Origin of the sequence: Bradyrhizobium sp. JYMT SZCCT0180, from assembly GCF_018130165.1 — a bacterium.
In the GTDB taxonomy this organism is placed as follows: domain Bacteria; phylum Pseudomonadota; class Alphaproteobacteria; order Rhizobiales; family Xanthobacteraceae; genus Bradyrhizobium.
In genome coordinates this window covers 1-45,267 of record NZ_JAFCLZ010000041.1, presented here as the reverse complement: position 1 = coordinate 45,267, position 45,267 = coordinate 1, and the positions used below count along the sequence as shown (strand labels likewise).

Genomic DNA, 45,267 nt, shown 5'->3' with positions numbered 1-45,267 from the left:
GCCAGCATATTGCTATGACTGAACGGAATGAGCTTTGGCTGCGCGGTCGTGCCCGACGTCTGCAGGATGAAGGCAGGCGAGCCCGGATCAGGCTCGGCGTCGATCGCAGGGGAGTTAAAGACCTGCACGACGATATCTAGTCCAAGCTGACCGTGTCCGATCGGAGCGGCTTCAATCACGGCAAGCCCTCTCCGCTCAGCCGCCTGACGCGCATCAGAGGCACTGCCTTGCGGCACGAGAAGAGCGTTCAGGCGCAGCATGTCCAAGCGTTGATCAATCTCCGCCCGGGGCAGTCGCGGATCAAGAGGAACCGCGATGCTGCAGCAGGCTACCGCCACGATGGCGAGAACCGCCTCCGCGCCGCTCGGCATGAGTACCCCGATCCGGGCCTTGCAATCGAACCCGGCCAAACGAAGCTGCCGTCGGATGCCGTCCAACTGGCGCTGAAGGTCGCGGTACGTCAGCGGCGCAAACTTGGTGGAGACGATAGCAGGCTGGTCCGGGAATCGGCTGGCAGTCCAACCGATGACCTGGCCCAGCGTGCACTCGGAAGCGCACGAGGCGGTTCCACCGCCGGTAAATTCTTCTCGCCGCTTCAAGTCGTAACGAACTACGTCGAGCGAAACCGGCGTTAGACCGTCCATTGGCTGCTCCTTCAGCGCTAATCAACTTAGCGGGAAAAAGTGGCAAATGGCGACAGGCTAGAGGACGTACTCCTTAGTTTCCAAACCCGGAGCTATGCGTACTTGGGGAACAATGGGCCGCCTAAAAAGGCTAGATCGGCTAAAGGGTTCAGCATGGGGACGAAAGGTGCACCGGCCGGGCGGCAGGCCGGGCCCGGGTCGTGAAGGGAGAAACGGGCCAAGGCTGGCCAATCTGAAAGCTGCCCTTGCTTTCCGCCGGAAAACGAAATGAGACGGCACCCGTCCGCATTCTCCGTTCACTTTTATACATAGGCGGCGGAACCAATCCGAGACGATCGCGTGATATTTCTTTCGGCGCTGGGAAACTCGAGTGGAAACTGTACTGGTCCTTATCATCGAAGATGATACAGAAGTTCAAGGGATCCTTGACGAAGCACTTTGCGAAGGAGGCTACGAACCTGCTTTAGCAGCATCCGGCGAGGAAGCCGTTACCTTGCTGAAGGGCAGGAAGTTGCCGTATCGCGTGTTGGTAACGGATATCAACCTGCTTGGCAGAATCGACGGTTGGGAAGTGGCCAAACAGGCGAGAGAGATTGACCCGAATTTTCCCGTCATCTACATGACCGGTGCTGCCGCCGACCAATGGCCGGTCAACGGCGTGCCGAACAGCGTCCTTCTCACCAAGCCATTTGCGCCCGCGCAGCTGGTAACCGCAATTTCCACTCTGCTTAACGCGACCCCGCCTATCGCCCCGACAAATTAGGGCCGCCTGAGTTTGGCGCCCCCTTGAGCCGTGGATAGGCGGCCCAGGCTTCACCGCACCGGGGCCGCCCCAACCGCCGGTAACGGGGTTGCCACTGGGGTCAGCACAGCACAATTGTCGCAACTAGACTGATCTTTTCACAGAGTACTCAGTTGGCAGCTTGAGGACGAAAAAAACGGTCTCAGCGCCTAAGGGGACGAGCGCTGAGACCTTTTAAGTCACGATGTCTAAATTCCATTAGACGGGTATTGTAACTCGGTCCGATTGCCACTTGTTCCCGGTACAAACCCCAACTCTCCCGAATTTCCTTTCCGGCAACGAACTCCGCTGTTAGGTTTTCGGTTGGCGCTCGCCATACCGCCGCCCAACGCTTTGGTCGGAGATTTTTCTCTGACACGCTCCCGTCCGCGCTAGCCCCCGGACGGGGGTTTGGGGCCTGTTTTCCAGTACCAACTTGGCCACGCGATCACACGGATTTCGCTCATACAGGCAGCGAAGCATCATTGCGACGGCTGTAACGCCGCACACGATGATCGCTATAATGATGCCGACTATAAGACCGGTGCTTGGCATCGCTCACGGATGAGGGCCGCCCAGCAAGAATGCCAACAATCTTTTCATCATATCCTCCCCTGTAAAGTTCAGTTGGACTTTGTCAGGCATATTTTTGTGCGACGTTGCTCGCCGCTTACGTCGGCTGAAACAGCCGTCGGCCGCTTCGTGTTTTTAGAATAGGTTCGGTCCGCCGGTCCCCCAGCCGTTGCCTGTATGGCAGCTTTTACCTTTTGAAACGCCCGCAGCTCAATCTGCCGGACGCGTTCCCGAGATATTCCATACTCAGCCGCAAGCGTTTCAAGCCTCAGAGGATCATCTGTTAGATGGCGCGCTACAAAAATGTGACGTTGACGTGGGTTTAGCGTCTGAAGGGCCTCGTTCAGAACTCGGTGGCGATGGGTAGCTTCCTGCTCCTCGGCCAACCGCAATTCCTGAGTGGGTGCAATGTCGACGAGGTAGTCCAATGCATCTCCGGTCTCGCCCTCATTGTGCATCGGGGCGCTCAATGAAACGTCGGGCCGCAGACGGCCGTTCATGTCGGCCACTTCTCGTTCAGGTACTTCGAGGTGCTCAGCGATTAATTTGACCTGTTCCGGCCGCAAATCGCCATCCTGAAGCGCCGAGATCGCGTTCTTGGTCCGGCGCAGTTTGAAGAACAACTTCTTCTGCGTAGCGGTTCCGGCGATCTTTACGAGTGACCATGATCGAAGGACGTACTCCTGGATCGTCGCCTTAATCCACCACATCGCATAGGTCGCAAGGCGAACGCCTCGATCGGGATCGAACCGCTTCACAGCCTGCATTAAACCAACGTTGCCCTCGGAAACGATGTCGGCGACGGGCAAGCCATAACCCCGATACCGCATGGCGATTTTCGCAACCAGTCGCAAGTGGCTGGTCACCAAACAATACGCAGCATCGCGATCACCGTGCTCGCGCCAGCGCTTGGCATACGTAAATTCTTCCTCGGGTGTGAGGATGGGGAATTTCTTGATTTCGGTCAGATAACGAGACAGTCCGGCTCCGACCGATGGTATGGGAAGTGCGGCAGTCGGGTACATTGGTAAGTCTCCAAGGGTTTTCCAGTCACAATAGCCAGAGCAGCGGTCGAACACCGCTCAAGATGATGGAAGCGATGACCGTCAGACTCAGGAGGCACCCGGTCATCGCGAGCACTTTCTTCACGTCCGGTCGTTCGAACAGCATGTTGTTCGCTCCTCATCGCAGGCGACAGTTACAGGGGTGGGGCCTCTCCGGATTCTTGAGGACTTGAGCGAACGCCAATGCGTTGAGTGGGACCACCCCTGCCATCCAGTTCGGAATCCAGAACACGCAATGCGTCCATGATGTCGTCGAACTTCACGGGGGCAGCGCCGGAAAGCTGGCGAAATTTCGGGAAGTCCTCCACCGCACAGGCATCTGATGCCCAGGACGACAGGATCGCGCGCTTCTCGTACAGAGAGAGATGGGTGTCCCGGACAACGTCCATGGGATGGCTGAATGCGCGCGCTGGGTGCAGCAGCGCGTCAATCTCTACGGCAGACGTAGGTGAAATAGACATCGTTCCCTCCATTTTGTTTGAAGGGGCGGTTCGAGCAGGAGGTAGAACCGCCCCGTACCCGTTCGTTCCTAAGCCGCGTTTAGCGATTTCATCGGTTTGGAGCCGCTGCCGACTGCGATCTTCCGAGGCTTCATCGCTTCGGGGATCTTGCGAACCAGATCGATCTGCAGCAGGCCGTTGTCGTAATTTGCCTGCTCGACTTCAACGTGGTCTTCAAGATTGAAGCGGCGCGTAAAGGCTCGGGCCGAGATGCCACGATGCAGGTACTGCTGGTTGTCCTCATTCGCCTTGCGGCCTTCCACCGTCAGGAGATTTTGTTGGCTGGTGACCGTGATCTCGTCGGGTGTGAAGCCGGCGATTGCTACCGCGATGCGATAGGTGTCGGCGCCAGTCCGAACGATATCATACGGCGGGTAGCCGCCTTGATCTTCCGCCAACTGCGGATTGTTCAGAAGGTCGAACAAGTGGTCGAAGCCGATGCTCGACCGCGCGAAGGGAGTAAAGTCGAAAGTCCTCATAGCCACATCCTCCGTTGAGCAACATGGATACAAGCAGCGCGTCGGACATCCGCCGACGCCCGCACCGGACCATTTGGCATCCGGCGACAGCCAAATATTTTGGGCCCAAAAAAGTTTCAAGAGGCCCTGCAAATTTTTTTAGGGCCGGGGTTATGGTGCCTGAGTTTGGTGCCCCCTTGAGCCCTGGATAGGCGGCCCAGGCTTCACTGCACCGGGGTCGCCCCGACCGCCGGCAACGTTGCCACCGGGTCAGAACAGCACAATTATCGCAACTAGACTGAACTTTTCGAACGAGTTCAGAGTACCTCAGTTGGCAGCTTGAGGACGAAAAAAACGGTCCCAGCGCCGGGCCCACAGCCGAGAAGGCCACGCTGCCGCTGCGCCACCGAGCGCCGCAATGAAGTGACGCCGCTTCATTCAACAACCGTCGCCAAACTCAAGCGCGTTGGCGGCCTTGAGATAAATTAACTCACCAGAGCAAGTGGGCTACCGGAACGAACGCTTTGCGGTTTTTGGTTTGGCATCCAACCCAATTATGAACTTGAAGCTCGTTGTGAAGCCCATCGCCGGTTTCATTCATGAACGTCGCCCAAGCTCCGTTTGCGAGCTTGAGCGAGGACGGTTCCTGTTCCTCTAGGGATTGTCTCGCGATCCCAGTCACGCTGAAGCTGATTCCGCCGTCACCACGATAATGGCCGCGCATAGCAACGCCCCTTTACGGCGGTAACTGTGCGGGTGAGCGCAATCGAAATACATCGAGTCGCCCTGGCCGAGCGTGAAGTCCTCTCCCTCCAGGTTCACCACGAGCTCGCCATCCAAAATGTAGATGATCTCCGCGCCGGGATGCTCGTGCGGCTCCGACTGCTCGTCTTCCTCCCCAAACTCAACGTAATAGCCGTTGAGCTTTCGGTCGCTGACAGGATAGTCGAGCGACTCGAAGCAGTAAGCGGGCGAAGTCCGCCCTGCCTTCTCCGGAAGACGAATGCGGTCCGCCTTGCGCACAAGGGCATGAACCGGCCGGTCGCTGTCCTCTCTGAAAAAGTGATCGAGCCCGACGCCGAACACCAAAGCGATCCGCAACAAGGTCGGTAGCGTCGGAAACAGATGCCCCCGTTCAATTTTCGACAGCATCGCCGGCGAGAGACCGGTGTGCTCGCTTAGCTGGACCAGCCCCAGCTTTTTGCGCAATCGCAGCCGGCGGATCTTTGGGCCGATGGCATAGCCCTCAAGGGCCGTGATCAGGGTTTCCGACAGCATGCTTCCGGCCTCATTTCATCCCAGTCCAAAGATAGACGCATTTTCTATCCCCACGAAAACTACTTTTCATATCACGTCAATGTGCCCTTGAAGAAAATCAGTTTTACCACCATTCAACAAGGTGCGAGGCGAAACGCGTTTTCTCCCCTTCCTCGAAAACGGAACGCCGGCCCAAGCCGGCCCCATCACGTCACAGGAGCTAAAAGATGAGCAGACTAGGTATTGTGTCGAAGGCCGCGGTCGTTCTGGCCGTTGCAGCTTTGGCGATCGGCAGCAATTTCGCGCGCGCCAGCAATCAGGACATTGTCGACACGGCGGTCGGTGCCGGCCAGTTCAAGACGCTGGCGGCAGCACTCAAGGCGGCCGATCTGGTTGCTACTCTGAAAGGGCCCGGACCGTTCACGGTGTTCGCACCGACGGACGAGGCATTTGCCAAATTGCCGGCCGGCACGGTGGAGAACCTGCTGAAGCCCGAGAACAAAGCGAAGCTGACGGCCATCCTCACTTACCACGTGGTGCCGGGCGCGGTGAGAGCCGAGCAGGTAACTAAGCTGGACCAGGCCAAAACCGTCAACGGCGCAATGGTGAAGGTCACGACCAAAGGCGGCAAGGTGACGATCAACGACGCCACCGTCGTAAAGGCTGATACCGCGGCCTCGAACGGCATCATCCACGTCATCGACAAGGTCATCCTGCCGCCCCAGAGCTGATCGGCCATATATCCCCACAAGCGATCGAGTGCCGGTCCGCTTTGCTTCCAAGCGGACCGGCACCTTCTCGACGAGGCACCCCACAGGAGATGCGATCGCTGCTGCTCCAAGAGAACCACTGACATTCTTTTGCCGAACAACAGCAACGAAGACCCATTCGAATGAAAATGCGCGCGGCCGAGCTCGGCAGTTTAGTCTTGTTTGTTGCGCTCGTTCTTGGTGGCGGCCTTATCATCGGTTTCGCTACCGCCCCCGGTGCATGGTATGCGGCGCTAAGCAAGCCGCCTTTCAGTCCGCCTAACTGGATCTTTGCCCCTGTTTGGAGCACGCTCTATGTCATCATCGCGATCGCTGGGTGGCGTGTTTGGAGAAAAGGCCGCAACAACCCACCAATGAAGCTGTGGTGGGGGCAGCTGGCTCTGAATTTCGTTTGGTCACCCATCTTCTTTTCAGGCCATCGCATCGATATCGCCCTTGGCGTGATCTTGCTGCTCCTGATCACGATCATTGGCTTCATCATGATAACGCGGCGACAGGATAAGATTGCATCTCTCCTGTTCGCGCCCTACGCCGCGTGGGTGGCGTTCGCTTCGGTTCTGAACGGCGCCATCTGGCTGTTGAACTGACTGGAGGTCGGATGCGCCGCAGCATCGTGATCGTCAGCGACAAAATGCAGAGAGGCTATCGCGATGTATTCTGCGCCGCCGTGGCCGCGATTTTGACCCGCAATTCCGGCCCGATTTGGCGCCCAGGCAGATGCTCGAACTCGGCGTGTTCTGAGGCAAATACCTCACCGATATTGTCGTGACGAGTTTCGGCCGCTCGCTGCAGGTCTGGACCCTGTGGGATCGCGCGATCGGCCCGAAATCGATCGGCACCATACTTAGGATGGCATCGATACCCCGCATCTGATATCTGGTGGGAGGCAAAGCCAACAGAATGTGCAGATGAAAGCGCTATCGGAACCAGGTGCCGAGAGTGACGTCACCTCCGAGGAAGCCCTCCGAAGAGCCGAAGATTTCTACGATGTCGCCAACAACCTTCCGACGCTCTGCTGGATAGCTGACCCTAACGGAAGCATCTTTTGGTATAATCGTCGTTGGTACGAGTACACGGGAGCCTCACCTGAGAGTCAGCACGGCTGGGGCTGGACCTCGGTTCACGATGCCCATCGGCTGCCTGATGTGCTGAAGCGATGGAAACATTCCATCGCGACGGGCGAGCCATTCGAGATGACGTTTCCTTTGAAGGGAAACGACGGGATTTTTCGTCCGTTTCTAACACGGGTGGTTCCGCTGCGAGACCCGGCGGGCTTAGTCGTTCGTTGGTTAGGCACTAATGTTGATATCTCCGCGCAGGTTGCCGCCGAAACTTCATTGCGTGAGAGCGAGGCGCTTTATCGGTCCGCCCTGACCGCTGGCAGAATGGGCACCTGGCAAACCGATTTGGTAAGTAAGACACGGCTCTGGACGCAAGAAGGTATGGCCCTGTTCGGCCTCAACCTTGCCGATGGGCGCGGCCACGTGGGGGGTGATGATGATGAGTATTGGTCCGCATTGCACCCGGACGACCGTCATTTGATGCATAAATTCCACGAACTTGCAGACAAGCAGGACTCATTTACGTCGGAATACCGCGTGGTATGGCCCGACGGCTCAATTCTCTGGCTTAGAGGCCACGGCCAAGTCGTCGCTCGCACGCCCGACGGAAAAGCTCACCGCATGGTCAGCATTGTAGCCGACGTCACCAAGCGCAAGGCCACAGAAGATCATATTCAATTCTTGATGCATGAACTATCGCATCGATCAAAGAATCTGCTCACCGTAATCCAGTCGATTGCTCGCCGGACAGCTCGGACGGTCGCGACGATGGAAGAGTTTGAAAGCCGGTTCGGACGGCGTCTGCAGGGCCTCGCGGCGTCGCACGACGTGTTGGTTCTTAACAGTTGGCAAGGAGCCCCTCTCGCCCACCTTATGCGCAAACACCTTGAGCCCTTTGTGGACGTTCAAAGTTCTCGCCTTGAGCTTAGTGGGCCCGACATTGTCGTCAGCGCGGAAGCCGCGCAGGCAATTGGGCTTGCGATCCACGAACTGACGACGAACGCCATCAAATATGGGGCTCTGTCGGTACCGACTGGAAAAGTCAAAGTGTCCTGGGCATTCGATGGTGATGAGGACGCGCCGCGCCAATTGCTTTTGAACTGGATCGAGCAAGGTGGGCCGCCGGTCGTCCCTCCATCCCACAAAGGGTTTGGCCATGTTGTGTTCGAGGACATGATTGAACGCTCTCTCAATGGCAAGGTCGCTGTGGAATTTGCGGCTTCCGGACTGAGCTGGCGCGTCTCAATTCCGGCAGCGAACCTGAAGAGCGACGATCAGAAGACGGCCCCAGCTCCGGGAAGGAACTGAGGCGTCCTTTGCTGAGCTTTGAAATTCCCGTGACCAGCAAATCAACATGCCGCTGAAACCTGCGCGGAAAAAAGTGAAGAAAATCGAACGTAAACGAGCCTAACCGGCGGGGCCGTATTCGGCTCGGTACAGCCTGAACTCTATGGAGAAGTCCCGCCGGAGCCGTCTGCCTTCCGAATATCTTCTTCGATGTCCGCGATCAGCTTGTTGAGGTTCTGAACGGTCTGCTGGTCGGACATTCGAGACACAATGCGCCGCGCTTGTTCAAGACGGCGCTCCAGCTCTTGCCTGTGACTTCTTGGGTTCAACGGACGCCTCCCAGCGTTTGGAAGGCGCGTTACCGCTCTTTACTGATTTGGTTTTATGGTCGAAGACGGCAACCTTTCGATCCAGCTGCCACAGCTCAACGTCATGCCCGTCGAGCACCTGCTTCACAGCTGCAATGGCGGTATCGTCGTCGGGACAGTCCGGAAGAGGGATGGAGCCCTGAAAGTGTCCGTCGTGTCCGAGGGTGTAGATACGATAGTCTGGCAAAAAATACTCCCGTGAGAGGCGGGAGTACTACCGAACTCGCAGTCACCGATAGAAGCCTTGGGCGGGGCGGTGATATTGAGACAATACACCAGTGCCACATAGGTTGCTACGGGACTTCTGCCTCTTATGCAGGAAGTCCGTAGGGGCTAACTGTCCGAGGCTCACGCCTATCTCTCAGGCAGATGATGGCCGCGGATCTTCCGAAATACTTCCGAAGGTCGCAAAGACGCGGTCCAATCAATCGGACAGCGTCTCGAAGTTCGTGCGGTTGGATAAGCATATCCTTGGCCCAGTAATGAATCTGGAGATCGCTCGAGGGGTCAATCACAACTTCCGAGAATGGAACAGACTTTTGCATGTGCGTTACTCAACAAGTGTTCAACCCCAGTAACCACCATGCAAAATCCGAGTTCCTGTATCCCGAAGAATTGTGCAGTGCGCGGGATAGGGAACCATTCATTCTACCGGGGTTTGTCTAGCATCACCGGCCGAGGCTCTGACCGTAGGCGTCGGTGACTGAGAGATTGTTTACGCTCCCGCCTGCTACTGGAGGCGATATGCGCGATCTTTCCGACGACATTTATAAAACCCCGGAACAAATCGAAGAGCGCATTACCAAACTTGAGCAAGAAGCTCAGTTGTTGCCGCCCGGCCGGGTTCTGGAAGTTACGCTACGGGAAATTCGCCAATTGCGGTCACTCGCCGTGGCGAAACGGTGGATGATTTCGCCTGGCTTACGGTGCTGCGAGACTAAGGGCATTCCGGATCGTCTGGTCTAATTGTGGCGACCGACGATGGATGCCATGCGCCGCCGCGCGAAGATTTAAACCCTCGCCTATACAACGCCTGCGCCATTGCTCGCAGAGCCGTGGGCTCCACTGATACAGGGCGCCGACTGAGGCGGCCTCGCTCTTTATTGCAGCCGCCTAGCGTCAGGTGCAGGCACCTTGCCGAAGGCCGACTGCTTGACCGCCTAATTGATGGGATCGGTTTAAGATTCCTTCGTTTCGGGGCTCTGACATTTACTCCCCTTAAGAAGCGCGCGGCCCCTGCTCCGAAAATCGCAGGCATTCCGCGCGCCCACATGACGACCTCCTTGGAGGTTAAGGCCGCGATACTATCGTTTGTTTTCCCGCGCGAGGCGCTCGGCCTTCAATCGCTCAAAGTTTGACCGGAAGGCGTCATCCACCTTCTTGCGCGCAGTGAGGTTCTGCTCCGCATCCCAGCGCGCTTTTTCCTTCTTCGCCACACGCTCTTCCTTAGTGGGCGGCTGCTTGTCTTTGTAGACATATTCCATGCTAGCCACACGACGCGAGTTGGAGCGGATTTTGGCAGTGACGGAAGCTTTCGATCGCGCGGTTCGAGAGCATGAGTGTCCGGCTCTCGCCTTTAAGTACTTGAGATTGAATATTCCTGAGAAGGAACTCGGCGGTCTGCTGTTGGTCAGCAAGCTCGCCAATACCGTCCAGGTAATCCCAGGCGATTTGAAGCGAGTTTTCGATAAGAACTGGAAGTGGTTCGGTCATAAAGCAGAAACACGGCCCAAGGCTTATCGTTCCTTTTTGCTCAGTCCTTTGAACGAGCTTTGCCGGCGTAAACCTTCTGAGGTGATGTCCCGGTACTCAATATCCGCCATAAACACCGGGTCCACCCAGGTAGCACGCGGCTTCTTCACCTGCTTGGTGAGCTTGGACTTCGGGCTCACCACGGTATCGAGCTGCTTACGGATTTGACTGGAGACGGTTCGGGTCCATCCCGTGCCCACCTTATCCATATAGACCAGTTCCTTGCCTTCCTTCTTGCCGAGGTACAGCGCGGCAACGCCGGTTGGGCTGTTCACGGCGGACCAAAGGGTGTGGCGAAAGCGCGACTCGCCTTGCAACTTATGAAGCGGACAAGAGTTGCCGCTTTTTCCCGACACGAAGCATAATGAATTCCAGCGACAAAACGGCCTTCGAAGTGCCGGTGCCCCCCAGCGGCCAGAGGCGAGAGCAAGTGATCGTCGGGGTGGCCTTCTTTGTTCCTGTTGTCCTCGCAATGGCAGGTTGGCTCTACTTACTTAGCAAGCTCATTGCGACGATTTACGTTTGGCTGATTCAATAATTTTGACCTAGGGGGATGCAGAGTGCTCGAGCGCTCCAGCTGTGTGGGGGGCATTTTCTGGCGAGGCTGAGCCGGAAATTCCCGCCTATAAAAAGCTCTCACAGCGGGACAATAGATTAGCCACCGACGATGGGTACCAGGTTCCCCCTCGCGGCGATTTAATGCCCCGACGATTGAGTGCTCGTGCTATCGACCTAAGCGTAATTGCTCCTTCTATTCGAATTGAGCGCAGGGTCGGCGCGAGCTTCTCCGCAAGGGCGTCTGCGCTTTCGGTCAAGACGACGCGCCCCAGGGAGCCGGCCTGAGCCAAATTGTGCGGATTGCCCAAAGCCGCTCCCGCCGCCTTCTTTGCAGCCAAGGCCGCCTTTGTCCGCTCCGAGATCATGCGCCGTTCCTTCTCGGCCAGCGCGGCGTAAAGATGCAACATGAAGGGATCTGCATCTCGGCCGAGTTCGGCGACGATGAACGGCACTCGTTGGGCCATCAGGCCGGCCACAAAGGCCACGTCGCGCGACAGGCGGTCGAGCTTGGCAACAACTACGCTGCACTTCGCAGCCTTTGCCGCGGCCAGCGCTGCGGCCAGCTGCGGCCGCCTGTCCAGGGCGTCCACACCCTTGCCGGTTTCGGTTTCAACATACTCGGCAGCGATTGTGATGGCTTCGCTAGCCGCGAAGCGCTCAATGGTGGCTCGTTGAGCGTCAAGGCCGAGACCAGAGCGTTGTTGGCGTTGCGTCGAAACCCTTAGATATGCGATCACCCGCTCCATGACCAAAGGGCATACCACCGTATGCGGATTGGTCGTAGCGCAAACAAGAGCAACATAGTTGCTGTTTTCATGTTGCAACAGCGCGGACAATCACTGTCATTTTATGGTGCTTCGCAACGTACATGAAAGGATGGCCACGCAGCGAGGCTTCCGCTGTCGCCGGGCGGCGCGGCGTATCAGCAAATGAGCGCACCATTCGCCCATTGTGGCCGTTTAATCGCGCACGCTACTTTGGCTCGCATAGCGGTGCACCCATTCCTCAATCGTTAGGCACTTGCCGGGCACCAGCACGATTGGCTGCTGCATCAGCCGGCATACCGCCAGGTGCAGCCGCTCCTCTGCGGTCGGCGGCTCGCTGAGATGGATGACGTACGGAAGTTCTCCGCCGGCACTTGCCCTGCTAGCGCGTGCACGCCGGATCACTTCAGCCGCAACATCCTGGGCGATAGCGCTCGCATTACGCTTTGACTGACGGCTCACGTTCCGGATACTAAACGCAGTCGGTTGCCGTCACCGTCATCCTGCACTACCGGCGTCGCGTCGCCCCTATCACCGGAAGCGCCAGGTCCGAAAACTGCCAACAGATATGCGCGTGCAGTAAGGCCGGGAGCAATGCCTAATTGACGGGAGGATCTAAATTGTCGCGCCTAGTCGCGGCTGATCCAACTCTCACTCCCTCGCCGTGGATCAGGAAGCAACAAACTCTCACTTAAGCAATACCTCGGAAATAGGCGTTGGTTGCTGCGGTGCGCCTAAGGCACCAAACGTGTGAGTTGGAAGCATCGGTATATATCCCTTCATCACCTGCATGACAGGAACCGAGCCTCAACAGCTTGCGTTATTCATTTGTACTATTTGTTTGTGAGGCCGTCCCATGCGCCCTATTTTTGGAATAGTTGCAATCGTATCAGTACCGGTTTGGTTGTGCGTAAACGTAGATTCTGCTTCAGCACAGACCTTTCTTGATCGATGGTCTATCATTCCAAAAGCGCACGCAGAACCGGCACCCGAGGCACAGGACCAGCCCAGACAGGATCCTCCGCTTGAGCAACCTCCGACCGGAGGGGAGACGGCTCGTCGTCCGGAAGAGCGCTCAGCCCCTCGATCTTCAAACCGGGTTTTTTCTGGAAAAGCCTCTTACTATTCATATCCGACAGGAAAAACAGCGAGCGGTGCCCCGTTCATTCGGAATTCACTGACCGCTGCCCACCGCAACCTACCGTTCGGTACAAGAGTTCGTGTAACTGATCTTGCGAGCAGCAAGTCCGTAGTAGTTCGTATCAACGACCGGGGACCCTGGGTTCGCGGCCGGGTCCTCGACCTTTCACTCGGCGCTGCGCGTCATTTAGGGATTACGGACCGTGGCGTGGCGCAGGTTCGCGCTGAAGTATTATAGCTTGTGTCCGCTAGCCGGGCCGAAGCTTTGGCGACCGCTCTCAGGTGGCAGGATCGCGGCAGGACCGATGGGTCTGTATTCATAAGCTGATTATGGTGGTTACGGGGTAATTTATCCGGAGTTTCCCAGATATTCGACCCCAGGTCTCTGCTGTTCAACGCTTGCGCCAAGCGACGCCGGTATAGCCGACACGAGCTCCGGATGGCCGTGTTATACCCATGCCGCCAGGCATAGCCGTAGTAGCCCGAGTCCCCCTTTGCATTCCAACCAAGCCGTAGCCGATTTCGGACGCTCTGCTTGGTGATGCCGACATAGACCGGCTTACTGTCGATGCTTGCGATGTAGAGTTTTGGCAAATCCGACGTAGACAACCCAGAAAACTTATTCGTTCCCTTGGCGCAAAGGACGGTGAAGGCTTCAGGCGTGAAAGTAAGTTGGTATCGCTCGGGTCCGTCAATTCGCATCGCGCACCTCTCACCACTTGGACAATCTGCGCTTCAATCTAAAGAAACGACGGACCGCACTCCGACAGGAATTTTGCCGTTCCGTCGTAAAATGCTGCCGGACGGGTAGCATCCTCGGCATCACCCTCCGGAATATAGATCACCAGGCCCTGCCTGGCGCGCGTTAGAAGCACACGATATGCATTGGTCAAATAGACTTTCCTATTTTCGTCATTCACGTTCTGCCACTTAGTACCTGTGAACCTATGGAATGCCCATCTTCCGTCAATCGACCGAAAATCGGCATCCCAGCAGACGCCAACCCAGTCAAGTTCTAATCCCTGGATGTCAAACTCAGTCGCGGGGTCTTCTAGGTAATGCGACGAACGCACATCGTCTTTGCCATTCAAAAACCAATGGGTGGCGTCTATCTTTTCGCGAACATTGATTCCGAGCGGCTTTAGTCGCGACGCGCCAGAGGACGCAACAAGTCCTACCCGCTCGCTTCCCCGCGCCTGTACTCGGAGCCAAGCCCGCGCAGCTGCAAGATCCCGAGTCAACTTGATTGGATACGTTGTCTTGATCTGCTCGTAGAGCGCACGCGCCGCCTCCACTTCGCCCGCCACGACGGCGCCTACGAATTCGGATAGCTTTTCTGCGCGAAATGACCGGATTGATACTGCCAGGTGCAGATGTTCGTAAACAGTAACGTCGAGCTTACTCAACATGGCCGCAAGATCTTGCCCCCAATGATAATCACGGTGGGCCAATTGGCGAGATGTAAACACCTTCCAGTCGGTAAATCTTGCCTGAAGTGCCGAGAACCATTCCGTGAGCCCAGCTTCGCCAGCATTGATCTCCTGACCGCCTCCGATCAAGCAAACCACTACGCACCAGCCCTCGTGGCGATCCATCACGCTGACCAGGAACGCCGGTTCCGACATATCGAAGTCTGGAAGACCCTTCTTGCGTGACATGAAATTGGCGAGATGGTCGCGATCCCAGGCCCGTTGCGCCTCATCGAACACCGCGACGCGCTCAATCGGCGCATTTGAGCTTGTCAGACTGTCATCGCGGAAATGCATGATATTCTGAATGAAGCTTTTCACTTTCCGCGCTGCGTCGGCCTTGCGGATCGTGGACCCCGTCAACTTAGATTGCGCATGCTCGTCGCGAGCAAGGGCTTCCCGTAGAACATCGACGAGCGGCCCGTTGCCCGATAGAAAAACGGCGTGTTCATCTTCGTGCGCGCTCGCGCGCTGGGTCACAAGGTTGAGACCCGCCAGCGTCTTGCCGGCGCCGGGGACGCCCGTCACAAAGCAAATGGCCTTGTGTCTGTTCGATTTGGCATCTTCGATGACCTGCGCAATGCATTCCGCCGTTTGGCTTAGGTTGATAGCACCCGCGTCCGACCGCGTGATCTCGCCGACCTTATGCCCTTGATAGAGCGCTTGCGCCGCTTCAATGATGGTAGGCGTTGGCTTATAGCCGCTGCCTAGCCACGCTTGGACGTCAATGTCGGAGCCGGTCGTCGCCTGATCCGAAATGTCTTTGATTAGCGCGCCCAGCCCGACGCCATTACTGAGAACGGGTTTGGCGACGTTATCGTCCGCCCAAATCAGGGAATGGACGGCATCTGGCGCGCCCGTTGCTACGACGACCGGCACGATGGGTCGGTCGTGACTGCCGCTGTGAAAATTCTTGAGGTCGAGCGCATAGTCGACCACTTGATCCAAGGCTGCGTTATCGAATTGCTCGGTTCCGACCTTAAATTCCAAGACAAAGATGACGCCACCGACCAGAACAATGTTGTCGGCGCGCTTGCCCATCCGCGGGATCGCAAATTCGAACGCTACCCACCCCGACACCAAGCCAGAGAGTTCACGCTGCAGCATCAATATTTGGGTGAGCCAAGCATTGCGTTGCAGAGCCTCCAGCGAAAAGGAGTTCTGTCTGGCGAGATGTCCAAGGATCGTTTCAGGTGATTGGTCGACAAGATCTTTGACCGAGCTAGAATAAAAGGAACTATTCATCCTGTTTTACGCCGATGCCCAATCTGATCTCATGGTCGACCCTATGCCATCTGAAGAAGTCAATCTAGCCGCGATGGCCGAGACGCTCGGGAAATCCACCGACTACCGGGTGCTTCGTAGGCTCGTACCTCGCACTGAATTCACCCCGTGCGATGGTCAAGCAACCAGGAGCGGCATCATGCTGGACGTCGAGACGACCGGTCTCGATACCGCGCGAGATGAAGTTATTGAGCTCGCAATGGTGAAATTCACCTACCTGGCAGACGACCGGATAGCACAGATTACGGATGTTTTTTCGTCGTTTAACGAGCCGCAGAATCCAATACCCGCAGAAATCACCGACCTCACCGGCATTACCGATGAAATGGTCCTCGGGCATCGGATTGATTCAGAAGCCGTTGCGGCATTTGCTGCCGGCGCGGGGATCATTATCGCGCACAACGCCAACTTCGATCGCAGATTTGCCGAACGCTATTGGCCGCTGTTTCAGCAGAAGGCATGGGCATGCTCGGCAACGGAGGTGGAATGGCGCAAGCATGGATTTGACGGATCGCGGCTGGGGTATCTGCTGGCAGGCGTCGGGTTGTTTCACCAGGCCCATCGAGCCATCGACGATTGCCGTGCCCTAGTTGAAATCTTGGCTTCAAACCTTCCGAAGCCGAATCGATCAGCTCTCGCTGTTCTCCTGGGCCGCGCGAGACGCAAGGCGATGCGCATTTGGGCCGAGCAATCTCCCTTTGAGCTCAAGGACGAGTTGAAGAAGCGGGGTTATCGCTGGAGTGACGGCGCTGATGGGCGGCCGAGGTCTTGGTACATAGACGTTGACGAGGCCGACGAAGTGACCGAAATCGAATTCTTGCGAACTACCATATACCTAAGAGACGTTGAGCTGCGCGTGCAGGCGATGAATGCGATTAATAGGTTTTCAGTTCGAGCTTGACGGTCTAGCGGGCTCAGCGCCGACACTCGGTCTGCGTTGGGTCCCTCTCGGCCGCTTTGGGGATGGTGGGTAGTTCGCACCCCGAGATTTCGGTAGTCGCAAGTCCAAAACGTTACCTTAACAAACTTAACACCTTAACACATGAGCTTAACTTCTCCGCGCTTTCAAATTTATGGACCTTTAGCCTGACAGCCTTGAATGCGATCCACGTTTCGCTGAGCAAATAAGCCGTTGACCTGCCCGCGTGGAAGGGAGCCTCAACATCCGCCGACGTTAATAGCGCAAACAGACCGAATGATGCATTGAGCCGGCACCTCTCAAAGCGACCATCAGTAGGATGCAGCAATGTCCGCACTTGAGGAGGAATCGCCAGTCTGACGACAAACTTGCGTGTCGGGCGTACGCTATGCGGGAGCCTAGGCGTTTCATGTGAAACCGCTCATTTGCGGCCAACCACGCTCGTTTCCTCCTGAGATCGCTAATCATCGCGCGTAATCATTACGTCAGCTTAATCCTGCCGGCTATTACCGCAGCTCGTAGCGGCTCATCGTGGTCCCTCGCAACTCATAGGGATCTAAGTCATGCTGCACAATTACTCACCAACTGCTCTCCTCACCGAAGAACAAGCCGCCGAACTCCTCGCCCTGTCGGTCCGAACCCTTCAGGCATGGCGGCTGCGGGGGGCCGGACCTCGCTACGTCCGAGCGGGTCGCGCCATTCGGTACCAGCAAATTGAACTTGTCGAATGGATTTCGGCCAACACGGTCACTCGCTAAGGCCAGGAACGATGAGCTTCAAAGACGTGCTCAATGCTCTTGGGGTGGGTCTCAAGCCGACGCATAAATTAGTTCTTGTCGTCATCGCAAGCTTTGCGAACCACAAAACCGGTAGATGCAACCCGAAAATTCGAACGATAGCGAAATGTGCCTCGATGTCAGTGCGCAACGTGTATCGCATCCTTCGTCCGCTGGAGGAAGGAGGACATCTCATCATCAAAAGAAACTACAAAGGTAGGGTACGGGCGCCTAGTGGCTACATCGTAGTCGGCCTGGCGGGAAAGAGCGCCGGTAACGCAGACCCCCGGGTGGAGGGGCAGCTTAGAACGCAAGCCTCAAGTGGCATAAGGGGTCATGACCCTATTGGCAGGACAAATAACCACAACTTGAACCAAGCATATAAGAAGATCGATCGAGAGAGTTTGAGGGCTCGGTCAACCCACTGCGGTCCGGAGCATACGCGTGATCAAGCTTGTCAGGTTGAGTTAGCCCGCCGACTGGATCCGAGACTGGGTTGGGAGATGCTCATGGAATCTGAAGACCAGTTGGACAGACTGGCCATAAAAATAAAGCTGGGCACGATCACGGCAACTGATCTTGAGCGGGTGCGCCAAACGTACTGGCTCAAAGTCGGCAAGCGGTGAGCGCTTCTGGCCATTTGGGCACCTCCATAATATCCGTTTGTTTTGGCGAACCAGGCGCAGACCAAGCCGGCGCACGGGACTTCTTGACGGCATTGTACCAAGCGCCGACGAACTGCCTAAGAGAAAGAGTTAGCCATTTTTCCTTTGCCCTGCCAAACCATTTGCGCTGGCTAGAAATCCTCCTTTCTCGATTAGCTCGCATCCAATCCACGAGCCAACGTTCGCAAGCCGTAATCTCACTTATTTTTGCTTGAACTTTACGGACAGCTTTCGCGCGCTTGGTCTTTTCTCCCATACCGACGGCGCTCGTTGCATCCAAAGCGGCAGCAACCCTTTTGGAAATGCGAATGTCGTATATGGTAGTTTTGGTCGACCGATCGAACGCAGTAGATTTTCGCCAATCTCGAAACCAAAAGTGCGCCCAAACTGTAGGCGGCAAAACATCGGGGGCGGCTATTGGCGTTCCATAGCGGCCAGTCGCTATAAGGTCACTCTTCAATCGTGTGAAAAGATGATTTTCAACGGCGTATCTGCTCGTTCTGACTCGACGATCGCTGGCTAGATATTCCGGATACCTAGGATTCATCCCATTGCGATCGCTAATTAGACGGCGGCGAGGGATCTTGCCTGCCTCTTGGCAGGCCAAGTCGTGCTCGCGAATGAGCTCAGACGGCACTTCAAGGGCAATGGCTTCGTAGATAGTCCAACTTTCGATCGCGGCATGCATAGCCATGGCCCTCCAGCGAATCAGTTTGGCAAGTTTCGACTGTATTTGTCGTCACGGTCTCGGCTTGATTGGATTTTCCACATTTTCGTCTTACGACCTTCTACGATTCGCCTCGCGCCTTATCGCTCCACTACATGTACGCGTTAAACCACTGGACGGCAGCATCAGCTCGCGCAGTGATAGCGGCATGAGTGACTGTCATTTCCATTCAACCGTCGCTGAAATCGCCGAGCTGTTAGCGTTGGCCGTCAGCCGTATTCAGGCCCGGAAGGCAAGAGAATTATCCGATCAGGGCGGAGAGAGTTCACTCGACATTTTGGCTGGTCAGAGCGGACATCGAACGTCTTCGAAACGGAGAATGACCGATGCCTGATGGCATTTTAGCGCAGATTTCGGCCCTAAAATCAGCCCCTGCCGGCGCTTTAAAGGCCCGCTGGCGGGAGCTCTTCGGGACCGAGCCGCCGCCCTATAATCGGCGCTTCCTGGAAAGCCGGTTGGCCTACCGCCTGCAGGAGTTGGCCCATGGCGGCTTATCGGCAGACCTTCACCGCCGTCTCAAAGCTGCCGCTGGCGATTTACCCGCCAAAGGCTCGAAAGCCGGCAAGCGTGCCTCCGGCGATCGGCCAGTTTCGGGCACTAGGCTGATCCGCGATTGGAAGGGCGTCGAGCACCAGGTGACGGTACGCGACGCGGATTTCGAATACCAGGGCCGCCCATACAAGTCGCTCTCGGCGGTCGCCCGCACCATCACCGGCACCCGGTGGAATGGCCTGGTGTTCTTCGGATTGAAGGCGCAGCGGAGCCCTGCGCGATGAGGCCAATCGTTCGGAAGATCCGGTGCGCTGTCTACACCCGCAAATCCAGCGAGGAGGGGCTGGAGATGGAGTTCAACTCGCTCGATGCCCAACGGGAGGCTTGTGAGGCCTACATTGTGAGCCAGCGTGCGGAAGGCTGGATCCAGGTTGACGACCGCTATGACGACGGTGGTGTTTCCGGTGGGACGATCGAACGCCCAGCCCTCAAGCGATTGTTGGCGGATGTTCAGGCCGGAAGGATTGATGTTGTGGCAGTTTACAAGATCGATCGGCTTTCCAGGTCTATGCTCGACTTTCTCAAGCTGATCGAGCTTTTCGAGCGTCATAAGACAACGTTCGTTTCCGTCACGCAGTCGTTCAACACGACCGACGCCATGGGGCGGATGCACCTCAACATCATGATGACCTTTGCGCAGTTCGAGCGGGAGGTCATCGGCGAACGCATCCGCGACAAGTTTGCGGCCTCCCGCAAGAAGGGGATGTGGATGGGCGGTTGGGCCCCCTTCGGGTACGAGGTTAGGGATCGCAAACTAGTGGTGAACGAGGCCGACGCCGCGACCGTCCGCTCGATCTTTAAGCGATTTTTGGTCCTGAAGTCCGCCACCCTCCTCGCACATGAGCTGCGGCAGAAAGACGTCCGCAATCGGTACGGCCAAGCAATCGATAAGGGCGTGCTTTACAGGATCCTCAAGAACCGGACCTACGTCGGCGACGCCGTGCACAAGGGCACTGCCTATGCCGGCGAGCATGAGGTTATCATCGACCGCAAGCTCTGGGACCGCGTGCATGCCATCATCCAAGAAAGCCCCCGCGCACGGGGTGCGAATAGTCGAGCGCAGACCCCTGCCCTGTTGAAGGGTCTCATTTTCGACGCGACCGGCGCCGCGATGTCGCCGACCCATACCCGTCGCAAGGGTCGGCTCTATCGCTATTACATCAGCCAGCGGCTCATTAAGGCCGGGGAGCCCGCTGGCGCCCCCTCCATGCGTGTGCCAGCAGGCGAGATCGAAGAGATCGTGGTCGGCCAGTTCAGACGGATGGTCGCTTCTCCCGAAATCATCGTGGCAACGTGGAAGCAGTTACGTGGGACCCCATCGCAATTGACTGAGAACGAGGTACGCGCGGTGCTGGTGAGCTTCGATGAAGTCTGGGACGAACTGTTCCCGGCCGAGCAGCAACGCATCACGAGCCTCCTGGTCGACCGGGTGGTGGTCTTCCCAACCAAAGTCAACGTGCATCTCGTGATCGCAGGCTTCACGTCACTGGTGACGGAGATGAAAGGTTTGGCCGCCGACGTGGCCACAGCCGCATGAGGAAGTCCGCCAGACCCAGCAAAACGGTTGAGGATGCTGTAATGGTCATTTCAATCCCCGTTGCCTTCATGCAGCGCGGTGGCCGTAAGCAGATTATCGTTCCGGCAGGCGCAGACAACTGGCAGCCGACGGCCACTCGCCTTGCGAATAGCCTGATCAAAGCCGTCGCGAAAGCTCACCATTGGCGGCGGCTGATCGAAACCGGCAAGTACGATTCTGCCGCCGAACTCTCAAAGGCAGAAGGAATCAATGAATCCTATCTGTGCCGCATCCTGCGATTGACCCTTTTGGCACCCGATATTATCGAGGCTATCCTGGACGGGCGGCAGCCAAGGACACTTGAGCTGCAATCCCTATTGAAGCCGCTACCCCCGGACTGGGGTGCCCAGCGCAAACGCTTGGCTTTATCTAAACCTTGGGTCCCTCTGGCAGTCCAGCCGACCGCGGGTGGTTCGGACCCCGGCAGTTCGGTAGCCGCAGGAGGAAAAAGTTAGGTTGACTAAGTTGACTAAGTTGACAGCCGGTTGACACCGCGTCGGTCGGCGTATTGGAACAACTCGTACTTCGCGGGGACTGGAAACTACTGTCTCCTCGGTATTCGCGTTGCCAATAGTCTCGGAGTCGTCTCGGCTAAGGCATTGTTTTCACTTTCACCAAGGAAAGCGAATATGAGCAGAAACAATCCTGCTTTGCGAATCTGGAGAGCCTATATCTGCACGCCGCGGGGATCGTGCACGGTCTCCTTAGATCCATCTGAGGTCGATCGATACAATGCCGATCCCGATCTATTTGCCGCTCGATACTTCCGATTATCAAAGATCGAATATCTGCAATGGCTGGATTTCCAAGGGGCGCCGCTTTGTGGAGCTCGAACGAGAGGCGGCGATTTCTGCAGAAATTTGACCGGGCGCACCCAACTGTCAGCGGGCGACTGGAAGACCGCGCATCGGAAAAACCTATGCAGCAGCCACTCCACTCAACGGCAGATCAGCTAGCTGTATTTAGGGGCCATCGGGAGGTCCAAAATTCGCAAATCGAATGTTATGGAACATACGGTCAACTGATAAGCTTCGTGTAATTCTCTTATCCGTCCTCGGCCATCCGCCCCAGCGAGCCCCCTCTCCCATTTCTTCTCGAGCACTCGCCATCTCCTCCTCCTTTTATCCGCTCTTTCCTTCCCCTCGCCTCCTGCTTGATCGTTGAGTGTTTAGGCTTAGCGACTCCTTGGGCCTTCCCGCCGCATTGCCGCTCACGCCCTTGGGGAAAGGCTTAGCTCCCTCCGGCGTTTCTCCTTTCTTGAACGTCAACTTCTGATAGCTTTCTCTTCGTTCAATTATGGGCACACCCCTATTGTTTTGCCAACAAGGTCCCTGCGATGGCCGACGACTTCCTCATCTTAACCGAATATCCTCACATTCAGAAGCTCGTCGCAGACGGCATCGAGGAAGGCCTAAACCTTGACTACAAAGCCTCACCTGCATTGGCGCGGCACGACAAGCAGATAAATGAAATGTGCAAGGATGTGTCCGCCTTTGCCAACTCGGCGGGCGGTCAGCTCATCTACGGCGTTGAGGAAGATAAGGCGACCCGTAAGCCCACTGAGAACGATCCTGGCGTCACCGACCTCAAAATAACGCGGGAGTGGATCGAGCAGATTCTGAATTCACGGGTTCAACCACGCATAAGCAACATCCGCACGGCTCAGCTCGACAATCAAAGAGGCGGATCAATCTTCGTGGTAACGGTTCCCGCAAGCCAGACCGGGCCGCATCAAGCACCGGACAAACGTTACTACAAGCGTTTCGACCTTCGATCGGTAGCGATGGAGGATTATGAAATTAAGGATGTGATGAGGAGAGCGACCACTCCAAATCTGCAGATCCGCCTTGGCTTTACGGATCGAAAGCTGTCAGTCAGGATTGAGTTCGACCGGGACGCAGAAACTTCACGACCGATAGAGCTTCGTCCCACAGCTGTTAATTTATCTAGACAGCCTGCTGAATATGCGATGGTCGATATAGGAATTGACTTAGGCCTGAAGATACTTCGCTTTGGAGACTACAGTACAATTGGTAGGAGGGATGACGGCCGGGGAATTCAATTGCAGTGGGCCCGCTTTGCGTACCAACCTCCGCGGATGCCAATTTTCAAAGAATTTTCTCCAGGCCTCGCCACTATTCCCCTTGAACTGGGATTCCCTTCACACTTGCTGGTCGGAGAGAAACTATTCGACTTCGCTGTGATTGTCGCCACCCCTGGATTTCAAGAGCGCACGTACTGGGCGGCACACTCGCGCGGATCTACCCTCACCCTCTACCCTCCAGAACACCAATTTACGCAAACACGCTAGGTGATGTTGCGGCTTCACTAATCAAGGTGGTCTATGCCTTGGACCTTTGCGACCGGCGTGCGCATTTTCCCAACGAGAACCCACATTAGGAGCGTGGTCGATTCAACGAACTGGTGTTGGACCTTGTACCCTTCACCGCCCTTCACGTCTTTCAGCGCGTTCAAGCTTCTCACGATGCTGGCTATTTCCGGCAGCTCAAACGTGAGGTGTCGCGCACTATGGGCGAATGCGTTGCTCAACTCACGCAACTTCTCCAGGTCGTGACGGGTCATAGGACCGACAACCCCAATGGCGTAGGCAATCTTTATCTTGGCCGAGAACGTCGATAACGGCGCCGTGCCCTCAAATAGCTCCTTAAGCTCATTCTTGCTGAGGTGGCTGAACGTGTGAGATATGGCTCCTTCAAGCACATCTTCAATCAGAGAAGTGCCGGCCAGGATGCTCCCTCGTGCGCCATCATTGATCATATCGTGGAATAAAGCCCCGACCTCCGCATCGGAGGGCCGCTCTTTGAGTAACTCTTTAAGGTTTTTACTCACGTAACCTCAATTGGGTCTAATCAGACGCTTCAGATCATCGACCTTGAGCTCCTTGGCTTTGCCCAGCTCCAGCAAATATCGTTTGAGTATTCCGTATTCGATGCCGATCTCAGCCACAACCTGGTCAATGTCCGACAATTGGTCCTCCTTCTTTGCTTTGTTCACAATCGCTGAAACTGAGCTGCGGTAGTACTCAAAGAGGTTGATCACAAGAGAGTCCAGATAACTCGGCACACGGCCGGCGTGCACCAAATTATTTCTAGCACGATAGATTCTATGGATTTGCCATTCCACTCGTTTTTCATGTGAAAGAATGGATGCTAAGGCAGATGCAGGATCTGAAAACTCACGATGGAGCCGATAAAGTCGATGCAAAACCAGTGGATTGGCGGAGCACACTTTGAGCAGTTCTTTTCGAATTGGATCATGCGCGGGCATCAGCATCACCGATGCAAATCTTGAGTGCATGTCGACGCTTGAGCCTAGCATGGCCTCGCGGTAAATCTGTGATGCGTATTTTTTGCGATACGTGACCAGCATCTCGTCAGATACTGCGGCAAATAGTAATCGGACATATCTCAGACAAATCACGGGGATAAGCAACTTCGTGTAGTGAACAATCCTCGCCGTGTTCATAGGAGGCTCGCTAAGAAGGACCTCTACCGCCGACCAAAGCGATATTAGCTTGTTTTCCAGGCTTGGCGACGTACGCGCGAGCGCGCCGGTATTGATGGACGCGGTCAGGCGCTCCGTCGATCTTCCATCGAAGTCGTTGAGAATCCGAATAAGGTATTTTCTGATGCTTGTAAGCTGATGGCCGCTGGTCGCATTGGTTCTATTTCTTTGAAAATTGATTGAGGTGATGGTTTCAACAACACCCGCCGATGCGCTGCCCTCCCTCACCACGTACATTTTTGGATTCCAATCCCACTGCCAAACCGTGGGCGCCAGATACGTGAACGCCCCCACCGAAGTGAACGTTTCATTTAGCGACGCGACCGCACTGCACGAATCGAGGGCGTCACGATCAGCCGTGACGACCAATGGGTATAGGCCGTCCGGATTTATGAGCGCTGCGATCGACGGGTCTATGGCCCACATAGCTTTCACAATAAAACCTAGCGGGGCCAGAAATCTACCGAACTCTTCAGCAACGGCGGCATATATCTGATGTTTCGCTGTCGTCTCTTGGAACCTGCCGAAAAATTCGCGAAGTGTATTGGCGTCGGGACTTGGGATTGGCGTCGCGTAGAAGTGCTCTTCCACTACCCGGGCGATGAACGTTTTTGCGAAACCGCGATTTACTAGATGACTGCAATAAAACGCAGTCGTTCTGCGAAACTCATTGCGCACGCCCGAAGTGCTGAAAAGATCCAGAAGGAGGGTTTCGAGTCTTGCCTTATAGTCATCCTCGTTAAGCTTCAGCAGCAGAACAATGTGGGCTTTCAGTTCGTCGAGAGAATATTGATTACCCGCAGTTAGTCGCGCAAACGAACCAAGCTCCGCCGTACACCTTTTACTTACAATCGGGTCGCGCGTGAGCGACCAGGCTAGTTCAGCTACGACGGGATGCAGTGCCAAAGCATTAATTCGACCATCTTTCACGTCGTCGATCACAGACAGCGCTTCGCGCAGTCGGGAGATGGTACAAAGCGTATAAGCTCTGTAGCTCTCGTAGCTGGTCGGACTTAACATCTCCGCCATCTGCTGAGCGAACATGAGAATGCCCCGGCTCGCATCGTCATTGGGCCACACGTGTTTGGGCAGTCTCATTCTTCCCCCATCGAGTTTCTTGAGCTGCGACTCTTCTATCTAAACCAAAGCTTGTACAAGATGGTTACCGCTACCGTCAAAAGAGCAGCCACACCTAGAGGCCCCCGACTGGTTTTCAAAACAGCCGCCAGGACAAGAACACTTCCAATAATTCGGCCATACGCCTCACTGAGAGCTGGCCCGTGTGCCAAGACCTGACTTAGGTCAGATTCAGGCCGAGCGTCACCGTTCACCTTCACGGGTGTTTTGCTAGTTGCCATGTCCAAATCCTCAAGCAGAGGTCGTGCCAGACCTACTTATGCCGTGGATGATTCATCTGCCTTAGCGATCCCTCGCCAATCCCTCTGTTATCCACATATGGCCTGGAGGCTCAAACGTTCCTATATTGTTCTCGCCTTTACTTAAATCATTGATTTGCACGACCAGTCGAGTCGTATTTCTGCTTTTCCGAACGACGTTCAAATCAGTTAGCGCCATGTACAACATCATGGCTTTTCGTTCCAACTGACAATCCGCGAGTCGACGGCCGGTACAGTTGTGCAACCGCAGGTCTTAAAACTCAATGGGAGAGCACCCCCGGCCAGGCTTATATTCCCAAGTGCCAACAATGGGTTACGGCCCTCGCAGCGCCCTCCTCGAAGACCCTATGTATTTCATGAATTTAATTTCAAACCGCGCTCGTAACATTACGGGATGTACTCGTCCGACGAGTCATCAGTAGGCCCGAGCCGTTCAACAATTACTTCGTCCACATTCCTCACTTTCACTTGTTACTATCGCACGTCCCAATCAGCGTGCCGTTCTCGTCATAAGTTTTCGTCACGTTTCCAACTTTCTCGATCCACCCTATCCCGGCCTGAGTAAGCTTGCGCTCCTCCTCACATGCCTCTTTTTCCTGGTCAGTTTCCGGCTTGATGGATGAAGACCCGCGAGGATCCCGTCGCAACTAGGCATCGCCGTGCGTTTTGTGGATCGCGCCTTTGGCTATCTGATCCATGGTCATCTTCGGCTTTTTGATCAACATCTGAGGCTTGTAAGTCTCAAAGAACCGCTGCCAGAATATGAGCACATGCTCCAGGATCTGCGATACGTCGATCCAGTGGACCTCGTTGCCATCTGGAAATCCGACATCGAGCGAGCGACCAATGTAGTCGTCATATTCATGTCCTCCGGCCTCGAACCTGAGCACCTGGGTCATAATACCTTTGGCATTGTTCATGCTGAAGTGCTTGGTCCCGTTGGCTAGACTCTCAACAACCTCAAAGAAGGGCTCTGCCGGCGCTTTTCTTCCCTGCGTTGTGGATCGCGATCAGCAGGGCATCCTGCCGAGCCAGATCTAGGGCCTGAAACCTTTCGCGCTACTCGCGCTCAGGTATAGTCATAGCAATCTCCACCACCTTCATATGGCGGAGAATACGGACCGCATCACAATTTCCAACATCGATTGAAGGGCATAAGGGGGCGTTCATGGGGATAGTCAAAGCCCGAGTTACGGGGCATCGGAAGCTTCACATCCACAACACGTTGGAGAACTTCGCAGGCTTCACGAAGGGCGTCATTGAGGACAAGATCAAAAGGAACGAGCGAGACGGGATCGGCTTCGACTACATGACACTGGGCATTATGTTGGCCTTCGATTTCGAGGCCAAAGTGAACTTCATGGGCGTGCGATACGTTAAGCCCTGGAACGAAAATCAGCGTTGGAAAGATAAGCTGAAGCTAGTGTTCAAGACCCTGGGCATGTCCGTGAATTGGAATAAGCGCCCCTATACTTCCCTGGTGAAGATGAAAACCTTCAGAGACACGATTGCCCACGGAAAGCCAGTTGACGAGTCGGTGGATTACGAGACCACTGACGAAGAGGCGAACATCAAGAAGACCTTCAATCTCAAGCAGGCTTGGGAAGATATGGTTACGCATGACGAGATCATGCAGGCTTATGACGATACCGAGGTTGTGTGGAAGGAGATGTATGAGAAATCGGGGATCGACGTCAACGAGCTACTGGACCAGGCGGAGTTCGCCATTGAGATCCGCGAGCGGCTGAGTAAATAGTTGCAAATTGAGCTGTGAGATTTGCCGTGGAGCGCAGGTGACGCCGGCATATCGTGAAATGTATCGCGTTCTCAAGCCGGGCAAGTTCTGCGTGACCTTCTACCGATGGAATAAGGCCGACGTGTTTTTGCAAGCTTTCCGCACCGCAGGCTTCCGCGTTGACATTTGGGCTGCGCAGCAGTTTTCGTTAGGGCGCCTTCAGCATTTCAACTTGGCATGGGCCTGGCGGAGAACGTTCTTATTGCCGGGTACCTCGACCAGCACCTCGGTGGTTGGCTCGTCTTCCCACACGTAAAATCTGAACTCTGCATTCGCAGGAAAATCCGCATCGAGAAGCACCGCAACTAGTGTTGCTTTGTCGTTCAAAAGTTCTGGCGTTCGACCTTGCATGAACTCGTTGAAGCGTAACATTCTCCCGCAAGCGAGATTTCTTCTGAGGGGGTTCCTTCATTTCGCACCTCGGTGTTTACGTTTCCTGGGCCCCCCTGGCAGAACGCAGGACTGCCTGGCTGGGGCAAAAGGTATCGAGCCTCCATATGGCGATTTCGAAGTCGGTTGACCTCGCCTGTTCGAGTGGGCTGACAGAACCCCACCGCGTTGGCGTTCATAAGCCTCTCAAAACACTCTAATTTGGAGAACCGTACCGAATCTGCGCAGTCCAGAGCTCCAGAGAGAAACGGGCCATTTGGAGAAGAACTAGCTGACCTCGCCTAATAGTCGACCAGCGCCCGAATCAAAAATCACTGCTAATGTTGGGCTTTATTGCCAACCAAGTTGCGCAGAGAATAGACGATTGCGGCCAAGCTGGCGGAGAGAGTGGCCGCCTTTTTAGCGTTCGGCAAGCCCCGGAGAGACCCGAAAAGCACCGGCGGCCAAACCACAAAAACCCTTACGCTGCAGTGATTTCCTCCCTTGTTCTTGCCCGTTTTGATCCGATATTGGTCGGTAGGTGCCGGTATGGCCGGGCCGGGAGTCGAGCCGGGGGTCTAGTTTCGAGGCGGAGGGGATTGTGATGGCGCTTACCATGCGGCAGGTCGCCAAGCTCACTGAGCCAGGCCGCTACGGGGACGGCAGCGGCCTCTACCTACAGGTTACGCCGGCAGGTGCCCGCTCGTGGCTGCTGCGTTATGAGCGCGGTGGGCGTGAACGCGCGATGGGCCTGGGACCGGTCAAAGACTTCACGTTGGACGAAGCCCGCGAGCGCGCCCGCAGGGCACGGCAGCTGCTGAAGGACGGCATTGACCCGCTCGAAGCCCGGAACGAGGAGCGCGCCAGGCGAACCTCCGAGAGCGCTCTGGCAGCGGCCTCGAATGTCACCTTTCGGGAATGCGTGGAGCAATATTACAAGTTTCATTCACGCAAGTGGAACAACGCAAAACATAGCGCCCAATTTCTCTCGACGATGGACATGTACGCGCACCCGGCGCTTGGAAAATTGCCGGTAGCAGCGATCGACAAGGCGCTCGTCCTCAAGGCGATCGAGCCGATCTGGTACACCAAGACCGAGACGGCAAGCCGAGTGCGCGGCCGTATTGAGGCCGTTCTCGATTTTGCGAAGACGCGCGGCTATCGGACGGGAGAAAACCCGGCCACGTGGGACAACAATCTTGTCCATGCGCTGCCCGCCCGCAACACAATTGCCAAGGTCGAGCACCACCCGGCATTGCCCTTTGCTGAAGTACCCAAATTTATGGCTGAACTCGCAGCTCGCGAGGGCATAGCCGCGAGGGCCTTGGAGTTTACTATCCTCAATGCCAGCCGCACGGGTGAAGTCATCGGCTGTCGCTGGTCGGAGATTGATCTGGGTGTAAAGCTGTGGACCATCCCAATCGGGCGCATGAAGGCAAAAAGAGAACATAGAGTGCCACTGACCAGCACTTCACTTGAAATTTTAAAGGCGCTACCGCGCGAGGGCGATTTTGTATTCCCCGGCGGTCGCAAGGGCGTTCCGATCTCAAATATGGCGATGGCTGAGGTATTGAAACGGATGGGTCGGCGCGACATCACCGTCCATGGCTTCCGTTCCACATTTCGGGATTGGGCGGCGGAGCGGACCAGCTATCCTAATCACGTCGTCGAGATGGCGCTCGCCCACGTAGTCAGCAACAAGGTGGAGGCCGCCTATCGACGAGGGGATTTGTTCGCCAAGCGCATGCGGCTCATGGCCGATTGGGCCAAGTACTGCATGACAACGCCGGTGAAAAAGGTGGCAAGCAACGTCACTCCGATTGGAAGGGCGGTGCAGTGACTAAGAAGGGCGAACCACTGAAGAGAGCCTCTAAGCCAAAGGACAAAGGAAACCTGCAGCTCCAAGCGTGGCTTTCAAACAAGAAAGGTCCTATCGAGACGGCCGCTTACATGGAGGCCAAAAGGCGTACTCGCAACGCTTGGAAATCTTCGGATTTTCAAACAGCAATGCACTATGCCGTGACCCTCAAAACATTGGAACCACTCGCGAAATTTCTTGAGTCAAAAGCCCTACTCACGCGAAGCGACAGGCTGACGCTCGCCCGCTTCGTTAGATCGCGGGAAGTACCAAAAGTGGGGCGGCCACGCGGCCCTTTGTCGGGCAACGTAGCTCAGCGAAACGCGGTTTATTGGGTCAGACTTGGCCAGCAAAAGTGGCTGAAGGAAAATGGACGCCAGCGGGTTCCAACATCGGTCACCGTTGTACTGATCGCAGATGCCATTAACTTGGCCTCAAAGGCATTTCCCTTGTTACCAAAGCCCCGCGCCGACGACGTTAGAGCGCTGGTGAACAAAGCTAGTCGCAAAATAATCGAGTGAATTATCGCCGACTAACCACTTAGATTTTCCGGTTCAATCCGCTTCGACTCGGCAAGCGCCGAGGGGTAATAACGGAGCGCAACATGACCCAGACATATCGCCTGAACCGGCTGTTTCGCCTACGCGACCTTCCGGAGTTTGTTGGACTGCGTCGCACGCAAATCGGCGAATTGATCAAATCCGGCGATTTCCCCCAACCGGTACCTTTAAGCGATTCCGGACGCGCCGTTGCGTGGTTGGAGTGCGATCTGGTCGCTTGGCAAAATGCGCGAATTGCCGCGCGCACTCGAATTGCCGACGAAGCCAAGGTGGAGGCTTCGTGATCCATGACCTCCCCCAAAACGGCGAGGCCCGCCACTGCAAGCGCAGTGAACGGGCCCCGGGATGATGATCGCTTCGCAGGCGAGATCGTAACAACGATACCATCAATCAAGGCCCCGACGCAACAATCGTTCGTGCCAACACAGGCCATACCGGTAGTTACCGGCATTCGACGCAGGTCGTACGGCAAGCCCGCGTGGCTGGTGACGATCGAAGGCGTCTGCAACGAAGAGCCCATTCGGGATCGGAAACTGCACCGATACCGCAGGTTCTGCGCCGCCATCGAATGGAGATTCGGTGTCACCTTTCATCCGATGTCGCAGGCTGATTGGTTGGCCATCCTCGAAAAGGCGATCGCTGCGGACGGCGGTGCGTCATGAGTGCCGGTACTGGGCCCATGCTCAGCATCGCGCTGGATTATATAGTGCGAGGGTTTGGTGTTGTCCCGATCGGACATAAGCGAAAAGCGCCGAATATTAAGGCATGGGAAAACCTCGACATCACGACCGACAACGCTGCCAAGTTTTTCAACGGCGGTGAGCAGAATATTGGCGTTCTGCTGGGGGTCAGATCAAACGGCTTGGCCGACGTCGATCTCGACTGTGCTGAGGCCGTCAGTCTGGCCCCCTACTTCTTGCCGCCGACTGAGGCAGTGTTTGGGAGAGCTAGCAAGCCGTCATCCCATTATCTTTACTATATCGACGATGCTCGGGAAAAGGCGACCGAGCAACTCAAAGACGAGAAAAAGCAGACAGTCGTTGAATTGCGCATGGGTGGCGGACGCGCGGCCGCGCAGACGGTCTTTCCAGGCAGCACACACCCGAGCGGAGAAGCGATTGAGTGGGCAAAAAATGGCGAGCCCGCAAAATCGAACTACGGGACACTAAAGCACGCGATTACGAAGATAGCTATCGGCGCTATGCTAATACGTCAATGGCCAAAGGGTAGCGGCCACGAGGCAGCCCTCACCGTCGGCGGCGTTCTCGCGCGATGTGGCTGGGAGGGGGAGGAGATCGGTGATTTCGTCGGCATCCTTACACGCGTCGCTGGTGAACAACCAACCGAGGATGACAACAGACGGACAGCAAGAGACGCCGCCGAGGCTCACGCCAAGGGAAAGCATTCATACGGCTTTCCGAAGCTCGTTGAGGACTGGGGCGAGAAGTCGGCCAGGGCGATCGGCAAGATCCTCGGATACAAGGGTGATAAATCGGCGGACCGAGCAGTGTCGACGGGAGGCCTTGAATGGCGCGAGCGCCGAAAAGACGGCTCGCCATTGCCGACCATGCACAACGCGAGACTCGCCATAACTGCGCTCGGTGTTCAATGTAGCCGGGACACCTTTCATAATAAGACTCTATTTGGGTATAGCGGCGACAGCATGCGACATGAGCTGAAGTCACTGGTGGGGGAGGTGACGGACGACGGCATCATAATGTTGCGTCAGATGATGTCGGAACACTTAGGCGTCGATCTTGAGGACAAGGCGACCCGCGACGCGGTCAAATCGTTGGCGCTCGAACATTGTTTCGACCCTGTGCGCGACATGCTCGATAATGCTGAAAAGAATTACGACGGCGAACTACGCCTCGACCGAATGGCCGTCGATTATTTTAATTGCGACGACACGCCGCTCAATCGAGCCATAATACGCAAAACCATGATCGCCGCCGTGCGTCGTGCGCGAAGCCCCGGATGTAAGTTTGATACTATCACCGTTATGGAAAGTCCCGAAGGTTGGAACAAGTCGACGGCCTGGCGGATACTTGCGGGGGACGGAAACTTTTCCGACGAGAGCATTCTTGGGCGAGGTAGCCGCGAGGTGCAGGAGCAACTCGCAGGCGTCTGGATACATGAGAACGCCGACCTCGCCGGCATGCGCAAAGCAGAGGTGGAGCATGTGAAAGCCTTCGCCAGCCGCCAGGTTGACCGAGCGCGGCCAGCCTATGGACATTATGTTTTCAACCAACCGAGACACTCGATCGAAATCGCAACGACCAACAGCGACGAGTATCTGCAATCGCAGGATGGAAACCGACGATTCCTGCCGGTGGTGGTGCGGAAGGCAATCGACCTCGATCTACTGAGACGCGACCGCCAGCTATTGTGGGGAGAGGCTGCAAAATACGAATCTGCGGGGGAGAGTATCACCCTGGATGAAACGTTGTGGCCAAAGGCTCGCGATGAGCAAGAAAAGAGGCGCACCAGACACCCGTGGGAGGACGTCCTCACCGATATTCCCGATCGCGTCGTGGTAGATTTAGACGCTGCCGTGCAAATTATCCATCGCCTCGAAGGTCAGGAACGCGTGAAGAGTTCGGACTTGCTCACCTATGTATTGCGAGTCCCCGTGGGGCAGCAGCGAAGAGATCACAGCATGACGCTTGCGACCATAATGAAGCTAGCCGGTTGGGAGCGGCACCCAAATAGCAACAAGGTCACTATCGGCGGTAAGCAGGTTCGGGGGTACTTTCGGACGGTCGACAAGGCGCTTTAGTGCTAACCAACCAACCCAACCTGGGGAGCACCTGGAAGCAGACGCGTCTCAGCATGTTGGGGTAACCATTGCCACAACGGTCCGATCGCTACCCCTAGCCGATATCTGCCAAAAAGGTTGGTTAGGTTGGTTAGGTTGGCTAGATTGGTTGAGTTGCTGCGGTCATTGACAGACCTGAAAAACAGCAAGGTTGGCTAAAACCAACCTCGCCTGCAGTGTCGGCCTGCTGAGCCCAATCAATGGCTGTCACCGCAGTCAACGCTGCCCGGGCGAGCTCGCTTACAAAGCCCCATCATTTGGTATAAAATCACAAACAATCAAAGGGATCGAACTGTGCCCAGAGGTGGAAAACGCGTTGGTGCTGGACGGAAGCGGGGGTCTAGGAACGTCCGACTAGCTGCGCGCGAAGAAGCCATGCGCGTTGCGGGTATCGAGCCTAAGGCATTTCTGCTTCAGGCGCTCGCGCATCAGCACAAGATCATTCAAGAGGAAGTAGCAAAGGAGAAACCAGATGCGGCTGCTATTGCAAGGGCATATGCAATAGGGGCTGAGTATGCTTCCCGTGCTGCGCCTTATTGCCATCCACGACTCGGACAACTCGATATAAGGGATCGCAGTTTAGAGCGCGTATTACCAACGCAGATCACGATGACGATCGCCGACGCGATGGAATCCTACATGCGGATTCTGAACCGACCGGCCGAACAAGTTTCTGTACCCACTGTTATTGAACATGATGCTGCAGAACACTAACTGGCCGCCAGATTATGTCCGCGTCTGGCTCGATCGTCAGACTCGCTACGAGAACTTGATCAGCTCCCCCGCACACATCGTCGGTGCGATCGAATATTACAGGACGCGCCCGGTCGAATTTATCGAAGATTGGTGTCAGACGTTCGACCCACGTAATGCCGGCACTAACAAGCCGACACGGTTGCCACTCATCTTGTTCTCCCGCCAGCGCGACTTCATCGAATTTCTGCATGAATGTTTGAAAGGAGAAACTGGGGGTCTCGTTGAAAAATCCAGAGACATGGGTGCAACGTGGCTGGCTGCTTCATTTAGCGTTTGGCTGTTTCTATTCGTGCCTGGCGCAACAGTTGGCTGGGGCTCGCGCAAGGAAGGACTCGTTGATCGCATCGGCGATATGAGTTCGATATTCGAGAAGATCAGGTTTCAGCTCCGTTCCATTCCCCGACAATTCTGGCCGGTCAAATTCACTGAAGACAACATATCGTTCATGCGTATTTGGGCTGCTTCAGGTGAATCAATAACTGGCGAATCCGGGGACGACATCGGGCGCGGTGGTCGTACGCTCATCTACTTCAAGGACGAATCAGCGCACTACGAGCACCCCGAGTCCATAGAGGCAGCGCTCGGCGACACCACGCGTGTCCAGATCGACATCTCCAGCGTCAACGGTCTCGGCAACGTATTCCATCGCAAGCGCGAGGGCGGCGTCGAATGGAACCCAGGCAAGCAAGCGGTTCGCGGTAAGACCAACGTCTTCATCATGGATTGGTCCGACCATCCCGACAAGACGCAGGCTTGGTACGACGAGCGCCGCAACTTAGCCGTGGACGCCGGGCTGTTGCACGTGTTCGCGCAGGAAATTGATCGAAACTATTCCGCTTCCGTCGAGGGCGTGGTGATCCCCGCCGAGTGGGTGCGGTCCGCGATAGACGCGCACGAGGGGCTGGGCTTTGGTGATGAGCGCAAGCACGCGTGCTACGCCGGACTCGACGTGGCTGATGGCGGGGGCGACCGTAACGCAATGGCGATACGGGAAGGAGTCACCCTGCGGTCCGTTGAGCAATGGGGAGAACGAGACACGGGCATCACCACTCGCCGAGCCCTTGATGCTGCTTCGGCCTACGCGCGTAAAGGGCGACGTATAAAACTTCAATACGACTCGGTGGGCGTGGGAGCTGGGGTCAAGGCCGAGGGCAATCGCCTAAAGGACGACGGCCTGATGCCAAAGTTCGTCAACCTCACGTCGTGGAATGCTGGTGCTGCGGTGCTCAACCCCGACGATCGCGTGATCCCGCACGACGACGAGAGTCCGCTTAACAAGGACTTCTATGGAAATTTGAAGGCTCAGGCGTGGTGGCAATTGCGTCTGCGCTTCGAGCGCACGCACCGTGCGGTCCGGGACGGCGTGAAGTACGACCGCGACGAACTGATCAGCCTGCCTTCCACGCTTCCCCTGCTCCGCACGCTCGAAAAAGAACTGAGCCAGCCGACAATGGGTAAGAACTCGCGCATGAAGCTAATCATCGACAAGCAGCCCGAGGGCACGCGCTCGCCGAACCTCGCGGACGCAGTCGTTATGGCGTACTGGCCGGTCGACGAGCTGGCGTACGACACTTCGCTCGAATGGGTTTAATTTACAGCCCCGCGGCGCCGCTTGAATCGCAGCGCCTAGCGGGGGCTTGGATTATAAATTCTCTAGTAAAAACAATTGCTTGCGAGCGCGGTCACGCAAAGTGCCACCCGTATAGCGTACTTTGCTGTCCGTGGCGCCCCCTTAGCAAACTCCGGATTCTCCGCGCCAGCGGCGCCGACAACCGGCCTCCGGGCCCGATCCAAGTGGGCAGCGCGCAGTGGCCGCTTCCAAGCCAGAGGCCCTTTGCCGGTACAGCAGCGCCCGCACGTGCAATTTTTTGGCCTTCCCCTGAAATTTTGCCACCGAGCCTAAAGGCACGCCGCGCCCCCCGCGCGCACGACAAAATTTACAAAAAGCCATTCATTACAGTATGTTATCTGGATTGTAACAGGCCAACGCCGGTTGCAGTGTTGTGCGTTTTAGGATTATAATCTCATGCCCAAGACCGCCATTGCATACATCCGCGTTTCGACCGTGCGACAGGGGAAGTCAGGCCTTGGACTCGAGGCTCAGCAGGCGGCGCTCGCCAGGTTCGCCGAAGCCGAGGGGTACGACATAATCCAGACTTTCAAGGAGGTCGAAACAGGCAAGGGTGCGGATGCGCTCGATCGCCGACCGCAACTCGCGGCGGCGCTGAAGCAAGCCCGGAAGCTCAAATCGCCGATCATCGTTGCCAAGCTCGATCGGCTGAGCCGAGACGTTCACTTCATTAGCGGGTTGATGTCGCAGAAGACGCCTTTCATCGTCGCCGAGCTTGGCGCTGACGCCGACCCGTTCATGTTGCATCTGTACGCCGCGTTGGCTGAAAAAGAGCGTGCGATGATCTCGCGACGCACTCGGGATGCGCTCGCTGCTAAAAAGGCTCAGGGCGTTAAACTGGGCGGGCTCAACGCGAGGGGCATTGCGAACCGCGACGAAGCGATGGAACGCGCCGAGCAGTTGCGTCCGATCCTGACTGAACTCGCGGGCCGATCCGCGCGGGCCACGGCCGCGGTGCTAAATGAGCGAAAGATAGCGACCCCAACCGGCGGGAAATGGCACGCCGCTACCGTAATACGCGTTCAAAAGCGGATTGGAGAAAGGCACTCAGCCTGTCGCGCCGCAGTTTAGTTCGAGCGCGCCGAACCTCGCGGACGCCAGCTATGGCGGGCTGTGTAGGCGACTAGCTGGCGATTTGAGCAACCGGGAGATTCGCAGCGCAGGCACAGCAACCGGCCCCCGGCGCCGTCCAATGGTGCACCCCACCCACTTAGCCAAACACTGCCATATGCCAACAGGCCGCCCATCAGCAAAACAGCGGCGCGTGGCGGTAAGGACGAATCGACCATGCGCCAAACGCGCATGACGAATGGCCAAAAGCGTAGCCGGTGTGATTGCTACGCTGCAGGTGCGCACGGGTACGACCTCAATGCAATGGATCGGCGGGAACCGAGCCCGACCAGGCCCCCCGCTGTGGCAGAATCCCTACTTTCTTTTCCAACGAAGATGATGACCAAGGCGGCGATCGACTACTCGGCCGCCATGTCGATCCGACGGCAGAAACAGGACGCTCTTATCGGATTCTCCGCCCGCGCCTGCGCTAAGTCGAGCCGCTGCTTGATCAAAGCCGTCTCGACCTTTTCTCCTCGACGGACCAGGCATTCGTGCAGCCCGTGCAGCGACCACAGATTATCGGGGTGCTGGCATGCCCGGCTCAATTTGCCGTCAAGGCCGAGATCAGAGCGATACACCTGCTCGGCCTCCTCGATCCGTCCCTGTTCGAGGAGAAGTGCTCCGAGTGCGTGACGGGTCGGCTGCATCCATCCCCAAGGCTCGTCATAGGGCAGCGAGTCGCTGAGCTGGACTGACCTGCGCAGGTGGGCGAAGGCTGCGTCATGATTGCCCTTTCGATATTCCAGTTCGCCATTCAGCATCGCCTCGGCCACGCTCAGCAGACTGACGACAGTATTGTTGTGGACGCGGCGGCTCTCGGGCACCCGGGTCTTCGCCGCCAGGAACAACGCCTTCTCAATCTCGGCTTCGGCGACATTGCCAAGCGCCGAATGAGCGACCGCCTTGGCGTAGTGCAACATGGCGACAACCGAGCAGTAGAGGTCACGATCTTCCGGTAGCGCTTGTTCGATGATTTCGCGCCATTTGCCGAAGCGCACGAGGACGTGCTGCTTCATCGTCAGGTAGCCCTCGAGGAAATCCGCCATCGGAGGCGATTCAATGCGCAACACCGCCTCTGGGATTGTGGCGATCAGTTCCTCGGCCGCCGCGATTGCGGGTTTGTACTGGCCAAGAAACATTGCGCCATAGATCGCGAAGTGGAAGTCGTGGATGACGTAGACCAGATAGACACCCGGATCGTCGGAATAGGCAAGGAACCTGCGGTCGGTCGCCAACGCCTTCTGATTGTAGACAAGGACGTCATTATAGTGCCCACACAACACGTCGAGATGCGTCGACATGTGGATGAGGTGACCGGAGTCGGGGACGATCTCGCGCAACCGATCACCGGCCCGCAGTGCCCGCTGCGGAAAAGGCGACATCTCCATCAGGTGGACATAGAGATGCAGTAGTCCCGGGTGATCCCATGCAGCCGGAAGTCTGTCGAAAGCGTCTTCCAGCACCGCCCTGCATTCCTCGGTACCCGCACCCTCCGCAGGCGCGCCGGAGGGCAGGTCCCACATCTGCCACGGTGTCTCGTTCATGAGCGACTCGGCAAAGACCGCTCGGACCTCGAGATCGTCGGGAAAGGCAGCGAAGACCTTGCGCATTATCCTGGTGTAGGCTTTGTCCCATGGCGCCATATCATCGATCGCCTGGCGCTGGGGATAGCGCGCGGTGAGGGCCTGGATCATCGCCCGCTCGAGCGCACTTGCCTTCCGGGCGTGCGCAAGCGCTTCCTGCAGGGCATCGTAAGATGCCGACAGCGCCATCTGTCGGCCATGCGGGTCATAGCGGACCCAAGGCAGGTTATAGTTGGGCCCCGAGGCATAGCTTACGCCCCAGTGCGCCATGGCGCATTCGGGGTCGTGCTTCAGCGCCTTCTGAAAGCACTTGATAGCCTCGCCATGGTTGAACCCAAACAGCCAGTTGAGACCTCGGTCGAACCAAAGCTGGCTATCGGGCGATGACGTGGTCACTTTGCGGCTATACGGACCGAGATCAAAATAGGTCATGCCCATTCTCCATGATCGCTTCTACCTTGAGCCGCGTCGCTGATTGGTTCGGGATGCAGCGGCTGGCTTGGTGTCGCTTAGCCTAGCGCTTTTCCGACGGGACGACGAATGAGAAAAATCGAGCGCCCGCGAACTTCTGCTCTCCCCCTATCACGGGAAGCGCCCGGTCCCCTCGCCGTGGATCAGGGAGCAACAAACTCTGACTTAAGCGATAACTCGGAAATAGGCGTTTGTTGCTGCGGTGCGCCTAAGCACCAAACGTATGAGTTGGAAGCATCGGTATATATCCCTTCATCGCCTGCATGACAGGAACAGAGCCTCAACAGCTTGCGTTATTCATTTGTACTATTTGTTTGTGAGGCCGTCCCATGCGCCCTATTTTTGGAATAATTGCAATCGTATCAGTACCGGTTTGGTGGTGCGCAAACGTAGATTCTGCTTCAGCACAGACCTTTCTTGATCGATGGTCTATCATTCCAAAAGCGCACGCAGAACCGGCACCCGAGGCACAGGACCAGCCCAGACAGGATCCTCCGCTTGAGCAACCCCCGACCGGAGGGGAGACGGCTCGTCGTCCGGAAGAGCGCTCAGCCCCTCGATCTTCAAACCGGGTTTTTTCTGGAAAAGCCTCTTACTATTCATATCCGACAGGAAAAACAGCAAGCGGTGCCCCTTTCATTCGGAATTCACTGACCGCTGCCCACCGCAACCTACCGTTCGGTACAAGAGTTCGTGTAACTGATCTTGCGAGCAGCAAGTCCGTAGTAGTTCGTATCAACGACCGGGGACCCTGGGTTCGCGGCCGGGTCCTCGACCTTTCGCTCGGCGCTGCGCGTCATTTAGGAATTACGGACCGCGGCGTGGCCCAGGTTCGCGCTGAAGTATTATAGGTTGTGTCTGCTAGCGGAAAGTCTCGCAGCAAGATGGATCGAGCTACAGGGCCAATGTATACTAGCGTCATTCGCGTCGGTTTGGCCGGACCACGGCGACTTCCGGTCTACCCCGGTGAACGGACAATCTCAGGACCAGGCAGGCATGTCTGCCAAAAACAGACATGGGCACGCTAAATGACAAGGCTCAGACGCCCTTTTCCAGTGTTTCGAGCGCGCGGCGCAGCGTATCCGCCGCCGCCTTGCGCTCGTCCCCGGACATGCGGTCGGCGTCGAGCTCAAGCCGAAGAAGCGCCGTGCTGGCCTGTTCGGCGTCCTTTGCTCCCATCACCGCATAAGTCGCGACCGGCTGCGCGATTCCCTTGACCTGCACGTGGCCGCGCTCCTCGCACCGCGTCTCGTCCTTCACGAGCGCGTAGGTCTCGAAAGAGATCAGCACGCCGCCCGGCGGTGCTTCATGCTCAAGCCGTGACGCGAGGTTCACCGTGCCGCCGACCATCGTGTAGTCCATGCGGTCGTCGCTGCCGAAATTGCCTACGGTGCAGTAACCGGTGTGAATGCCGATCCGGCAGCGAAGCGGCGTCTCAATGCCGGTGTTACGCCAATCCTCAGCCAGCTCGCCGATGCGTTTCTGCATCGCGATCGCCATCTGGACGCAGGCTAGCGCATCCTCCTTCACGCCCAGCGTCGCCGGATCGCCGAAGAACATGACGATGGCATCACCGACATATTTGTCGATCGTGGCACCGTATTGCAGCGCGATCTTCGACATTTCAGTGAGATAGTGGTTGAGAAGGTGAGTAAGATCTTCCGACTCCATCTTGTCCGTGATCTCCGTGAAGCCGACGAGGTCGGAGAAACACACTGTGAGTTTCTTGCGCGTGCTCACGATCTTGACGTCTTGCCGACCGGTGAAGATCGAGTCGTACACCTGCGGCGCGAGGTATTTAGCGAGTTTCGAGGATAACGCGGTGAGGGCGTTAGACTTCTCGGTCAAGTCCTGCTCGCGCTGCTTGAGTTCCGTGATGTCGGAATAGACCGCGACGGTGCCCCCGTCCTCGGTGCGCCGCTCGCTGACCATGACCCACCGACCGTTGTTGCGACGCTGCACCTGCGGCTCGCCGGGGTTGCGATGCTGGCGCAGCCGCTCCGCTACCCACTCTTCAACGCGGCCTGTTGCATCCGGGACGTAGCCGCGCTCCGCGGCGTTCCGAATGATACTCTCGAACGTCTTTCCCGCGCTCAATTCGATTTCCATGCCCGGGTATAGCAGATTGCGATAGCACGAATTGCAGATAACCAGCCGATCCTCGCCGTCGTAGCAGACGAAACCTTCCGAGATGCTTTCAATCGCTTCGCCGAGTCGACGCTCACTGCGCAAACGCGCCTGTTCCGCGCGACGCAGCGGCGTTATGTCGTAAAGCCAGAACAGTCGTTTGCCCCCGGACACAGCGACGTGGCCGCCAGCGTAGGCGACCTGGACATAGGAAATGAGCAGAGTGAGAAGCTCACCACGCCTGGTCTTCCAGACGACCTCTTCGTTGAGCAACTGGCCGCCGCGCGCTCGCAGCAACTCGATGATGCGCTCGCGGTGGCCAAGGTCGTGCCAGAAAAGCTTGGTATCAAACAGCTCCAGCTCGTACTTCTCGTAACCGAGCAGATCGCGCATTCGCCAGTTGTGGAAGAGGATCCGCCCTTCCTCATCGACGACGCATACGGCCGCCGGGCAATAATCCAAGATTTCGCGAAGCTGGCGCTCCTGCTCGACGACCTGAAACTCGTGCTGGGTCAGCGCCGTGACGTCGTAGACCCACAGTACGCGCTTGCCGCCGACGAAGCTGATGTGGCCACCGCGATAGGCCACCTGTGCATAGGTCAGCAGCAGATGGAGGAGTTGGCCGCTCTTGGTGCGCCACACCACCTTTTCGTTTAGAAGTCGCCCGCCACGGTCGCGCAACGACGCGATGATCTGGGAACGTTGATCGAGGTCATACCAGAACTCGCTGGTGTGGATGCGGTCGAGCTCGTCTTTCTCGTATCCCAGTAGGTCGCGTAGCCGTGCGTTGTGAAACAGTAGCAGTCCCTCCTCGTCGACCACCAGCAGGGCCGCCGGGCTGTACTCCAGTATTTCGCAGAACTGACGCTCGTGCTCGGCAGCTTCTGTGTCGGCGGGGCGGCCGTCATTGGTCGCCATCGATCCGTTCTCTGTCGTATCAGAAGGCATGCGGTTTCAATCGGGCTGTTCTGGCTAACCCTAGCATCATCTCGCAGACAGCGAACGAAGACATTCCGTCGCGCACGGCCGTTGCCGGCCCCGGGTGTCCGAAATAAACCATTTTCGGAAGTCGACCTGCACCAGCGACTTCCGATCTTCCTCCATGAACTGACGTTGGCCTTTGCCTAAATCTGGTGTGCCTCAACCGCATCCTCGTTCCATTCAATGCCAACCCCTGGCACGTCTGGAATATGCAGGTGCCCGTCTCTGATCGCGTATGGCTGCTGCAAGATTGGATCGGCCCAATCCTGCCATTCGAGCCAGTGCGCCGTCTCAGTAACCCGCATAACGTGGGCGGCCACCTCCGGATAGAGATGCGTAGACATGGGGATCCCCGCCGAACCCGCAATGGCCGCAGCCCGCATCCAGCCAGTGACTCCGCCAATGCGCATGAAATCAGGCATGACAAGGTCGCACGCCCGGCGCTGAAGGGCCTTGTGCATCTCGCGCGGGCCGTAGAAGTTCTCCCCGATCTGCAGCGGCGTCTTCAGTTCGGCCGCGAGCTGGGCATAGCCGTCGAGATTGTCGTAGACGATCGGCTCCTCGATCCAGGCTAGCCCGTGGTCGTCGATCACATGGCAACGCTGAAGCGCCTCGGCCAGGGTTAGCCCCTGATTGAAATCGACCATCAGATGAATGCCGTCGCCAACGGCCTTCCGTACAGCATCCAGCGTCGCAAGATCATCGGCAATTCGTTCGCGCCCGAGCCTGAGCTTCAGGCCTGCGAATCCGCCCTCGTCGCGCAATTCGATTGCTTCGGTGGCGACGGCCTCCGGTGATTTTAGCCACAGACCATTGCTGTTGTAGGATTTCACGGGACCAACCGTGCCTCCGAGCAGCACGCAAAGTGGCTGGTTCGCCGCCTTGGCCAGCGCATCCCACGCTGCCATGTCGAGGCCAGATGCGGCGATCATCGACAAGCCTTCGTAGCCGACGAAATGCAGCGACTTGCGCGCTGCGTCGAACAGCTCGACCGGAGCGAGCCGGTGTCCTTTGAGCATGTCGCCGAAGTCATGCAAGGCGGGCACCAGGTAACGCATGGACTTCACGACATAGGGTTCGAGGTAGCTTCGGCCCGTGATCCCTTGCTCAGTCTGTAAATCGATCAGGATAACCGGCCACTCGGACAGTGTGGCGATGCGAGCTACGACTGGCCGCTTGAGCTTGAGGACAATGGCGCGAGCGGTGATGCTTCGTATGGTCAAAGGATCGTGCGACATGCCGGGCACCCGGGTTTGATGTCTGGGATGAGCACCTTTCATCTTAGGCCGCCGTCGTGTAAATTCACTATTGAGTATACTTTAGCAAAGGCGGTGCCGTGCCAAGGTCAGCGGGGCAGACACGAGGACGTGTCCTGGAAGCGGCTTACAAACTCTTTCGTCGCCAAGGGTACAACCGCGTCACCATGGACGACATCGCTGAAGCGGCGAAGCTCACCAAGCGCACGCTCTATCACCACTTTAACAGCAAAGATCAGCTGCTCGCCGATGTGCTCGAATCTCAGCATCATTTGGCGTTGCAGGCTTTCCGCACCTTCGGAGACAATCTCTCCGGATCGGCCGAGACCATCGTCGAGGCCATGTTTCAGGATCTTGCCGTTTGGGCAGACAGCCCAAGATGGGCTGGGTCCGGATTCACACGTCTCGTCATCGAACTCGCGGACCTGCCGGGTCATCCGGCAAGGCTGATTGCTCGCCGACACAAAGCCCAATTGGAGAAATGCTTCGCGGAGCTATTGGCTCGATCAGGGGTCGCCCGCCCAAACGAGCTTGCCCGAGCCGTCTGGCTCCTGTCAGAAGGCGCGGTCTCTCTGATTCTCGTCCATGGTGATCGTGGGTATTCGGCTGCAGCGTGTGAGGCCGCAATCACCCTCGTTCGACATCACTTGAAGGAGTGAGCAATGCCCCGACCGGTGCCGTCGACGGTCGAGACGAGAACGTCTCTTAAGGGTCACACTGAGACCTTGCGCCGCGTTTAGTCTGGGTCCGTTCATCCTCCGACAGCGGACATGTCGGACTAGCGGGAACAGGTCGGTTTCGTGGCAGAACCAGACATGCACCGCAGCAAAACTATTCGATCACCTCGTCGGCGCGAAGGAGCAACGAGGGCGGCACAGTGAGACCGAGTGCTTTGGCAGTCTTCATGTTGATCACGAACTCGAATTTGGTCGGCTGCTCTACCGGCAGATCGGACGGCTTGGCGCCTTTGAGTATCTTGTCCACGTAGCCGCCTGCACGGCGGAACAGATCGGCTACATCGGGGCCGTAGACGATCAATCCGCCATTGGCGAATTGTCGGGAGAAATGAATCGCAGGCAGATGATGTTTCGCCGCAAGCGCGACAACTCGGGGGGCCTCGACAACGATCAGAGTATCGCCAAAAATAATCATTGCATCGGCGCGCTGAGCGGCAGCCGAGGCAAAGGCAATGTCGAGTTCCTCGGCCGTAGTCGCCTCGACTATCGGCAGAGCCACGCCTAGGTTGCGGGCCGTGTTGGGTACCTCCTCAGCTAACAGCAGCATGTGCATCGGGTTGTCCCGATTGGCTAGGATCGCAATTTTCGAGGCGCCGGGCACCAGTTCCCGGAGGATTTCTATTCGTTTTGCGACGAAAGCTCCTGGCACGTAGGTCGCAAGCCCCGTGATGTTGCCGCCTGGACGCGATAGGCTTTGGACGAGGCCAAGTCCAACGGGATCGGCCACAGCCACGAATACAATCGGAATGGTGGCAGTTGCCGATTTCAGGGCTTGGGTTGCCCGTCCTACCGCAGCGACGAGCACATCGGGGCTAAGAGCAATCAGGTCGGCGACGGAAGCTGGCAGTCGGTCCGGGGGCTGGGAAAAGCGATATTCGATAATCAGGTTTTTTCCATCCATCCAGCCGTGGTTTCGCAGCCCATCAAGCAACGCAAGTTCGACCTGATTGAGGCCCTGTCCGCTCCCGTCACCTATGGCAAGAAAGCCAATCCGACGACGTTGCCCTTGCGCCGACGAACGTCTTGGCAAAGCGAGCAGCGCCGCAGTAGCCGCTATGAACTCCCGCCGCTTCATTCGATCCTCATCGCAGTTTGAGGATGACGGGGCGCAGAGTATCACGTCTCGATGGTCGTCGCACTACGGGTACAAATGTTGCGTCGCGAATGCGGCGTGCGGCAGAAGACCGTTATGGGTCATTCGCGTCGGTTTGGCCCGATCACGGCGACTTCCGGTCTACCCCGGTGAACGGACATTCTCGGGATAGGCGGGCATGTCTCAAAGATGCCAAACTCGGACTCATGCGCCGCAGCAAGCAGCCCGCCTATTCAATCACCTCGTCGGCGCG

At 56.8% G+C, this 45,267-nt stretch carries 47 protein-coding genes; 26 read left to right on the top strand and 21 right to left on the bottom strand.

The genetic code is table 11. The features are described 5' to 3' along the window. Positions 1-644, bottom strand: a 644-nt coding sequence (locus tag JQ641_RS37100) for an AMP-binding protein (protein ID WP_212002188.1), incomplete at its 3' end; no start/stop codon positions are given. Between the two features lie 370 nt (positions 645-1,014). Here JQ641_RS37100 and JQ641_RS37095 point away from each other — a divergent pair. Next, on the top strand, positions 1,015-1,407 hold the full coding sequence (locus JQ641_RS37095; protein WP_212002187.1) for a response regulator: 393 nt from the start codon (positions 1,015-1,017) through the stop codon (positions 1,405-1,407). A 641-nt stretch (positions 1,408-2,048) separates the two neighbouring features. Here JQ641_RS37095 and rpoH read toward each other — a convergent pair. The 4 genes from rpoH to JQ641_RS37075 form a co-directional block, all read right to left on the bottom strand. After that, positions 2,049-3,023, bottom strand: coding sequence for an RNA polymerase sigma factor RpoH (gene rpoH / locus JQ641_RS37090; protein ID WP_212002186.1), 975 nt, complete (start codon positions 3,021-3,023; stop codon positions 2,049-2,051). Between the two features lie 173 nt (positions 3,024-3,196). Further along, the gene (locus JQ641_RS37085; protein WP_212002184.1) at positions 3,197-3,523 is read right to left on the bottom strand and encodes a hypothetical protein; all 327 of its coding nucleotides are present in this window, start codon (positions 3,521-3,523) and stop codon (positions 3,197-3,199) included. Between the two features lie 68 nt (positions 3,524-3,591). After that, entirely contained in the window at positions 3,592-4,161 is a 570-nt protein-coding gene (locus JQ641_RS37080; protein WP_283815268.1) for an Hsp20 family protein, read from the bottom strand. A gap of 537 nt (positions 4,162-4,698) precedes the next feature. Further along, positions 4,699-5,298: a helix-turn-helix domain-containing protein gene (locus tag JQ641_RS37075; protein WP_212002183.1), complete on the bottom strand. Its 600-nt coding sequence runs from the start codon at positions 5,296-5,298 to the stop codon at positions 4,699-4,701. Positions 5,299-5,504: 206 nt separating this feature from the next. On the opposite strand from JQ641_RS37075, the gene JQ641_RS37070 reads away from it, so the two are divergent. From JQ641_RS37070 to JQ641_RS37060, 3 genes are all read left to right on the top strand, one after another. Further along, positions 5,505-6,008 (top strand): fasciclin domain-containing protein, encoded by a 504-nt coding sequence (locus JQ641_RS37070; RefSeq protein WP_212002182.1) that lies wholly within the window; start codon positions 5,505-5,507, stop codon positions 6,006-6,008. A gap of 161 nt (positions 6,009-6,169) precedes the next feature. Next, the gene (locus JQ641_RS37065; RefSeq protein WP_212002181.1) at positions 6,170-6,634 is read left to right on the top strand and encodes a TspO/MBR family protein; all 465 of its coding nucleotides are present in this window, start codon (positions 6,170-6,172) and stop codon (positions 6,632-6,634) included. Between the two features lie 321 nt (positions 6,635-6,955). Beyond that, entirely contained in the window at positions 6,956-8,416 is a 1,461-nt protein-coding gene (locus JQ641_RS37060) for a sensor histidine kinase (protein ID WP_212002179.1), read from the top strand. A gap of 264 nt (positions 8,417-8,680) precedes the next feature. Here the strand turns inward: JQ641_RS37060 and JQ641_RS37055 are convergent, their stop codons facing one another. Together JQ641_RS37055 and JQ641_RS38965 are read right to left on the bottom strand one after the other, a co-directional pair. Further along, positions 8,681-8,950, bottom strand: a complete 270-nt coding sequence (locus JQ641_RS37055) for a hypothetical protein (RefSeq protein WP_212002178.1) — start codon at positions 8,948-8,950, stop codon at positions 8,681-8,683. A 124-nt stretch (positions 8,951-9,074) separates the two neighbouring features. After that, positions 9,075-9,308 carry a DUF3606 domain-containing protein gene (locus tag JQ641_RS38965; protein WP_212002177.1) on the bottom strand — a complete coding sequence of 78 codons (234 nt, stop codon included), beginning with the start codon at positions 9,306-9,308 and terminating at the stop codon, positions 9,075-9,077. A gap of 199 nt (positions 9,309-9,507) precedes the next feature. Between JQ641_RS38965 and JQ641_RS37045 the strand changes: the two genes are divergently transcribed. Beyond that, a complete protein-coding gene (locus tag JQ641_RS37045; protein ID WP_212002175.1) occupies positions 9,508-9,729 on the top strand; it encodes a hypothetical protein in 222 nt (73 codons plus the stop codon). A 338-nt stretch (positions 9,730-10,067) separates the two neighbouring features. On the opposite strand, the gene JQ641_RS37040 is transcribed toward JQ641_RS37045, so the two are convergent. From JQ641_RS37040 to JQ641_RS37030, 3 genes are read right to left on the bottom strand one after another with little or no spacing between them, the layout of a single operon-like run. Beyond that, positions 10,068-10,247, bottom strand: coding sequence for a hypothetical protein (locus JQ641_RS37040; protein ID WP_212002174.1), 180 nt, complete (start codon positions 10,245-10,247; stop codon positions 10,068-10,070). A gap of 1 nt (position 10,248) precedes the next feature. After that, a complete protein-coding gene (locus JQ641_RS37035) occupies positions 10,249-10,476 on the bottom strand; it encodes a hypothetical protein (RefSeq protein ID WP_212002173.1) in 228 nt (75 codons plus the stop codon). Between the two features lie 23 nt (positions 10,477-10,499). Further along, positions 10,500-10,871, bottom strand: coding sequence for an ATP dependent DNA ligase (locus tag JQ641_RS37030; protein ID WP_349628687.1), 372 nt, complete (start codon positions 10,869-10,871; stop codon positions 10,500-10,502). Between the two features lie 8 nt (positions 10,872-10,879). Here JQ641_RS37030 and JQ641_RS37025 point away from each other — a divergent pair, with 8 nt between their 5' ends. Beyond that, complete coding sequence (locus JQ641_RS37025) at positions 10,880-11,053, top strand: hypothetical protein (RefSeq protein WP_212002172.1); 174 nt, start codon at positions 10,880-10,882, stop codon at positions 11,051-11,053. Positions 11,054-11,138: 85 nt separating this feature from the next. Here JQ641_RS37025 and JQ641_RS37020 read toward each other — a convergent pair whose 3' ends face one another. Next, positions 11,139-11,909, bottom strand: coding sequence for a recombinase family protein (locus JQ641_RS37020; RefSeq protein ID WP_349628686.1), 771 nt, complete (start codon positions 11,907-11,909; stop codon positions 11,139-11,141). A gap of 784 nt (positions 11,910-12,693) precedes the next feature. On the opposite strand from JQ641_RS37020, the gene JQ641_RS38960 reads away from it, so the two are divergent. Then, positions 12,694-13,215, top strand: a complete 522-nt coding sequence (locus tag JQ641_RS38960; protein ID WP_212002170.1) for a septal ring lytic transglycosylase RlpA family protein — start codon at positions 12,694-12,696, stop codon at positions 13,213-13,215. Positions 13,216-13,717: 502 nt separating this feature from the next. Here the strand turns inward: JQ641_RS38960 and JQ641_RS37010 are convergent. Beyond that, the gene (locus tag JQ641_RS37010; protein ID WP_249151158.1) at positions 13,718-15,691 is read right to left on the bottom strand and encodes a DUF2075 domain-containing protein; all 1,974 of its coding nucleotides are present in this window, start codon (positions 15,689-15,691) and stop codon (positions 13,718-13,720) included. Between the two features lie 43 nt (positions 15,692-15,734). Between JQ641_RS37010 and JQ641_RS37005 the strand changes: the two genes are divergently transcribed. The 3 genes from JQ641_RS37005 to JQ641_RS36995 all read left to right on the top strand — a co-directional run bounded on the left by JQ641_RS37005 (position 15,735) and on the right by JQ641_RS36995 (position 18,051). After that, a complete protein-coding gene (locus tag JQ641_RS37005) occupies positions 15,735-16,631 on the top strand; it encodes a 3'-5' exonuclease (protein ID WP_212002169.1) in 897 nt (298 codons plus the stop codon). A gap of 581 nt (positions 16,632-17,212) precedes the next feature. After that, the gene (locus JQ641_RS37000; RefSeq protein WP_212002168.1) at positions 17,213-17,407 is read left to right on the top strand and encodes a helix-turn-helix transcriptional regulator; all 195 of its coding nucleotides are present in this window, start codon (positions 17,213-17,215) and stop codon (positions 17,405-17,407) included. Between the two features lie 11 nt (positions 17,408-17,418). Beyond that, positions 17,419-18,051, top strand: coding sequence for a helix-turn-helix domain-containing protein (locus JQ641_RS36995; protein ID WP_212002166.1), 633 nt, complete (start codon positions 17,419-17,421; stop codon positions 18,049-18,051). On the opposite strand, the gene JQ641_RS36990 is transcribed toward JQ641_RS36995, so the two are convergent. Then, a complete protein-coding gene (locus tag JQ641_RS36990) occupies positions 18,032-18,784 on the bottom strand; it encodes a hypothetical protein (RefSeq protein ID WP_212002165.1) in 753 nt (250 codons plus the stop codon). The genes JQ641_RS36995 and JQ641_RS36990 overlap by 20 nt on opposite strands. A gap of 359 nt (positions 18,785-19,143) precedes the next feature. Between JQ641_RS36990 and JQ641_RS36985 the strand changes: the two genes are divergently transcribed. From JQ641_RS36985 to JQ641_RS36970, 5 genes are all read left to right on the top strand, one after another. Further along, a complete protein-coding gene (locus tag JQ641_RS36985) occupies positions 19,144-19,593 on the top strand; it encodes a DUF2924 domain-containing protein (protein ID WP_212002164.1) in 450 nt (149 codons plus the stop codon). Beyond that, positions 19,590-20,906 (top strand): recombinase family protein, encoded by a 1,317-nt coding sequence (locus JQ641_RS36980; protein WP_212002162.1) that lies wholly within the window; start codon positions 19,590-19,592, stop codon positions 20,904-20,906. Before JQ641_RS36985 ends, JQ641_RS36980 begins: the two co-directional genes overlap by 4 nt. A 41-nt stretch (positions 20,907-20,947) precedes the next feature. Beyond that, complete coding sequence (locus JQ641_RS36975) at positions 20,948-21,400, top strand: hypothetical protein (protein WP_212002161.1); 453 nt, start codon at positions 20,948-20,950, stop codon at positions 21,398-21,400. A gap of 277 nt (positions 21,401-21,677) precedes the next feature. Continuing rightward, positions 21,678-21,809 carry a hypothetical protein gene (locus JQ641_RS38595; RefSeq protein WP_283815267.1) on the top strand — a complete coding sequence of 44 codons (132 nt, stop codon included), beginning with the start codon at positions 21,678-21,680 and terminating at the stop codon, positions 21,807-21,809. A gap of 472 nt (positions 21,810-22,281) precedes the next feature. Beyond that, positions 22,282-23,256 (top strand): AlbA family DNA-binding domain-containing protein, encoded by a 975-nt coding sequence (locus JQ641_RS36970; RefSeq protein WP_212002160.1) that lies wholly within the window; start codon positions 22,282-22,284, stop codon positions 23,254-23,256. Between the two features lie 17 nt (positions 23,257-23,273). Here the strand turns inward: JQ641_RS36970 and JQ641_RS36965 are convergent, their stop codons facing one another. The 3 genes from JQ641_RS36965 to JQ641_RS36955 form a co-directional block, all read right to left on the bottom strand. Further along, on the bottom strand, positions 23,274-23,795 hold the full coding sequence (locus JQ641_RS36965; protein ID WP_212002159.1) for an MltR family transcriptional regulator: 522 nt from the start codon (positions 23,793-23,795) through the stop codon (positions 23,274-23,276). Between the two features lie 6 nt (positions 23,796-23,801). Next, positions 23,802-25,568, bottom strand: coding sequence for a hypothetical protein (locus JQ641_RS36960; RefSeq protein WP_212002157.1), 1,767 nt, complete (start codon positions 25,566-25,568; stop codon positions 23,802-23,804). 946 nt (positions 25,569-26,514) lie between these two features. Beyond that, the gene (locus JQ641_RS36955; protein ID WP_212002156.1) at positions 26,515-26,787 is read right to left on the bottom strand and encodes a hypothetical protein; all 273 of its coding nucleotides are present in this window, start codon (positions 26,785-26,787) and stop codon (positions 26,515-26,517) included. A gap of 248 nt (positions 26,788-27,035) precedes the next feature. Here JQ641_RS36955 and JQ641_RS36950 point away from each other — a divergent pair, with 248 nt between their 5' ends. Continuing rightward, complete coding sequence (locus JQ641_RS36950) at positions 27,036-27,623, top strand: hypothetical protein (RefSeq protein WP_212002155.1); 588 nt, start codon at positions 27,036-27,038, stop codon at positions 27,621-27,623. A gap of 198 nt (positions 27,624-27,821) precedes the next feature. Here the strand turns inward: JQ641_RS36950 and JQ641_RS36945 are convergent, their stop codons facing one another. Next, positions 27,822-28,034, bottom strand: coding sequence for a hypothetical protein (locus JQ641_RS36945; protein WP_212002153.1), 213 nt, complete (start codon positions 28,032-28,034; stop codon positions 27,822-27,824). Between the two features lie 601 nt (positions 28,035-28,635). On the opposite strand from JQ641_RS36945, the gene JQ641_RS36940 reads away from it, so the two are divergent. The 8 genes from JQ641_RS36940 to JQ641_RS36905 all read left to right on the top strand — a co-directional run bounded on the left by JQ641_RS36940 (position 28,636) and on the right by JQ641_RS36905 (position 36,724). Continuing rightward, entirely contained in the window at positions 28,636-29,871 is a 1,236-nt protein-coding gene (locus tag JQ641_RS36940; RefSeq protein ID WP_212002152.1) for a tyrosine-type recombinase/integrase, read from the top strand. Then, positions 29,868-30,410, top strand: coding sequence for a hypothetical protein (locus JQ641_RS36935; RefSeq protein ID WP_212002151.1), 543 nt, complete (start codon positions 29,868-29,870; stop codon positions 30,408-30,410). Before JQ641_RS36940 ends, JQ641_RS36935 begins: the two co-directional genes overlap by 4 nt. Positions 30,411-30,493: 83 nt before the next feature. After that, positions 30,494-30,733, top strand: a complete 240-nt coding sequence (locus JQ641_RS36930; RefSeq protein WP_212002149.1) for a helix-turn-helix transcriptional regulator — start codon at positions 30,494-30,496, stop codon at positions 30,731-30,733. Positions 30,734-30,736: 3 nt separating this feature from the next. Further along, positions 30,737-31,111 carry a hypothetical protein gene (locus JQ641_RS36925; protein WP_212002148.1) on the top strand — a complete coding sequence of 125 codons (375 nt, stop codon included), beginning with the start codon at positions 30,737-30,739 and terminating at the stop codon, positions 31,109-31,111. Further along, a complete protein-coding gene (locus JQ641_RS36920; RefSeq protein WP_212002147.1) occupies positions 31,108-33,228 on the top strand; it encodes a VapE domain-containing protein in 2,121 nt (706 codons plus the stop codon). The genes JQ641_RS36925 and JQ641_RS36920 overlap by 4 nt, the downstream gene beginning before the upstream one ends. A gap of 414 nt (positions 33,229-33,642) precedes the next feature. Further along, the gene (locus JQ641_RS36915; RefSeq protein ID WP_212002145.1) at positions 33,643-33,981 is read left to right on the top strand and encodes a hypothetical protein; all 339 of its coding nucleotides are present in this window, start codon (positions 33,643-33,645) and stop codon (positions 33,979-33,981) included. Then, the gene (locus JQ641_RS36910; RefSeq protein WP_212002144.1) at positions 33,962-35,614 is read left to right on the top strand and encodes a hypothetical protein; all 1,653 of its coding nucleotides are present in this window, start codon (positions 33,962-33,964) and stop codon (positions 35,612-35,614) included. Before JQ641_RS36915 ends, JQ641_RS36910 begins: the two co-directional genes overlap by 20 nt. Positions 35,615-36,049: 435 nt before the next feature. Further along, the gene (locus JQ641_RS36905) at positions 36,050-36,724 is read left to right on the top strand and encodes a recombinase family protein (protein WP_212002142.1); all 675 of its coding nucleotides are present in this window, start codon (positions 36,050-36,052) and stop codon (positions 36,722-36,724) included. A 398-nt stretch (positions 36,725-37,122) separates the two neighbouring features. On the opposite strand, the gene JQ641_RS36900 is transcribed toward JQ641_RS36905, so the two are convergent. After that, positions 37,123-38,781, bottom strand: a complete 1,659-nt coding sequence (locus JQ641_RS36900) for a tetratricopeptide repeat protein (protein ID WP_212002141.1) — start codon at positions 38,779-38,781, stop codon at positions 37,123-37,125. A gap of 368 nt (positions 38,782-39,149) precedes the next feature. Between JQ641_RS36900 and JQ641_RS38955 the strand changes: the two genes are divergently transcribed. Continuing rightward, positions 39,150-39,671 carry a septal ring lytic transglycosylase RlpA family protein gene (locus JQ641_RS38955; RefSeq protein WP_212002140.1) on the top strand — a complete coding sequence of 174 codons (522 nt, stop codon included), beginning with the start codon at positions 39,150-39,152 and terminating at the stop codon, positions 39,669-39,671. 187 nt (positions 39,672-39,858) lie between these two features. Here the strand turns inward: JQ641_RS38955 and JQ641_RS36890 are convergent, their stop codons facing one another. Further along, on the bottom strand, positions 39,859-41,865 hold the full coding sequence (locus tag JQ641_RS36890; protein ID WP_212002138.1) for a PAS domain S-box protein: 2,007 nt from the start codon (positions 41,863-41,865) through the stop codon (positions 39,859-39,861). Positions 41,866-42,071: 206 nt separating this feature from the next. Next, positions 42,072-43,166 (bottom strand): enolase C-terminal domain-like protein, encoded by a 1,095-nt coding sequence (locus JQ641_RS36885; protein WP_212002136.1) that lies wholly within the window; start codon positions 43,164-43,166, stop codon positions 42,072-42,074. 98 nt (positions 43,167-43,264) lie between these two features. Between JQ641_RS36885 and JQ641_RS36880 the strand changes: the two genes are divergently transcribed. Next, positions 43,265-43,843 (top strand): TetR/AcrR family transcriptional regulator, encoded by a 579-nt coding sequence (locus JQ641_RS36880; RefSeq protein ID WP_212002135.1) that lies wholly within the window; start codon positions 43,265-43,267, stop codon positions 43,841-43,843. A 172-nt stretch (positions 43,844-44,015) separates the two neighbouring features. Here JQ641_RS36880 and JQ641_RS36875 read toward each other — a convergent pair whose 3' ends face one another. After that, positions 44,016-44,996: an ABC transporter substrate-binding protein gene (locus tag JQ641_RS36875; protein WP_212002134.1), complete on the bottom strand. Its 981-nt coding sequence runs from the start codon at positions 44,994-44,996 to the stop codon at positions 44,016-44,018. Between the last annotated feature and the right edge of the window lie 271 nt (positions 44,997-45,267).

What these genes read in the sequence shown, in the direction of transcription:
- rpoH (WP_212002186.1), bottom strand. Translation starts at nt 3,023, where the DNA reads ATGTACCCGACTGCCGCACTTCCCATACCATCGGTCGGAGCCGGACTG.
- JQ641_RS37085 (WP_212002184.1), bottom strand. Translation starts at nt 3,523, where the DNA reads ATGTCTATTTCACCTACGTCTGCCGTAGAGATTGACGCGCTGCTGCAC.
- JQ641_RS37075 (WP_212002183.1), bottom strand. Translation starts at nt 5,298, where the DNA reads ATGCTGTCGGAAACCCTGATCACGGCCCTTGAGGGCTATGCCATCGGC.
- JQ641_RS37070 (WP_212002182.1), top strand. Translation starts at nt 5,505, where the DNA reads ATGAGCAGACTAGGTATTGTGTCGAAGGCCGCGGTCGTTCTGGCCGTT.
- JQ641_RS37065 (WP_212002181.1), top strand. Translation starts at nt 6,170, where the DNA reads ATGAAAATGCGCGCGGCCGAGCTCGGCAGTTTAGTCTTGTTTGTTGCG.
- JQ641_RS37060 (WP_212002179.1), top strand. Translation starts at nt 6,956, where the DNA reads ATGAAAGCGCTATCGGAACCAGGTGCCGAGAGTGACGTCACCTCCGAG.
- JQ641_RS38965 (WP_212002177.1), bottom strand. Translation starts at nt 9,308, where the DNA reads ATGCAAAAGTCTGTTCCATTCTCGGAAGTTGTGATTGACCCCTCGAGC.
- JQ641_RS37045 (WP_212002175.1), top strand. Translation starts at nt 9,508, where the DNA reads ATGCGCGATCTTTCCGACGACATTTATAAAACCCCGGAACAAATCGAA.
- JQ641_RS37040 (WP_212002174.1), bottom strand. Translation starts at nt 10,247, where the DNA reads ATGGAATATGTCTACAAAGACAAGCAGCCGCCCACTAAGGAAGAGCGT.
- JQ641_RS37035 (WP_212002173.1), bottom strand. Translation starts at nt 10,476, where the DNA reads ATGACCGAACCACTTCCAGTTCTTATCGAAAACTCGCTTCAAATCGCC.
- JQ641_RS37025 (WP_212002172.1), top strand. Translation starts at nt 10,880, where the DNA reads ATGAATTCCAGCGACAAAACGGCCTTCGAAGTGCCGGTGCCCCCCAGC.
- JQ641_RS38960 (WP_212002170.1), top strand. Translation starts at nt 12,694, where the DNA reads ATGCGCCCTATTTTTGGAATAGTTGCAATCGTATCAGTACCGGTTTGG.
- JQ641_RS37010 (WP_249151158.1), bottom strand. Translation starts at nt 15,691, where the DNA reads ATGAATAGTTCCTTTTATTCTAGCTCGGTCAAAGATCTTGTCGACCAA.
- JQ641_RS37005 (WP_212002169.1), top strand. Translation starts at nt 15,735, where the DNA reads ATGCCATCTGAAGAAGTCAATCTAGCCGCGATGGCCGAGACGCTCGGG.
- JQ641_RS37000 (WP_212002168.1), top strand. Translation starts at nt 17,213, where the DNA reads ATGCTGCACAATTACTCACCAACTGCTCTCCTCACCGAAGAACAAGCC.
- JQ641_RS36995 (WP_212002166.1), top strand. Translation starts at nt 17,419, where the DNA reads ATGAGCTTCAAAGACGTGCTCAATGCTCTTGGGGTGGGTCTCAAGCCG.
- JQ641_RS36990 (WP_212002165.1), bottom strand. Translation starts at nt 18,784, where the DNA reads ATGGCTATGCATGCCGCGATCGAAAGTTGGACTATCTACGAAGCCATT.
- JQ641_RS36985 (WP_212002164.1), top strand. Translation starts at nt 19,144, where the DNA reads ATGCCTGATGGCATTTTAGCGCAGATTTCGGCCCTAAAATCAGCCCCT.
- JQ641_RS36980 (WP_212002162.1), top strand. Translation starts at nt 19,590, where the DNA reads ATGAGGCCAATCGTTCGGAAGATCCGGTGCGCTGTCTACACCCGCAAA.
- JQ641_RS36975 (WP_212002161.1), top strand. Translation starts at nt 20,948, where the DNA reads ATGGTCATTTCAATCCCCGTTGCCTTCATGCAGCGCGGTGGCCGTAAG.
- JQ641_RS38595 (WP_283815267.1), top strand. Translation starts at nt 21,678, where the DNA reads ATGCCGATCCCGATCTATTTGCCGCTCGATACTTCCGATTATCAAAGA.
- JQ641_RS36970 (WP_212002160.1), top strand. Translation starts at nt 22,282, where the DNA reads ATGGCCGACGACTTCCTCATCTTAACCGAATATCCTCACATTCAGAAG.
- JQ641_RS36960 (WP_212002157.1), bottom strand. Translation starts at nt 25,568, where the DNA reads ATGAGACTGCCCAAACACGTGTGGCCCAATGACGATGCGAGCCGGGGC.
- JQ641_RS36955 (WP_212002156.1), bottom strand. Translation starts at nt 26,787, where the DNA reads ATGAACAATGCCAAAGGTATTATGACCCAGGTGCTCAGGTTCGAGGCC.
- JQ641_RS36950 (WP_212002155.1), top strand. Translation starts at nt 27,036, where the DNA reads ATGGGGATAGTCAAAGCCCGAGTTACGGGGCATCGGAAGCTTCACATC.
- JQ641_RS36945 (WP_212002153.1), bottom strand. Translation starts at nt 28,034, where the DNA reads ATGTTACGCTTCAACGAGTTCATGCAAGGTCGAACGCCAGAACTTTTG.
- JQ641_RS36940 (WP_212002152.1), top strand. Translation starts at nt 28,636, where the DNA reads ATGGCGCTTACCATGCGGCAGGTCGCCAAGCTCACTGAGCCAGGCCGC.
- JQ641_RS36930 (WP_212002149.1), top strand. Translation starts at nt 30,494, where the DNA reads ATGACCCAGACATATCGCCTGAACCGGCTGTTTCGCCTACGCGACCTT.
- JQ641_RS36925 (WP_212002148.1), top strand. Translation starts at nt 30,737, where the DNA reads ATGACCTCCCCCAAAACGGCGAGGCCCGCCACTGCAAGCGCAGTGAAC.
- JQ641_RS36920 (WP_212002147.1), top strand. Translation starts at nt 31,108, where the DNA reads ATGAGTGCCGGTACTGGGCCCATGCTCAGCATCGCGCTGGATTATATA.
- JQ641_RS36915 (WP_212002145.1), top strand. Translation starts at nt 33,643, where the DNA reads ATGCGCGTTGCGGGTATCGAGCCTAAGGCATTTCTGCTTCAGGCGCTC.
- JQ641_RS36910 (WP_212002144.1), top strand. Translation starts at nt 33,962, where the DNA reads ATGATGCTGCAGAACACTAACTGGCCGCCAGATTATGTCCGCGTCTGG.
- JQ641_RS36905 (WP_212002142.1), top strand. Translation starts at nt 36,050, where the DNA reads ATGCCCAAGACCGCCATTGCATACATCCGCGTTTCGACCGTGCGACAG.
- JQ641_RS36900 (WP_212002141.1), bottom strand. Translation starts at nt 38,781, where the DNA reads ATGACCTATTTTGATCTCGGTCCGTATAGCCGCAAAGTGACCACGTCA.
- JQ641_RS38955 (WP_212002140.1), top strand. Translation starts at nt 39,150, where the DNA reads ATGCGCCCTATTTTTGGAATAATTGCAATCGTATCAGTACCGGTTTGG.
- JQ641_RS36890 (WP_212002138.1), bottom strand. Translation starts at nt 41,865, where the DNA reads ATGGCGACCAATGACGGCCGCCCCGCCGACACAGAAGCTGCCGAGCAC.
- JQ641_RS36885 (WP_212002136.1), bottom strand. Translation starts at nt 43,166, where the DNA reads ATGTCGCACGATCCTTTGACCATACGAAGCATCACCGCTCGCGCCATT.
- JQ641_RS36875 (WP_212002134.1), bottom strand. Translation starts at nt 44,996, where the DNA reads ATGAAGCGGCGGGAGTTCATAGCGGCTACTGCGGCGCTGCTCGCTTTG.